This is a genomic window from Metabacillus niabensis, from assembly GCF_020524345.1.
Taxonomy (GTDB): domain Bacteria; phylum Bacillota; class Bacilli; order Bacillales; family Bacillaceae; genus Metabacillus; species Metabacillus niabensis_B.
On record NZ_JAIVLH010000034.1, the window covers coordinates 1 to 40,621 of the forward strand.

Annotated in this window: 47 protein-coding genes, 3 pseudogenes and 1 riboswitch; of the genes and pseudogenes, 39 read left to right on the top strand and 11 right to left on the bottom strand. The window is 33.3% G+C overall.

The features are described from left to right. Positions 1–8: 8 nt before the first annotated feature. From LC095_RS27330 to LC095_RS24915, 10 genes are all read left to right on the top strand, one after another. Positions 9–101 (top strand): IS3 family transposase, encoded by a 93-nt coding sequence (locus tag LC095_RS27330; RefSeq protein ID WP_226529800.1) that lies wholly within the window; start codon positions 9–11, stop codon positions 99–101. 41 nt (positions 102–142) lie between these two features. Continuing rightward, positions 143–643 carry a DMT family transporter gene (locus LC095_RS24875; RefSeq protein ID WP_226530646.1) on the top strand — a complete coding sequence of 167 codons (501 nt, stop codon included), beginning with the start codon at positions 143–145 and terminating at the stop codon, positions 641–643. A 380-nt stretch (positions 644–1,023) separates the two neighbouring features. Continuing rightward, positions 1,024–1,929, top strand: coding sequence for an aminoglycoside phosphotransferase family protein (locus tag LC095_RS24880; RefSeq protein ID WP_226530647.1), 906 nt, complete (start codon positions 1,024–1,026; stop codon positions 1,927–1,929). A gap of 872 nt (positions 1,930–2,801) precedes the next feature. Beyond that, positions 2,802–3,086, top strand: coding sequence for a hypothetical protein (locus LC095_RS24885; protein ID WP_226530648.1), 285 nt, complete (start codon positions 2,802–2,804; stop codon positions 3,084–3,086). Between the two features lie 206 nt (positions 3,087–3,292). Continuing rightward, positions 3,293–3,472 (top strand): EamA family transporter, encoded by a 180-nt coding sequence (locus tag LC095_RS24890; RefSeq protein ID WP_226530649.1) that lies wholly within the window; start codon positions 3,293–3,295, stop codon positions 3,470–3,472. A gap of 452 nt (positions 3,473–3,924) precedes the next feature. Then, positions 3,925–4,236: a DUF4870 domain-containing protein gene (locus LC095_RS24895; protein WP_226530687.1), complete on the top strand. Its 312-nt coding sequence runs from the start codon at positions 3,925–3,927 to the stop codon at positions 4,234–4,236. Beyond that, positions 4,226–4,960 carry a MerR family transcriptional regulator gene (locus LC095_RS24900; protein WP_226530650.1) on the top strand — a complete coding sequence of 245 codons (735 nt, stop codon included), beginning with the start codon at positions 4,226–4,228 and terminating at the stop codon, positions 4,958–4,960. Before LC095_RS24895 ends, LC095_RS24900 begins: the two co-directional genes overlap by 11 nt. An 83-nt stretch (positions 4,961–5,043) precedes the next feature. Then, on the top strand, positions 5,044–5,217 hold the full coding sequence (locus tag LC095_RS24905) for a hypothetical protein (RefSeq protein ID WP_226530651.1): 174 nt from the start codon (positions 5,044–5,046) through the stop codon (positions 5,215–5,217). Further along, on the top strand, positions 5,153–5,539 hold the full coding sequence (locus tag LC095_RS27335; RefSeq protein WP_226530652.1) for a small multi-drug export protein: 387 nt from the start codon (positions 5,153–5,155) through the stop codon (positions 5,537–5,539). The genes LC095_RS24905 and LC095_RS27335 overlap by 65 nt, the downstream gene beginning before the upstream one ends. 272 nt (positions 5,540–5,811) lie before the next feature. Beyond that, the gene (locus LC095_RS24915) at positions 5,812–6,258 is read left to right on the top strand and encodes a GNAT family N-acetyltransferase (RefSeq protein ID WP_226530653.1); all 447 of its coding nucleotides are present in this window, start codon (positions 5,812–5,814) and stop codon (positions 6,256–6,258) included. A gap of 751 nt (positions 6,259–7,009) precedes the next feature. On the opposite strand, the gene LC095_RS24920 is transcribed toward LC095_RS24915, so the two are convergent. Beyond that, on the bottom strand, positions 7,010–7,585 hold the full coding sequence (locus LC095_RS24920; protein WP_226530654.1) for a TIGR00730 family Rossman fold protein: 576 nt from the start codon (positions 7,583–7,585) through the stop codon (positions 7,010–7,012). Positions 7,586–7,678: 93 nt separating this feature from the next. On the opposite strand from LC095_RS24920, the gene LC095_RS24925 reads away from it, so the two are divergent. Next, positions 7,679–7,999: a MazG-like family protein gene (locus LC095_RS24925; protein ID WP_226530655.1), complete on the top strand. Its 321-nt coding sequence runs from the start codon at positions 7,679–7,681 to the stop codon at positions 7,997–7,999. A 52-nt stretch (positions 8,000–8,051) separates the two neighbouring features. Beyond that, positions 8,052–8,543 carry a GyrI-like domain-containing protein gene (locus tag LC095_RS24930; RefSeq protein ID WP_226530656.1) on the top strand — a complete coding sequence of 164 codons (492 nt, stop codon included), beginning with the start codon at positions 8,052–8,054 and terminating at the stop codon, positions 8,541–8,543. 596 nt (positions 8,544–9,139) lie between these two features. Here the strand turns inward: LC095_RS24930 and LC095_RS24935 are convergent. Further along, positions 9,140–10,225, bottom strand: coding sequence for a GerAB/ArcD/ProY family transporter (locus LC095_RS24935; protein WP_226530657.1), 1,086 nt, complete (start codon positions 10,223–10,225; stop codon positions 9,140–9,142). A 255-nt stretch (positions 10,226–10,480) separates the two neighbouring features. On the opposite strand from LC095_RS24935, the gene LC095_RS24940 reads away from it, so the two are divergent. The 6 genes from LC095_RS24940 to LC095_RS24965 all read left to right on the top strand — a co-directional run bounded on the left by LC095_RS24940 (position 10,481) and on the right by LC095_RS24965 (position 16,228). Beyond that, complete coding sequence (locus LC095_RS24940) at positions 10,481–12,061, top strand: spore germination protein (protein WP_226530658.1); 1,581 nt, start codon at positions 10,481–10,483, stop codon at positions 12,059–12,061. Between the two features lie 21 nt (positions 12,062–12,082). Continuing rightward, the gene (locus LC095_RS24945) at positions 12,083–13,291 is read left to right on the top strand and encodes a Ger(x)C family spore germination protein (protein WP_226530659.1); all 1,209 of its coding nucleotides are present in this window, start codon (positions 12,083–12,085) and stop codon (positions 13,289–13,291) included. 6 nt (positions 13,292–13,297) lie between these two features. After that, positions 13,298–13,531, top strand: a complete 234-nt coding sequence (locus tag LC095_RS24950; RefSeq protein WP_413467547.1) for a hypothetical protein — start codon at positions 13,298–13,300, stop codon at positions 13,529–13,531. 82 nt (positions 13,532–13,613) lie between these two features. Beyond that, on the top strand, positions 13,614–14,699 hold the full coding sequence (locus LC095_RS24955) for a GerAB/ArcD/ProY family transporter (RefSeq protein ID WP_226530660.1): 1,086 nt from the start codon (positions 13,614–13,616) through the stop codon (positions 14,697–14,699). Between the two features lie 123 nt (positions 14,700–14,822). Beyond that, positions 14,823–14,901, top strand: a riboswitch (ZMP/ZTP riboswitch). A gap of 75 nt (positions 14,902–14,976) precedes the next feature. Continuing rightward, complete coding sequence (locus LC095_RS24960; protein WP_226530661.1) at positions 14,977–15,879, top strand: NAD(P)-dependent oxidoreductase; 903 nt, start codon at positions 14,977–14,979, stop codon at positions 15,877–15,879. A gap of 52 nt (positions 15,880–15,931) precedes the next feature. Next, entirely contained in the window at positions 15,932–16,228 is a 297-nt protein-coding gene (locus LC095_RS24965) for an SMI1/KNR4 family protein (RefSeq protein ID WP_226530662.1), read from the top strand. Positions 16,229–16,281: 53 nt separating this feature from the next. Here LC095_RS24965 and LC095_RS24970 read toward each other — a convergent pair whose 3' ends face one another. From LC095_RS24970 to LC095_RS24980, 3 genes are all read right to left on the bottom strand, one after another. Further along, positions 16,282–17,043 carry an IS3 family transposase gene (locus tag LC095_RS24970; protein WP_226530689.1) on the bottom strand — a complete coding sequence of 254 codons (762 nt, stop codon included), beginning with the start codon at positions 17,041–17,043 and terminating at the stop codon, positions 16,282–16,284. An 11-nt stretch (positions 17,044–17,054) separates the two neighbouring features. Then, positions 17,055–17,357 carry a transposase gene (locus tag LC095_RS24975; protein WP_226530663.1) on the bottom strand — a complete coding sequence of 101 codons (303 nt, stop codon included), beginning with the start codon at positions 17,355–17,357 and terminating at the stop codon, positions 17,055–17,057. A gap of 76 nt (positions 17,358–17,433) precedes the next feature. Then, on the bottom strand, positions 17,434–17,925 hold the full coding sequence (locus LC095_RS24980) for a hypothetical protein (RefSeq protein WP_226530664.1): 492 nt from the start codon (positions 17,923–17,925) through the stop codon (positions 17,434–17,436). Positions 17,926–19,169: 1,244 nt separating this feature from the next. On the opposite strand from LC095_RS24980, the gene LC095_RS24985 reads away from it, so the two are divergent. The 5 genes and pseudogenes from LC095_RS24985 (at position 19,170) to LC095_RS25005 (ending at position 22,972) form a co-directional block, all read left to right on the top strand. Continuing rightward, complete coding sequence (locus tag LC095_RS24985; RefSeq protein ID WP_226530665.1) at positions 19,170–19,754, top strand: TetR family transcriptional regulator; 585 nt, start codon at positions 19,170–19,172, stop codon at positions 19,752–19,754. Positions 19,755–19,910: 156 nt separating this feature from the next. Next, positions 19,911–20,261, top strand: a complete 351-nt coding sequence (locus LC095_RS24990) for a DMT family transporter (protein WP_226530666.1) — start codon at positions 19,911–19,913, stop codon at positions 20,259–20,261. A 2-nt stretch (positions 20,262–20,263) separates the two neighbouring features. Beyond that, positions 20,264–20,578, top strand: a complete 315-nt coding sequence (locus LC095_RS24995; protein ID WP_226530667.1) for a DMT family transporter — start codon at positions 20,264–20,266, stop codon at positions 20,576–20,578. A gap of 556 nt (positions 20,579–21,134) precedes the next feature. Continuing rightward, a pseudogene (locus LC095_RS25000) lies at positions 21,135–21,366 on the top strand (DDE-type integrase/transposase/recombinase); the annotation flags it as partial. A gap of 220 nt (positions 21,367–21,586) precedes the next feature. After that, a complete protein-coding gene (locus tag LC095_RS25005; protein ID WP_226530668.1) occupies positions 21,587–22,972 on the top strand; it encodes an MmgE/PrpD family protein in 1,386 nt (461 codons plus the stop codon). Between the two features lie 44 nt (positions 22,973–23,016). On the opposite strand, the gene LC095_RS25010 is transcribed toward LC095_RS25005, so the two are convergent. Beyond that, complete coding sequence (locus LC095_RS25010) at positions 23,017–23,979, bottom strand: LysR family transcriptional regulator (protein WP_226530669.1); 963 nt, start codon at positions 23,977–23,979, stop codon at positions 23,017–23,019. A 274-nt stretch (positions 23,980–24,253) separates the two neighbouring features. Here LC095_RS25010 and LC095_RS25015 point away from each other — a divergent pair, with 274 nt between their 5' ends. The 4 genes from LC095_RS25015 to LC095_RS25030 are packed head-to-tail and all read left to right on the top strand — an operon-like array spanning position 24,254 to position 28,742. Continuing rightward, a complete protein-coding gene (locus tag LC095_RS25015; RefSeq protein ID WP_226530670.1) occupies positions 24,254–24,829 on the top strand; it encodes a DJ-1 family glyoxalase III in 576 nt (191 codons plus the stop codon). After that, positions 24,822–25,373, top strand: a complete 552-nt coding sequence (locus LC095_RS25020; RefSeq protein WP_226530671.1) for a DJ-1 family glyoxalase III — start codon at positions 24,822–24,824, stop codon at positions 25,371–25,373. Before LC095_RS25015 ends, LC095_RS25020 begins: the two co-directional genes overlap by 8 nt. A 33-nt stretch (positions 25,374–25,406) precedes the next feature. Next, positions 25,407–27,314: a beta-glucoside-specific PTS transporter subunit IIABC gene (locus LC095_RS25025; RefSeq protein ID WP_226530672.1), complete on the top strand. Its 1,908-nt coding sequence runs from the start codon at positions 25,407–25,409 to the stop codon at positions 27,312–27,314. Positions 27,315–27,326: 12 nt separating this feature from the next. Next, positions 27,327–28,742 carry a 6-phospho-beta-glucosidase gene (locus LC095_RS25030; RefSeq protein ID WP_226530673.1) on the top strand — a complete coding sequence of 472 codons (1,416 nt, stop codon included), beginning with the start codon at positions 27,327–27,329 and terminating at the stop codon, positions 28,740–28,742. 95 nt (positions 28,743–28,837) lie between these two features. Here the strand turns inward: LC095_RS25030 and LC095_RS25035 are convergent. Together LC095_RS25035 and LC095_RS25040 are read right to left on the bottom strand one after the other, a co-directional pair. Beyond that, positions 28,838–29,038, bottom strand: a pseudogene (locus LC095_RS25035) (DDE-type integrase/transposase/recombinase); the annotation flags it as partial. A 179-nt stretch (positions 29,039–29,217) separates the two neighbouring features. Beyond that, a pseudogene (locus LC095_RS25040) lies at positions 29,218–30,617 on the bottom strand (PLP-dependent aminotransferase family protein). Positions 30,618–30,692: 75 nt separating this feature from the next. Between LC095_RS25040 and LC095_RS25045 the strand changes: the two are divergent. The 6 genes from LC095_RS25045 (at position 30,693) to LC095_RS25070 (ending at position 35,579) form a co-directional block, all read left to right on the top strand. Then, the gene (locus tag LC095_RS25045) at positions 30,693–31,070 is read left to right on the top strand and encodes an HIT family protein (RefSeq protein ID WP_226530674.1); all 378 of its coding nucleotides are present in this window, start codon (positions 30,693–30,695) and stop codon (positions 31,068–31,070) included. Between the two features lie 588 nt (positions 31,071–31,658). Beyond that, a complete protein-coding gene (locus LC095_RS25050) occupies positions 31,659–32,672 on the top strand; it encodes a S66 peptidase family protein (RefSeq protein ID WP_226530675.1) in 1,014 nt (337 codons plus the stop codon). Positions 32,673–32,952: 280 nt separating this feature from the next. Continuing rightward, positions 32,953–33,972: a phosphotransferase gene (locus LC095_RS25055; RefSeq protein ID WP_226530676.1), complete on the top strand. Its 1,020-nt coding sequence runs from the start codon at positions 32,953–32,955 to the stop codon at positions 33,970–33,972. A 51-nt stretch (positions 33,973–34,023) separates the two neighbouring features. After that, a complete protein-coding gene (locus tag LC095_RS25060) occupies positions 34,024–34,263 on the top strand; it encodes a hypothetical protein (protein WP_226530677.1) in 240 nt (79 codons plus the stop codon). Between the two features lie 364 nt (positions 34,264–34,627). Further along, positions 34,628–35,053 carry a 3-hydroxyacyl-ACP dehydratase FabZ gene (gene fabZ / locus LC095_RS25065; RefSeq protein ID WP_226530678.1) on the top strand — a complete coding sequence of 142 codons (426 nt, stop codon included), beginning with the start codon at positions 34,628–34,630 and terminating at the stop codon, positions 35,051–35,053. Between the two features lie 160 nt (positions 35,054–35,213). Continuing rightward, a complete protein-coding gene (locus LC095_RS25070) occupies positions 35,214–35,579 on the top strand; it encodes a hypothetical protein (RefSeq protein ID WP_226530679.1) in 366 nt (121 codons plus the stop codon). A 165-nt stretch (positions 35,580–35,744) separates the two neighbouring features. Here the strand turns inward: LC095_RS25070 and LC095_RS25075 are convergent, their stop codons facing one another. Beyond that, positions 35,745–36,179: a DUF3291 domain-containing protein gene (locus tag LC095_RS25075; RefSeq protein ID WP_226530690.1), complete on the bottom strand. Its 435-nt coding sequence runs from the start codon at positions 36,177–36,179 to the stop codon at positions 35,745–35,747. 353 nt (positions 36,180–36,532) lie between these two features. Here LC095_RS25075 and LC095_RS25080 point away from each other — a divergent pair, with 353 nt between their 5' ends. The 3 genes from LC095_RS25080 to LC095_RS25090 all read left to right on the top strand — a co-directional run bounded on the left by LC095_RS25080 (position 36,533) and on the right by LC095_RS25090 (position 38,530). Continuing rightward, positions 36,533–36,982: a DUF1569 domain-containing protein gene (locus LC095_RS25080; protein ID WP_226530680.1), complete on the top strand. Its 450-nt coding sequence runs from the start codon at positions 36,533–36,535 to the stop codon at positions 36,980–36,982. A gap of 195 nt (positions 36,983–37,177) precedes the next feature. Continuing rightward, positions 37,178–37,963: an arylamine N-acetyltransferase family protein gene (locus tag LC095_RS25085; RefSeq protein ID WP_226530681.1), complete on the top strand. Its 786-nt coding sequence runs from the start codon at positions 37,178–37,180 to the stop codon at positions 37,961–37,963. A 336-nt stretch (positions 37,964–38,299) separates the two neighbouring features. Further along, entirely contained in the window at positions 38,300–38,530 is a 231-nt protein-coding gene (locus tag LC095_RS25090) for a hypothetical protein (protein WP_226530682.1), read from the top strand. A 251-nt stretch (positions 38,531–38,781) separates the two neighbouring features. Here the strand turns inward: LC095_RS25090 and LC095_RS25095 are convergent, their stop codons facing one another. Next, positions 38,782–38,934 carry a hypothetical protein gene (locus LC095_RS25095; protein ID WP_226530683.1) on the bottom strand — a complete coding sequence of 51 codons (153 nt, stop codon included), beginning with the start codon at positions 38,932–38,934 and terminating at the stop codon, positions 38,782–38,784. 93 nt (positions 38,935–39,027) lie between these two features. Between LC095_RS25095 and LC095_RS25100 the strand changes: the two genes are divergently transcribed. From LC095_RS25100 to LC095_RS25110, 3 genes are all read left to right on the top strand, one after another. After that, complete coding sequence (locus tag LC095_RS25100; protein ID WP_226530684.1) at positions 39,028–39,528, top strand: GNAT family N-acetyltransferase; 501 nt, start codon at positions 39,028–39,030, stop codon at positions 39,526–39,528. Between the two features lie 24 nt (positions 39,529–39,552). After that, positions 39,553–39,990 carry an NUDIX hydrolase gene (locus LC095_RS25105; RefSeq protein WP_226530685.1) on the top strand — a complete coding sequence of 146 codons (438 nt, stop codon included), beginning with the start codon at positions 39,553–39,555 and terminating at the stop codon, positions 39,988–39,990. Positions 39,991–40,170: 180 nt separating this feature from the next. Continuing rightward, complete coding sequence (locus LC095_RS25110; protein WP_226530686.1) at positions 40,171–40,521, top strand: DUF3231 family protein; 351 nt, start codon at positions 40,171–40,173, stop codon at positions 40,519–40,521. Position 40,522: 1 nt separating this feature from the next. Here LC095_RS25110 and LC095_RS27340 read toward each other — a convergent pair whose 3' ends face one another. Beyond that, a complete protein-coding gene (locus tag LC095_RS27340; protein ID WP_226529800.1) occupies positions 40,523–40,615 on the bottom strand; it encodes an IS3 family transposase in 93 nt (30 codons plus the stop codon). Positions 40,616–40,621: the final 6 nt, after the last annotated feature.

Here is a 40,621-nt window from a genome sequence, read left to right on the forward strand (position 1 = left end):
ATACCTATATCCATTGGTTTAATAACAAAAGAATTCATGGAACACTAGGCTATCTAAGCCCAATAGAATTCAAACTTGAACACCTTAAAAAAGTTGTCTAGTTTACTGTTGACTATCCAGAATTATATTTGCAGTATTAGGTGTGTTACTAATTAACCTTATCGGTGGTGAATTGGGCAACATAAATTCATTATTAGGAAACCTTTTAATATTGGGGGCAGTTTTGGGAGAAACACTGTTTATTACATTAGGAAAATTAGTATCCAATAGATTTTCCCCCCTTACAATATCAACTATGATGAGTATTTTTGGTCTTATAATGTTTTTACCATTTTCAATCTATGAAGCTAAAGAATTTGATTTCTCAAGCGTAGGTATAGCGGATTGGATTAATATTTTATATTTTGGAATTGTTGTAACGGTACTTGCTTTTCTTTTAATGTATCAAGGGTTATCAAAAGTTCCAGCAAGCTCAGCAGGAGTTCTAACAAGTGTACTTCCATTAAGCTCGGTAATCCTTTCATTTCTTATTTTAAAAGAAGAGCTTTTACTGTCACATTTGGTAGGGATGTTGTTTGTCTTACTTGCTATTTTCTTTATTTCAAAGGATTCATCAAGTGAGGAATTGGAATCAAAGACATAACAGAGACTTTAAAGCCCCTTATGGATTTCATGTTTACTCTTTAGTAATCGATCTTCAGTATTAGAAGCTCAAACCTTTAAGGTAGAGTGAAGTATCGGTATCATCTTATTTTAGTATTGCTAATCATCAACCATCAAACGCCATTCTTGAATTAGATTGTGCGCTATTTTTTATGTTAAGGCCAGATTGTTTAGCAACACGCGTATTTTGAATTAAAATATAAAATTTTTGTAATAATAACTATTTCAACAAATAGTGATATTATTCTTTTATTCATAAAAAAAGCAAGATTGATGAATATTTATAGAAGGAAAAATAATCCTTTTAAAGAAATATTCATGTTTGGAATATAAAATGTTTTTAATAAAGGGGGCGACATTATGCTTGAATCACTAACCAAACAGATACCCTTAATAAGTAACTGTAAGGAAATTGTACAGATTACAAAGGGGTTTTCTTTTGATGAAAAATTTTTAATACATACGCATGACGATAACAAAAAGTTGCTACTTCGATTGTTTGATCTAGAGGACTTTGAATCAAAAAAGAAAGAATATTCTATTCTAGCGATAATGAAGGACTATAACGTAATTTGTTCAGAACCTATTTCTATTGGTGTATTAAAAAATAGAGGATATTTGATCACATCGTATCTAGATGGGAAGGATGCTGAGGAAGAAATCCCCAAATACTCATATCAAGAACAATATAATATTGGTGTTGAGGCTGCAAAAGAACTAAAGAAAATGCATCAATATCCTGCTCCAGACAATGAATCTTCATGGTACATAAGAAAGGTAAAGAAACATAAGAATTACATGGAAGCATACTTAAAATGTGGAATAAAGGTAAAAAATGATCAAAAAATAATGAATTTTATTGAGGAGAACATTCACCTCATGAAAGATCGCCCAAACTTATTTCAACATGATGATTTCACACTCGGAAACATCATTGTGAATAATAAAGAATTCGCTGGTATTATAGATTTTGGCAGATATGATTGGGGTGATCCTATTCATGAATTTCTTAAGATTGGTATTTTCAGTAGAGAAGTAAGCATACCTTTTTCGATAGGACAAATTAGAGGTTATTTTAATAACAACGATCCCAATGAAAATTTTTGGAGGTTGTATTCACTTTACCTAGCGATGTGCGTTTTTTCTACTATAATATGGACGTTAAAGGCAATCCCAGATAGCTTAAATGATATGCTAGATAAAGTTTATATGTTTTTAGATGATCATGATTACTTTGATAAATTAAAACCTAATTGGTACATCTGAGAATTACTGAAGACCAATTGGCGTTTATTTCATATGAAAAACAGGTGAATAATTGAATATATGAAGAACTAATTGAGATGATATAAACGATTAAACTTCATTAATGAACCTACTTGGTTATCCAACTACTCTCGATCCAATGAGGCTAAGGTTAAAAAAAATTGAAGAAGCTTCAAATCATTATATCTTGGTGGCTAACTAAGACAGGAAAGTTGTTGGGATGATTTGATTCCTTACTGGTTTTCTATATAAAAAGGATGTTATTTACGCTCGAGTAATAACTTTTGTTGTAGTTTCAAATTACCGCAATAGAGGGATTAGGAGATTACTACTATTAGCAAAAGATAAAGGTGCAGAAGGAATTGTCTTAAATAGTGGAAACCATTCGGTGTGAGAAAACGCACACAGATTTTATATTAATAGCGGGTATGCAGCTAAAAGTACAGGATTTGTAAAAAGTCTTGATTAATTAGCTAGTAGTAAATCGAATTATTAGATCTTCCACTATATAGCGCTTATCTTGAGTAAAAGATAGCCTTTTTTATATTATGGTAAGTTATCTTTAAGAAGAGCATTAGCTTTTAGTGGTAAAATCTCTAAGAAAGGGGAAATTAAAATATTTTTATTTTTAAGTATTTTACTGATTTTGTTCGGTGCTTTTCTGATTGGATTAACAATCGATCAATTCGGAGATATAGGTAATACCATAATGAATATAATAGGTATTGGATGTCTAGTAGTTGGTGGTCTATTAGGAAGAAAGAAAAATTAATACTCTATCAAAAAATTAACTTTTAGCTCTTCAGCCATCAAATGCTATCCTGACAAGAACCAGCGTTTACTTTAAATAACATAATAGAGGTGTGGACATCTTGAAAAGAAAGGATCCAATTTTATTCACAGTTATACTAATAATTGGATTATTATCTGCGTGTACTTCTTTTGAGGGTGATTTAACAGGTGTAATTGAAACAGAAAATTCAAATATTATAGGAACAATCAAGGAAATTAACGGTCAAAGGGCAATTGTTTATGCAAAAATATTTGAGAGTAACCCAAAAGGTGATGTGTTTGTTGACCTTTCTGTAAATAATACGGAAACATTTATGGTTGGAGACAAGATAAAAGTAGAATTTGATGGAACGGTTTTAGAATGAAATCCTGCCCAAATTAATACACTGTCTGTACAATTGATTGAATAATATATTGAAAGATTCTTCTGCAAACTGAAGCGCCTTAATTCAATAATGTTCTTCAATTTGTTATGTTCGCGTCAGTTCGACTAACCAGAATCCTACAAAATATAATCATACTTGAATAAGGATGTCGCTCTTTTTCATATATTAGGCCAGTTTATGGTGCGATGAGTATTTTTGGTCTTATAATGTTTTTACCATTTTCAATCTATGAAGCTAAAGAATTTGATTTCTCAAGTGTAGGTACAGGGGATTGGATAAATATATTATATTTTGGAATTGTTGTAACGGTACTTGCTTTTCTTTTGTATCAAGGGTTATCAAAAGTTCCAGCAAGCATTTGGTAGGAATGTTGTTTGTCTTACTTGCTATTTTCTTTATTTCGAAGGGTACATCAAGTGAGGAATTGGAATCAAAGTCATAACAGAGCCTTTAAAGCCCCTTATGGATTTCATGTTTACTCTTTAGTAATCGATCTTCAGTAATAGAAGTGCAAACCTTGATGATAATTCCACGATTGTTGAATAAAACTAGTACTCAATGTCCAATATTCTTGGAAACTGAATAAATGGTAGGACGGTATTATAATACAATTTGTAAAAAGAGCACAATCATCTAGTGCTCTTTTTCATTAGGTCAGATTTTTGCAGAAGAATAAAAAAAACTATATGGAAAATCATAAGTGTTTTTTCCTTGATACTCTACTCACGTCACCTTTTATACTTATATTTAAGAATAGATAGGAAAGGTGACGAAAATGAATAAACAATCAAAAAAAGAAATCTTTTTAGTACAACTAATGCTTGGAATTTCACTTATTCTTGGTGTAATCCCTCCCCTTATTATGTTTTTAATGAGGAGAAAGAAAAATTTATATTACTGTGAATCAAGTCGCAGAGCACTTAACTTCCATTTGACGATTTTCCCCTTTTTTATTATCAGCAGTCTTCTTCCTTCAGGGGTAAAGTACGGGATATTAGCTATAGAAACATTCATAATCTTGTATGCTATTATTCGAATAGCTTTTAAAAGGCCATATTATTATCCAGCCATTCCCTATATTAAAATCAAAGAAAGTAGTATAGAAAAGAGGTATTCACATGTCAGGTAGTATGTTGACAATCGGACAATTGGCTAAACGAACGGGAGTTTCCATACGAACACTTAGATATTACGATAAGATTGGTTTACTAATACCAACAGACTACAAAGAAGGAGGACATAGACTTTACAGTCATGAGGATTTGATGATTTTACAAAAAATTCAATCACTTAAATTCATAGGATTTTCACTTAAAGACATTGCAAATTTATTAGAATCCCCTTATATAAATGAACAGCAACTTAAAAATTCAATTGCATTCAAAAAAAAGGAACTAATTGCAGAACAAGAGAGAATTCGAGAAACTATTGAACAGCTGAATCATATGAATACTATTATTTCAGGCTATGAAGAAATAGACGTAAAATTATTTTGCTTTATTATTCACTCAATTATTTTTGAAGAGGAAAATCTTAATGAATATAGTCAAGCAAAGGGTTCTATTCACAATTTTAGAAATGAAGAAAGAGTTAAGTTAGATAAAGAGTATTTTTCATTGTTTATGGATTTTAAAAAAATTATAGCAAACGGAACAAATCCAGAATCTAAAGAAGCATTGAAATATATTAAACAGTTGATGGCTCTTTACAACCAAACGTTATCAAAGATAGAGACAGTAGAAATAAAGTCGACACATCAATTTGACCAACCTAATATACTCAATCCCTTCACGGAAGAAGAAATAACCTTTCTTAAAAATGCCTTCTCTCATATGTCAAAGGTACAAGAATAATGTATTTAAACTGAAACAGTACCTTACTACAGAATAAAAGATTTAGTTATTGCATCTAAAGTTCGTTTAGGGAGGAATAAGATATGATTCAAGAAATTCTTCAAACGATTGAAGAGGTTAATATTGTTTATCAATACTTAGTTAGCATTATTTATTATCGGGTTTGTGCCTTTTTTAGAGGCTTTCGTTGCTGTGCCAATCGGAATATTATTAGACTTGCCTTTTATTTCTGTAGTTATCGTTGGGATTACTGCTAATTGGCTGTCTGTTATGGCTGTAATCGTATGTTCTTCTTTTGGAAGGTCTTTGTTTTCTGAAAATGAAAAGACACCTTCTGACCATTTTATTCATAAACGTTTTCATAAAGCAAAGATATATTTCAATAAATATGGAGTACCTGGGATTTCTCTTTTGGGCCCGATAATAGGGACAAATCACATTGGAGCATTTGTTTGTATAATAGCCAAAGCAAGTAAAAAAAATATAATAATTTGGCAAACTATTAGTATAATAATATGGGCTATAGGGACTGGTATTCTTTTGATACTCGGGGTAGACCTTTACAATAATATAAATTGAAAATGAAAGGGGAAAATGTTACCCAGTATACTTTATACAAATAATATTATAATTCTCGACATAGAGAAAGTAAGATGATTATTGTTTCATGTTAAAAATAATCTCTTCTTTTTCTTTACACTATCCAAAGTGTGTACTCTTACCAACTTTTAAAAGCATGGTTCCAAAAAAATTGGTGTTTATTTCAAACGCCGCCGGAACAGATGTAGGTCACTAACAGTTTACTTGAAGATGGAAAAAGAGAAACATTAATTAAGAGAGGAATTATTGAAATGAATACTCGTAACGTTACTGAAAATGACTATTTTAAAATAATAGATGTTATTAATGATTGGTGGGGAGGGCGGGAAATGACACATTTGTTGCCTCGGTTATTTTTCGAGCATTTTCAATCAACTAGTTTTATAGTTGAAGATGAAAACAATAGATTATTGGCATTTCTTATAGGGTTTGTATCCCAAACACACCCAAACGAAGCCTATATACATTTTGTTGGCGTTAATCCTGAAGTTAGAAAAGAAGGATTAGGAAGTGAGTTATATAATTTATTCTTCTCAAATGTTCGTATTTTAGGTTGCAATACAGTGAAATGTATAACTTCTCCAATTAACGAGGGTTCAGTTGCATTTCACAAATCAATGGGTTTTGCTGTTACTTTAGGAACTGATTATGAAGGGAAAGGACAGGACCGTATTTTATTTTCTAAATACATTGGTTAACAATTTTATTATTTTGCACATTGATTTTGTTCAACTAATTGGTGAGTCAATATCATAGCGATCTTCAGTAATCAAGCGCTTATCTTGAATAAAGGTAAGTGTTTTTTATTGTACTTAAAGTAACGGAGCAGGGTGGAATAATAACTAATTTAAGGAAATTATGAAATTATATAGTAAAAAGTTAATGAAAAGACAGAAGGGGAAATGGTTTACGAAGTTGTCTTAACATTTATTTTTACTTTCTTTGTAGTAGTTATAATCAGATTTATATTAAAATACATACTTATCACAAGCTAAAGGAGGTAAGAAAAAAGGATATACAATTTTACCCATTCAATGTTTTTATAATCTCAGTTATTTTACTTGGACCATGTAGATGTTATTAAGCTAACAGTTGCAAGAGTTTAATAGGAAGAGGGCAAAGAATGAATTAAAAGACTATCTTATAAAAGAAATAGTGGAAGTAAAACTTCAGGTAGTAATAAACAAACTATTGCAAACATCAAATCTCTTTCAATAGAAGATGTAATAGACACAACAAGAGTTATGTCTCAATCATACAAACCTGAAAAGGTTAGACGTGCCTTTGTACCGAAACCAACGGTAAAGTTAGACCTTTAGGGAATTTGGGATAGGATTTTTCAACAGTGTATTCTACAAGTCTTGGAGCCTATTAAAATTAAATAGTTTTTTATTCTAGGGAAAAAACAGACCAAGAGTAATAACTGGGTCTGTTTTTCATCTATCATATCTATTTTTGAGTAACATAAGTTTTTACGGATGGTGGTACATATGTATTAAATTTATCAAGTATCCCGTTTGGTTCACTATCAACTAATGCCATATTAAGGTACTTTTCGTGTAAAAACTGTTCCTCTGACATATGATTGAATAACGAGAGAAGAGGATCAAAATAGTGATTTACATTTAAAAGACCACATGGTTTTTGATGAAGTCCTAATTGAGCCCACGTAAAAATCTCAAAGAACTCTTCTAAAGTTCCTGGTCCACCAGGCAAAACTATAAATCCATCTGCCAGATCTGCCATTTTCGCTTTTCTCTCATGCATAGAATTTACAATGATCAACTCTGACAAGTTTTTGTGAGCTATCTCTCTTTTATCTAGAAAACTTGGCATAACACCAATTACATATCCTCCTTCTTCTAAAACTGAAACTGCAACAGCGCCCATAATTCCAACACTTGCTCCACCATAAACAAGTGCAATATTTCGTTTAGCTAGTTCTTTACCAAGTTTTATTGCAACTTCTATATAGACATCCGAAGCTCCATTACTTGATCCACAAAATACGGCTAACTTTTTCAATATATATCCCCTCCTAAATAATCACCATGAAATATTATATAAAACTTTCACTTTTTTGTTAAACTTAGAGTATTGAATTGGAGGTTAGATGAAATGAATGTCATTGAGTTTCAACAATGGGTAAAAGATTATTATGAAAATAGGGGCTGGTCAGAGTTAGACATTTTTATTCGTATTGGCTTTTTAGCAGAAGAAACTGGCGAAGTTGCACGAGCTATAAGAGGCCTTGAGATAGGCAGGGATAGGCCTGATGAAGTTAAGGGGTCTTATGAGGAAAATAAACAAGAGTTAACTGAAGAATTAGGAGATGTACTAGGTAATTTAATCGTAATTGCAAACAAATACAATATCCCTTTAGAAGAAGTGTTTCGGTCACATAAAAAGAAACTGTTAGAACGTTATTCTAATGATTAGACTAAAAAACTTATTTATAGGAAAAAAACTTAAATTACAAGGGGGATATATAGTGCAAAACTTCCTTTATGAAATTGTGAAGATACCCGCGTATCGAGGAATCGGATTAAAATGGGATGGCTCTTACACAGAAATTAGTACTTTGAACAAACTTATTAATAGCATGAGTAGTCGAGTGGGTGAGTTAGATCATGCTGTTAATCCAAAAGTTCTTTTAGGATTATCTTATCATCTTAGGCCTGATGGATTTGTACATTATTCTGTATATGAAGTTAGTGAAGAACAACAACTCCCCGATGGTATGGTAGAAATAAATGTACCGGAAATGACTTACATAATGACACATCACAAAAAAGATCAAGACATCGGTCAAACTTATGAAAAAATCTTTCAATGGCTTAAGAAAAGTGATTATGACCCTTATATTGAGCCCAATGTGGAATATTACGATGATTTACCGATAAAACACGAAAGATACCCGAATGATCGGGATGTTAATAATCCCCATTTTGATATCTTAATTCCTATTTTTAAAAGGGCATAAATTCGATTATTCTTTTTATATCGTATTAAATGGTTATTCAATTAAAAAAGCGCGAGTGTTGTAGACATAATTTTATATTTAGCTGAGTTAAATGCTTTTCCACTTCGAAATAATAATGAATAGTTTTTAAGTGAGTGAGGAAACTCCTATTATTCTTGAAGATTCTATCGTGTAAAATATTTTTCAACACAACTGAAAACGAGGATTAAAACGCCTTGACCTTTTGATAGAATTGGAGTTGAGGCGATTAATCAAGAATAGACTGTAGCATATCAAAAAGGAAAAGAATCCATTTATTAAATATAATGGATTCTTTTTATATTCGTTCTTACTAGGATTTGGATGGGATTTTGGTTTAATAAGTGGGACTATCCTTTTTTGCAAAGTTTTCCATTTTTATAAAATTAGCACGTCTTGAGGGATTCAAAATACGATGCAAATACATGGTTTTAAAAGGTTATTATGGACCTGTATTCCATTCTTCTAACGGCAAATATCATAAAATAATTTAAATCCTTAAAAAGAACTTTTTAAGGATAGAAGAATATGGTTAAACAACATTCAAGGCCTAACTTTTATTGTCCTTTTAAACTATTTTATTTTCTCCTAATAATAGTTAATAAAACCAATAACAATGGTAAAATTACACCAATCGTAAAGTCATAAAACGGCCAGATGGAACTCATAGAGTTTATGTATACAATGTTCGGTGAAATAATTGTCGATAGGACAACCATAATCATTCCGAGTGGATATACGAAAGGTCGATAATCTTTAAGGTTTAATACTTGAGCTAAGCCAAGACAAGTAACAAAAAAATAAATCGTAATTCTAAAGAATATTGTAATAAACCAAATTCCCGCAAGTATAACTTCAACTCTTGAAAAAAAATCACCAACATTAATTTTTTTAGCTACTATAAAACCAGGGTACATATGTCTTGATGTCTGCTCATAGCCCAAAACGAGAATAGTTAATGATGTGAAGAGAACTAATATAACTCCACCCATAAGAGCTCCTAGTAAAAGGCTCTTCTTTATTCTCTTTTTTTCATTGACGTAGGGAAAAATCATCATGAATAAGATAAGTTCAACAAATGGATAGGTAATGAATGTTAACGAAGCCCGAGCAATTGGTTTAAAACCCCCTTCTAAAACAGGCTGAACATTATCTAAATTTATGTAAGGAATTAACGAAATGACAAGGATGAAAAATAAAAGAAATACATAGGGATATAGTATTTCTACACATCTTGCAATATTCTCCAAACCAAGTCGGGTAGCCATAATTATAATTAATGCAAATAGGATGTGAATTGCCTCTATAGGGGTGTCAGGTAGCATTTCTGTTGTTAAAAAATCACCGACTTCTCTTAAAGCGACAGCCGCATATATAAAGGAATAGGATAAAAACAATAAGGAAACCAAACTTCCAAAGAACGTACCCATCACTTTTTTATTGCTTTCAATGAGGGTTAAATCGGGAAAAAGCCTACTAACACTATATATGAAAAAAACAATAATCATGCCAATAAACAGACTGGAAATGGCTGCTAGCCATGCGTCCTTTTTTGCATCTGCTGCAATGATAGAGGGCAAGATTAAAATGGCATCTCCAATGACATAAATAATAACTAATACAGTAAATTGATGAATACTAATTTGAGTACTTCTATAATCCATTACCTTCTCCTTAATGACATTTTCGAATATTATTTTTGAGATTCTATATAATGATTAAATTTATCATTACCATGAAAATAAACTTTAATTCTAAATAAGACCTGTATATGTATAACTTTCCTTCTTACAAATTTTATTCTTAGTGCTAATTTCGGTTTAAATATAGGTAACAAGAATAATCTTACCTTTTAAAGAGATAATAAAATTGCTTATAGAAAATATTGGTCTTTTATGAAAGAGTAAGGTGATAATAAAATGAAGCTTTTTCAACGTTTTTCCAAAAAGACAGAAAAAGAATTTAAATCTTTAGATACAAAGGAAGAACCGAAAACGAGGTCACTCTATTCTTCTTTGGAACAAAACATAAAGGTAATAAATGAAAAAATTGGGAAAAGTGATGATGTTGTCATTAGAAAGATTAAAGTAGGTCAAGTAAGAGACATTACATCAGGAATAATATATATAGACGGCCTCGTCGATACTCAAGAAATCAATGACTTTATACTAGAATCTTTAATGTTTGATTTACACAATAGTGAACAAGATTCTTCTGATAGTGACCTGTTACATTCTATAAAAGATTCGGCTGTTGCAGTCGGAAGTATTCAAGATTTAGATAATTATGAGTCACTTTTTTCATTCTTATTTTCAGGGCATGTAATTATTCTGTTCGACGGTTCTTCGAAAGGACTTATCGTTGGGATAAGTAGCGGCGGTAAAGATAGGAATGTGACGGAACCTAGTCAGGAAGCTGTCGTAAGAGGTCCAAAGGAAGCTTTTACGGAAACATTAAGAACGAATACGGCGTTGATACGTCGTAAAATCAATAGTCCTAACCTTTGGATAGAAACCAGAAAAATAGGAAGAGTTACCCAAACAGCAGTTTCAATTATGTACATTAAAGGGATTGTTAACGAAAAGGTATTAATGGAGGTAAGAGAACGTCTTAGTCAAATAGACGTTGATGCAATCTTAGAAAGTAATTACATTGAGGAATTGATTCAAGATAAAACATTTTCTCCATTTCCAACGATGTTTAATACCGAGAGACCTGATGTAGTGTCAGCTGGGCTTTTGGAAGGGCGTGTAGCAATTTTAGTAAATGGAACTCCCTTTGTGCTTTTGGTTCCATCATTATTTATTGAGTTCTTTCATGCGGCAGAGGATCATTACCAACGTTGGGATTTCAGTACACTCATACGGTTTCTTCGTATAATATGCTTCTTCATTGCTTTATTAGCTCCATCACTATTTGTCGCAATTACTACGTATCATCAAGAAATGATACCGACACCTCTTCTTATTAGTTTAGCCGCTCAAAGGGAAGGTGTTCCGTTTCCAGCATTTATTGAAGCGTTGTTAATGGAAGTTACATTTGAAATTTTACGAGAAGGTGGCATTAGAATGCCGAAGTCAGTTGGTCAAGCTATTTCAATAGTAGGTACGTTAGTTATTGGAACAGCAGCTGTAGAAGCTGGAATTATTTCTGCTGCAATGGTTATCGTCGTGGCGATAACGGCAATTGCTAGTTTTGTTGTCCCAGCTCACAATATGAGTATATCAATACGAATGCTTCGATTTATATTTATGGCATTAGCTGCATCCTTTGGATTGTTTGGGATAACAGCCGCATTTATTGGACTAATTTTGCATTTATGCAGCTTGCGATCATTTGGAATTCCATATATGAGCCCTTTTGGACCATTTATACTAAAAGACCAAAAGGATTCTCTATTTCGAATTCCACATTGGGCCTTGAATACCCGCCCTCGTTTAATAAGTCAACAAAATGTCAAGCGTAATCAAACTTCTTCCCCAAAACCGTCAACTGAATAATAAATAAATGGAGTTTATTATATGACTAAAAAATCAATCTCACTTGTAATAATAAGTATCTTAGTTTTGTTTGTCTCAGGTTGCTGGAATCGCCGTGAATTAAACGAGCTGGCAATAAGTGTTGGAGAGGGGATAGACAAAGATATTGATGGTAAATATAAAATTTCGTCCCAAATTGTAATACCTGGTGAAATTGCATCAAAAACAAGCGGTTCAGCTTCTGGTTTGCCGGTTAGATTATTTACAGGAATTGAAGATACTGTTTTTGAAGCAATGCGCGAACTAACAACAAAGAGCCCAAGGCCGATTTACCATTCTCACCTTCGTGTGCTCGTTATTGGAGAATCCCTAGCTAAAGAAGGGATAGGTGAGGTCTTAGATATGTTTTCTAGGGACCATGAATACCGGACAGACTTTTACATTGTGATTGCTAAAGAAACAAGTGCCGAAAACATCTTATCCATTCTAACATCTATCGAGAAAATACCAGCAAATAATATGGTGTCGTCTCTTGAAACATCAGAAAAAACCTGGGCGCCTTCAACCGCTATTACGTTAAATGATTTAATTCAGACTTTAGTAACAGAAGGGAGTAACCCTGTATTAACAGGAATAGAAATTATAGGTGATCCTGTTAACGGACAAAGTCAACAAAATCTTGAAACGATTAAGCCAACAGCTTACCTGAAATATTCAGGATTGGCTGTATTTAAGAATGATAAAATGCTTGGTTGGTTAAATCAAGATGAAAGTAAAGGATATAACTTCATTATGGATAACGTAAAAAATACTGTAACAGATGTTAAATGCCCAAAAGAAGGGAAATTTAATTACGAAATTGTGCGATCAAAAACTGAAGTGACAGGATTGGTAGAAAATAATAAACCAAAGATCGACATATTCATTCAATCTGAAGGCAATGTTGGCGAAGTGAAATGTGACATTGATTTAACAAAACAAAAAACAATAGAGGAATTAGAGAAATTAGTCGAAAAGGATCTTACTAACCTTGTGGAAATGACCATTAATCATGTTAAAGAAGATTTTAAAACAGATATATTTGGGTTCGGGGATGCTATACATCGATCAGATCCAAAAGCTTGGGAAAAACTAAAAAGTGACTGGAATGTAAAAAACTTTACTGACCTTGAAATCAGTATAAATGCGGATATAAAGATTCGTCGTTTAGGAAAGACTGGGAATTCTTTTATATCCGAAATGAAGGAGTAACTCTTTGTGTGGATGATGATCGGAATTATTTTGGTAGGAGTATTAATAATAATGGCTGAAGTACCAATTCTTATTAGAAATAAAGAAATTAAGCAACTAGGGGTCTTCTTTATCCTATTGATGCTAGGAGTTGGTTTAAGTATTGCGAAAACATTTAACGTAAATATACCTAACCCATTAGAAGCACTGATTTTCTTTTATAAACCAATAAGCGATGTTGTTACTTCGTGGTTAAGTTAGGTATTAAAAATTTGTGAAATGAAACTTTTAAATTAAGCGATGTAAAGAAGGGATGTACATAACTACGTATAAAATAAATTCAATGCAATTATTTATTCTCATCTTCCATTTTGAAGTAGGTAGCTCAATTGTTGTAGGAGTAGGGTTAAATGCAAAACAAGATGCTTGGTTAGCTATTTTATTAGCGTTAATAGGGGGAATTCTTCTTTTTCTTATATATTTTACATTATTTAAACAGCATCCAAACAAAACATTAACTGAATACTTAGAAGTCATATTAGGTAAATATATTGGTAAAATAGTTGCTTTTATTTATATCTTGTATTTCTTTTATATTGCAGGCAGGGTATTACGAGACTTTGGAGACTTAATCATTACTACTACACTTGATAACACTCCATTGTTAATGGTCAATTTGATCGTTGTGTTGCTAGTATTGTACAGCTATCACTTGGGGTTAGAGGTCATTGCAAGAGCAGGAAGTATATTTTTTATCATATTACTTACTTTGGCGTTATTCTTCTTCATTTCTGCTTTTATTGATCAATTGCCGAAATTTGAGAATCTTCTTCCTGTTCTTGAAAAGGGGTGGGAACCTGTTTTAAAAACAGTCTTTCCATTAACGTTAACATTTCCGTTTGGAGAAATTATCGTGTTTACGATGATTTTTCCTTTATTAAACCGTCAAGATCAGGTATTTAAAGCAGGGCTTACATCTCTAATATTCAGCGGCATCTTACTAATGTTTACAATGACAATCATTTTTAGTGTTTTAGGGCCTACAATAGGAAGCACAGCGCAATTTCCTTTAATGGAGGCTATAGAAAAAGTGAATATAGCCAACTTTATACAAAGGTTAGACCCTATAGCTCTAGGTATCCTCATAATAGGTATTTATTTTAAGATCACCATTTTTTATTTCGGTGCTTTGTATGGGTTTGAAAAAGTCTTCAAACTTAAGAAAAAAAAACGAAAATATCTATTATTCCTTACAGGAGGAGGCCTACTTGCGAGTTCTATTTATATGGCTGAAGGACTTACTGAACACCTTAGAATAGGTCTAGATGTTATCCCATTATATGTGCATATTCCACTTCAAGTGTGTATCCCGTTAGTTCTTTTTTTAATTAGTACGATCAAAGTTAAAATGAAACCGAAAAGTACATGAACATAAGATTTTATTTGATCGGTTTAACGAGTATAAATATGCCTTAAGAAAAGAAAATAATTCTATTATCAAGAAATATTTGACAATTAATTGACTCTATTTTACAATTAATCAAACTTAATATTTTCTGTACGTAACTGGCGAAACGTGGAGTACCACGAGGGAGCGTATAGTTTATATGTCGTACGCCTGGGCAAAAGTATTTGATTGTAACAATCAAATGCTTTTTTTGTTTTTCCAGAATGATTAAAAATCAAAATAGGAGATGATAGTAGTTATGTGTAAAGCAAAAAGTTCAATTGTAGGGTTTATTGGTACAGGCGTTATGGGAAAAAGCATGGCCGGTCATATTTTAAATGCTGGATATGAATTACTTGTTTTTAATCGCACTAAGTCACGTGCTGCTGATTTAGTTAATAAAGGAGCTACATCGGTAGATACAGTAGGCGAATTAGTTGAGAAATCAGATATCATTATTACCATGGTAGGTTACCCTCAAGATGTTAAAGAGGTTTACTTTGGGGAAGATGGTATTTTAAATAAAGCCAAAAAAGGAACTTATGCAATCGATATGACTACTTCAAGTCCTATCCTTGCTCGTGAAATTTATAACAAAGCAAAAGAAAAAGGTATATATACGTTAGATGCACCTGTTTCTGGAGGAGACATTGGAGCAAGGCAAGCAAAGTTAGCTATTATGGTAGGTGGAACAGAAGAAAACTATAAAGCTGTTTTACCTATTTTTGAATTAATGGGGACCAATATTGTACTTCAGGGAGAAGCTGGGGCTGGGCAACATACCAAAATGTGTAATCAAATTGCAATTGCTTCTAACATGCTTGGGGTATGCGAAGCTTTATTATACGCCAATAGATCTGGGCTAGTTCCAAATACAGTATTAAAAAGTATTGAAACAGGAGCTGCAGGTAGTTGGTCTTTAAGTAATCTTGGACCTAGAATGATTAAAGGTGATTTTGAACCGGGATTTTATATTAAACATTTTATCAAAGATATGAAAATAGCAATTGAATCAGCAGAAGAAATGAATTTATCTACTCCGGGTTTAAAGTTAGCAAAATCTTTGTATGAAGTGCTTGAAACTGAAGGAAAAGGCGATAAAGGAACACAAGCTTTATATCAATTACTGGACAGGCAGCTACAAAGTAATTCCGCTATCTGATAGCTGCAGCAGCCTTTCTTCTTTATCGTTTTTCAACTAAAGGAGCAGTTGTGTGGAGGAAGGATTGTCTGTGAGAGATGGTGAATTATTTCTCAAAGACGCTTTTAAGGATGGTGTTACATTGATGTGGAAAAATTATATAAGTTCAGTATCAAAAGAATATTCTTTCAAACCACCAGTGACTAATATTGATATAAATCAAATTATAAAGGAATTAAATGTGGAATTACCTAAAAAGTTATTTGAATTATTAAGTGAAACAAATGGAGTATTTGATCGTTTTGACTGTCCATTAATATGGTCAACTTCCCAAATCGTAAAGGACAATGATACTACGTCAAGAAAATAGACACAGATTTCTACCGCGCTTTCGCTTGGTGACTTTCATAAAAAAGTTTAAAGTTATATTGATTTAAACTTTTTTATGAAGGAGAAATCAAGCTGCGAATTTCCCGTACAAACAAGCTCCCGTTTAAGAATTCCATGAAAAGACTCAATACAAGCGTTGTCGTAACAGTTTCCTTTCCTGCTCTTACTGCCAATCATATTATACTTTTTTAATAGATTCTGATATTTGCAAGAGGCATACTGAACACCGCGATCTGAATGATGTACCACTCCTTTTTCAGGTTTCTGACGTCTGTAAGCCATCTTTAACGCAGAGATCACCAATTCTTTGGTCATGTTTTTTTCCATGGCCCATCCTACTATCTTACGAGAATACAGATCCATTGCGGTCGCCAAATACAACCAGCCCTCATTTGTCGGAATATAAGTAATATCCGTAACCCAGAATTGGTTTGGTTTTTTAGCTTTAAACTGTCGATTTAAGACGTTTTCACTTACTGGATGATGATGCCTCGAATTAGTCGTAGCCTTGTACTTTTTGACTGTACAAGACTTCCATTGGTTATTTGTCATGATCCGTGAAACTGTATGCTCACTTACTTTAACGCCACGCTTTTTTAGTGTTTTTGCGATTTTTATACTTCCATAACGCTGTTTGAATTCAAGGTGGGTCTTTAATATCTCTTGTGAGAGTTTTTCATGCTTCTTCTGTCTCTCACTTTTCGGACGGTTTAGCCATTTGAAGTATCCACTTTTAGAAACTCCCAAAACATTGCACATCTTCTCCACTTGGAATTGGGAGCGATTTTCATAGATGAATTCATACTTTACCGAGGGTCTTTCGCGAAGTAGTGCATCGCCTTCTTTAAGATTTCATTTTCCTCCTTGAGATCAGGCATTTCCTTTCGAAGAGCTCTTAATTCAGCTTCTGCAGAAGAGAACGATTGAACAGACTTCACTTCTGGTTCTTGGTCATATTTTTTCATCCAGTTATAAATAGTATTCTCATTAACATCCATTTCTCTAGCTACCTGAGCCACAGACTTGTTGTTCTCAGCAATATACTTTACTGTTTCCTTTTTAAATGATTCATCATCTTTTTCCCAGTACCTTTTGGCATTTCGACACACCTCGTTATAGTTAATATTTTTATTATAACAATCTATGTCTACTTTTTAGTCTAGCATCACCTTTGTTTAAAAATAATCAAGTGATTTTAAGTTTTTTCTTAATTAATTCATAATACAGAGCTGTAGTTGTTTGAACTAATAAGAATACAACCAATGAAAAGTGAATTTTATAACCATGTTGATAATGGGTAACTCCCATAATAGTACAGAGTTTTTCTGTAGCTAAACCGACTATAGTCCAACCTAAAATATACAAAATAAAGCGCTTTTTATTTATATTAAGTACCTCATAAAAATAAATGAAGAAATAACTGAAAGGAGGAAATAGAAAATAGGTCAAAAAATCAGTAAGCTCGTACGTGTTAGAATCATTAACTTTATAAAAATCGATTAATCCACCACCAATAGTAAAATCGATTAATGTTGAAGTAGCTAAGCCCCATGTTAAAAACAAGAGAGTGAAATTAAGAGGTAGCTTTTTAGGAATAACTAAAATTGCAGTATAGGTTAAAAGTAGCATAACTAAAATATATATTTCATTTTTATCAAAAGATTCCCATAACATCATCTATATCTCGACACCTCCTTAGATGTTCTATTAAATAAGGTGAAAGAAAAAAGTGCAATAAGGTTTAAGCAAAGGTAGTATATCCCTTCAAACCAAAAGGTCCACTTTTTGAATTCTGATATGTTTAAACGAATTGAAATAAAGCTAATAATAAGCAAAATTAATACCGAGGAAAGCAGGGTAATTGCTTTCTTGGTAAGAGAACGCTTTTTTAAAAAGAGATTCAAGTGTAATAAGACAATAATAGGGATAATTATATTCCGATTAAATAAGTATGCTGTGTACGGTAACCATTTTTCTTGAATAGTAATTAATTTCAATTCATCGTTAATAATCCATGAAAAATGTATATTTATGAATAGTATTATTAAAAAAATAAAAGTGCTTTTTACAATATCTAACTCTTTATTTAATACTGTAAATATTGATATTACAAGCCAGGATAAGAAAAAGAAAACTACAAGTTCCATAAAGACCTCCATAGATAGTTTATTTGTAGTATTACACCTAAACGATAATTGATTCATCTGTATTGCTCATTTCGAAAACAATTTCTGTCTTGATGCAAAAGTGCAGTTATAACTGTCTAAACGAATTAATTATTTTCCGGTAAACCAGATGGATTATATTTTGGCGGTACTCTAATCCAACCTTTAAATATCATTAAGTTCTTTATAGGTGCAACATATTTTCATTAAGTTAACTTGAATGGAAAAGAACATCAATCCAACATTAGCCCGAACCGTTTTAGGCAAAGCTTGTGCACAAAAGAGTATTGAAGTTGATATGTTTACAGAGATAAGATTTGCGATTTCATCATCATTTAATTTTACTCCTTCAGAACAACGTTTGGATTTGACTTTGGTTTTGTAGCATTAACTTGAGATAGTGGGATATCCTCTTCCAAAAGGAATTTTTCACTCTTTTTTGTTTCTGAAAGACTACTTTCTAAAGCTTTCTGTAGTGCGTCTTTTAAATAAGTATCGGTTGTTGAATTAAGTCCAACTTGATAAAGTGCATGCGCTCCATGGAATGCAGTAAATGCTTTACATGTAAAGTTGGTTTAGATGCATCATCTATATAGTTATGAATAAGGGCTGATATGGCTTCAAATGCACTTGTTATAAAAACACTCCTAATATTTGGTGATGATTAATATGTTCAATTATCTGTTTTTGACATAATATTAATACTGGTATAAAATGAATGAGAGTCATTCATTTTAAGAAGAGGAGGTTAACGATATGGTAAACACTTCTGATGGAAAATACAATAAAATTTTGGGAGCCGCCATTGAGGTTATTTCTGAAAAAGGACTTGATAAAACTTCCATTTCAGATATCGTAAAAAAAGCAGGAATTGCACAAGGCACATTTTACTTGTATTTCTCATCAAAAAAAGCTATAATACCAGCTATTGCAGACAATCTTCTCACAACTACGTTAAAAGGAATTAAGGAAAATGCACAAGGGAAAGAAAATTTTTGGGACATCTTAGAAGTTGTGATTGATAAAACCTTTAACATAACTAATTCGTACAAAGATATTATTGTCCTTTGTTATTCTGGGCTTGCTATTGATTATTCAATGGAAAAATGGGAGTCGATATATCAGCCTTATTATGTTTGGTTTGAGGAGATATTAAATAAAGGTATTATAAATAATGAAATAATCAAAGACATTAATGTAAAATGGACGGCTAAACTCATTATAAATCTTATTGAAAATGCTGCTGAACGATTTTATATAAGTCTTGAGCAAGATGATACTCTGGAAGTATTTAAGGTTGAGCTATTTAACTTCTTAAAAAGATCGTTATTAAGACCCTGAAAAAGTTATTGGATATTTCCAATACCTTTTTGTTTGCTCTTAAAATGACTGACATTCATTCAAATTTTTAGGGGTGTGTAAAAGCTAAATTGTTAAAAATATGAATTCCTTATTAGCAGATAATAAACGTTAGATTAGTATACGAGGAGAGGTCTTATGAAAAATAAAGCTTGGCTATATGTAATATTAACTTGTCTTTTTGAACTCATTTGGGTGTTCGGTTTTAATACTGCCCAAACCTGGTGGCATTGGGTGTTGATTTTAAGTGTTATTCTTATCGACTTTTACTTCCTTTCTAAAGCATGTAGTAGCCTCCCAACAGGTACGGTGTATGCTATTTTTGCAGGAGCAGGAACTGTGGGAACCTTCTTAATGGATGTCTTGCTTTTTGATGTAAGTTTTAGTCTTGCAAAATGCTCCTTGATATTAGTTATAGTGACAGGCGTTATCGGCCTAAAGTTAGCTGATAACAAAGAAGAGGAAAAAGTAACGAAAGGAGCTGCTTAAAGATGGGTTGGGTATTAGTCTTCTTGGCAGCAATTAGCGAAATCATTGGTGTGATGGGTCTTAAAAAGTATAGTCAGAACAAAACATTATTGAATGGAGTTATTTATTTAGGAGGATTTGGTGTCTCTTTCTTTTTCTTATATACATCTTTCCAATTTTTACAAGTAAGTATAGCTTACGCAGTTTGGATAGGAATAGGAACAGCCGGTGCTGTATTGTTAAATATGTTCTTATTTGGAGAATCAAAAAGAATGGCACGTTTTTTAAGTGTTGCTCTTATTGTTTTTGGAGTGACAGGATTACAGCTACTCTCTTAACATCATAATTGGCCTTATATCAGCGTAGCTGACACAGACCGCAAAGTAGAAGGTGAAAAAGTTCCTGAAACGGTAAACGGTGAGTAGCAGAATTTTATTAATCGAGTATTTAGTAAACATGACAATCAATATCGGAAATTCTTAAACACTCCAAACGCTGAATTTGGTCTTTGTTGGCCAAATTCAGCGTTTTTCAGGTTTGAGAAATCATCAAAAAACTGCCTAAGATCCGGCTGTCCATAATAGTACCCTAAAGGAGGGTGGCTACTCTAGTTTAGGGGGAAAGGAAATGATTCTAGGAATGAGGGTTACTATGGAAAACAAAACCAAAAATCAAGGATATGGTGTTTAAGGTCAATAAAGTTGTTCCAGAAAATGCCTTTATATATAGAATAAGGATTCACAGAAATGATCAACCTTTTTATAGAAGAATGATCCAATTGAATATATTAAAAGCGGGTTTTGATCAATCTTTTTTCAAAACAAGCTTTTAATATTTTTTCTTTAATCAAGGTTTATAGAGTTAATTTAATCAAAATTTATTTCAATACTACACCAAATAAGGCAGGTGAAATTTCTTAATAACCTTGTTTTGTAGAGCAAGATCATCGTTTTATTAAAAAGAGGGTTTGTTCGATGTTAGGATTGAAAACATTTTGTAACGCCAAATCTATTCTTTTGGGTATAGAAGCGATGTATATCCTTAAAAAGGACAACTTACTTTACAGGACAAGTCTGTCCAAAATCAAGCAAGGTTCATTTATCAACAATTTGGAATAACTACATAAGCAGATTCCATTAGCAATCTATATACCTCTTTCAAATAAGTGCAATCTTTGCACCAGAACCGTTTATTAAGCCAATATTTGCAATTAAAAGTTACATAATTGTAAATAACGTGTGCTTCAAATTGCAGGATAATTTTTTCATAATTAGTTTAGGTGGTGTTCCATATTAGAGATTAATAAGGATGTAGTAAATAAAACGAAATAAGAAAGGTAAAACGTTATGGATTATTTAATTTATGGATTAGCAGATTACGTAGCAAATCTTAGATATGAAGACTTATCAGAAAGAGCAATTGAGGTAGGAAAACAGGTAATATTAGATTCATATGGAAACATGGTGTTCGGTCGCTACTGTGCAGAAAGTAACCGCATTATGGAGTATGCAAAATTAGCAGATACTGTAGTGAAGAACGAGGATTTAGTCCCTTTGATAGGCAAAGAAGAAATCTTAACAGGTTCTGACACTGCTGTTTTTGTCCATACAATGATGGCACGCTGCGCTGACCTGGATGATGGTTATCGACATGCTATGGGGCATCCTGGCTCAGGTTTGGTACCACTATTACTCAGCATGGCTCATATATACAAAAAAGAAGGTAAAGAGATGATCACAGCTATTGTAGCAGCTTATGATGTATATGCTCGTTTAGGCGAGGTAATAAATCCTTTTATGTACCGTGAAAGAGGTTTTGATGCTACTGGCGTTTGTGGTGCAGTTGCGGCAGCGGCGTTAATTTCTAAGATTATTGGTGCCGATGCTGCAAAAACAAAGAATGCTATGGGAATTGCTTCTTTGTTTACAGGAGGATTAATTGAATATCAAAATGACGGAACTTCTGGAAAGATTATGTGTAGTGGTTGGGGTGCATTAACTGGTATGAGAGCAGTAAGACTTGCTTCGTGTGGATTTACCGGACCCAATGCAGCTCTTGAAGGAAAACATGGATTTTTTCAAGCGTTTAAAGGCACTAGTGGACATTGTGATTGGAGTCATGTATTGAGCAACCTTGGAAAAGATTTTAAAGTTACTAGCATATATTTTAAACGTCATGCTTGTCAGAGAGGTCTTCATTCAACGTTAGATGCGATGCTAGACATAAGGGAGAGTTATACTCTTACACCAGCATTGATTAAATCAGTTGAGGTAAAAACATCTTCGTTTGTACATCGACTATCAAATCCTAATCCTAAAACAGCAATTGGTGCGCAAGCAAGTACTCAGTTTACTTCAGCAGTGGCATTAAAATATGGTCGTATGGATTCAGAAGAGTTAATATTTAAGAGCTTTAATGATCCTGAAATTCAACAATTGGTTCAAAAGATTACAGTTACGAAAGATGAAAAAATTGAAGAATACTTAGCAAAAAACCCTACGCATTTTTGTGCAGCGAAAGTCATCGTAGTAACGTTTGAGGGACAAGTTTATGAAAGATGGGCTCCAGTTCCTTTAGGAGATGTAGAAACACCATTTGGATGGGGTGTATTAAAATTAAAATTTGATAATTTGATTGCAGGAACTCCTTTTGAAAAAACAAAAGATGAGAGATTTGATCTTCTCAAGAATCTTGAGAGCATTGATAATATCTCAATGTTATTTCAATCATAATAAACATCGTAGCGAATGATTTTTAATCATTTGCTACGATGTTTTTATTTTTCAATAAGAGTGGAATATGGACTGCAGAATCGTTTAATAAGTACTTTCAAATCTTTAGCATAAGATGGAAATTTTTTGTTTTTATGATAAATCAAGCCAAGAGGATTGATTGATTTAAAGTCCGCAATTGGGAATACATTCAAATGAGAGTTGGTGTAATGAAACTTATTAAGTTGGTTGATTCCAGTCAAGTACATGGTTAAACAAAAACTAGCAGCATAGTCTTCTGCACATAAAAGGTGATGTATATCAGGCTGAGTCAACTCATTAATGCAATTCAAAGATATTCCCTTTTCAGATAGATGTTTATCCATAAGAATACGAGAATTAAAGTTTTTCTTATTAAGAACGAAAGGGACTTGCTGAAATAAATGTAAGTCTGCACCTTTGGCAAAAGTCTCTTTACACTCTGGGTAGCTACTTGGAAAATATTGCTTTAGTAGGTTGTCAGAAATTACAATGTACATATGCTCATTGATGACTATCTCGTACTTTAATTCATGTGTCACTAAATTAGTTATACCGGATAGGCATAAATCAAGGGAATTATTTAGTACCATTTCCTGCATCTGCGGCGAGGTTGCACGGTGAATAACTAAATTAACTTTAGGATGAAGGCTATGAAATTCTTTTAATAGTTTAGGAACTAAGATTGGATAACGACCTTCGGTAATACCAAAACGAATGGTACCTGATTTGGCTTCTTTTATGTCTATGAGTTGATTTTCTAAATTTTGTTCAGAAAGCTCTATTTGACGAAGAGTGTCTAACATGATTTTACCTGCAGGAGTTAATACAAATTTTGGCTTCCTTTCAAAAAAAGTAACGCCATATTTTTCTTCTAACCCTTTAAGATATTTGCTCAAGTTTTGATGAGAGATGAAGAGCCGCTTGGCTGCTCTAGATATATTCAATTCTTCAGCAAGAACAAGAAAATACTTGTAATTGTTTAGCATAAGGTCCTCCGTTACTTTATTGTGTCAACTTAACATAGAGAGTAGATTATGTAAAGTAATATTTAAACTAAAAAGAACCATGAACTGCAACTTTTTTTTACATATATGAAATTATCATGTGCTTTTTTGTTGAATCTATACTTGTTAAACTATGAATATGTTAAGGCTTGTTTTACTCAAAATGACATTTTTCAATGTACCAAAGGATATGACAAAGTGCAGAATGGAAAAAGTAAAACAGCTAACACTTTAATCAAGTAGGAGGATGGTGAACATGAGTAAAGTCGCAGTTATTTTAGCAGAAGGATTTGAAGAAGGTGAGACACTAACTATAGTGGATATCTTAAGAAGAGCCAATATTGAGTGTCACATGATAAGTACAGGAGGTGATATGGTTCGGGGCGGTCATGACATCGTAGTAAAGGCAGATGCAATCATCAGTGATGATGTAAAAGAATACGATATGATTGTTCTTCCGGGCGGATTACCAGGAGCTACAAATCTACTAGATGATAATAGAGTAATAAAGTTGTTACAAGAGATGAATCGTGATGGCAAGTTTGTATCTGCCATGTGTGCCGCGCCAATTGTTTTAGGGAAAGCTGGTGTATTAGAAAACAAAAATTTTACAGCGTATGTAGGATATGATCAAAAGATAGAAACAACAGGGACTTTTAAAGAGGATATTGTTGTGGTAGATGGTAATTTAGTTACCAGTCGTGGACCTGCAACCGCTTATGCATTTGCATATAAATTGGTAGATGTACTTGGCAGAGATAGTTTAGCTGTAAAAAATCGTATGGTATATTTTAATGCGTTTGATGCTGAAAAGGAGGAGAATCATGGTTAAGATAGCGGTGTTGATGGCAGAAGGTTATGAAGAGAGTGAGACATTAACTATAGTAGATATCTTAAGGAGAGCGGAGATTACATGCGATACATTCTATTTTGGCGAGAAGCTCGTAAAAGGAATGCACGGTATGTATGTTGAGGGTGATAAAGCTTTTGGCGAAGAAGTAAAAGAGTATGACATGATCGTTTTGCCAGGTGGACGTCCTGGGGGCCAGAACTTAAAAGAAAATCCTGAAGTTATAAAAATGGTGCAATACTTTAATGATCAAAATAAATATATAGGTGCTATGTGTTCGGGTACTACAGTTCTATCTGATGCCGGGGTAATAGAAGGTAAAAGGGTAACAGGGTATACGGGTTATGCAGAAAAGCTAATTGGGGGCATTTTTGAAGAAGAAGTTGTTGTAGCTGATCAGAATCTTGTTACAAGCCAGGGACCAGCAACACCTTATCCATTTGCATATAAGATTGCAGAAATATTTGGTAAAGATACAGCAGTCCTTCGTGAAAGAATGTTATACAATTTTGCCGGAGGCAAATAAGAAAATAGATAAAAAAAGGGGGGGAGATAAGTTATGAACATGGAGGGGTTAGCAAAGCAAATATTAGAAATTGTAGGCGGAAAAAACATCACATATATAACACATTGTGCTACAAGATTGAGAATTAATGTACAGGATGAAACTTCAGTTAACTTGAAAACGCTTGATAGGTTAGAAGGAGTTTTAAAAGCACAGTTTAGCAATGGCCAGTTGCAAATTATTATTGGTGCAAAAGTAAAAGCTGTATTTGATGCTATCAGCGAAATGATTGATTTGGAGCAAAACAACATAGAAGTTAAAGAGGTAAAAAGGAAGAAAAATCTTATTTCAAAAGTTGTAGAAACAATTGCTGGTGTATTTGGACCGGTTATCCCCGTATTAATAGGCTGTGGTATGGTAAAGTCAATATTTTCAATTCTGCTAGCTATGGGCTTAATTAAGACAACCAGTGGGGCTTATCAAGTATTTAACTTAATTAGTGACTTGATTTTTTATTTCTTCCCTTTCTTTCTTGCTGTTAGTGCAGCAAAGAAATTTAAAACAAATGAGTATCTGGCTGTTGCCTTAGCAGGAGCTTATATGTATCCAACGATCATGGACGGAGCGATAAATGCGGCAAAAACAGGGATTAGTAGCCTAAGCTTTTTGGGGCTACCTGTCCTGCTTGTAAACTATAAATCTACAATCATTCCTATTATTCTCTCTGTTTGGGTAATGAGTTATGTTTATCGATTTGTAGATAAACGGATTCCAGATTTGTTTAAAATATTGTTTGTACCTATGTTTGTGTTGTTTATTATGGTTCCGCTGGGATTAATCGTTATTGGACCTTTTGGAACATATATTGGTAGTAGTGTAGCAAAAGTTGTAACTTATCTCTATACTGTCAATGGTGTTATTGGCTCTTTCTTATTTGGAACAATTAGACCAGTACTAATCTTATTCGGTATGCATTATGCCATTACACCAATTAATAGTCAGCTCATTGCGGAATATGGTTATTCTGTCATTTCACCTGCAAATTTAACTGGAAATCTAGCTCAAGCAGGAGCATGCCTTGGAGTATTCATGCTATTAAAAAATAAAATGAATAAGTCAGGTGCATTAAGCAGTGGTGGGACTGCATTATTTGGAATTACAGAACCAGCTATATTTGGATATAACTTAAAATACAAGAAACCTTTTATATGTGCTTGTTTAGCTGGAGGTGTTGGTGCTGCCTATATTAATTTTTGGGGTGGCGGAGCAACAGCTTTAGTTTTACCAGGATTGTTAGCGCTTCCGACATACATTGCCGACAGCTATATTCATATTCTAATCGGGGTAGGTATCAGTATTTCTTGGGCATTAATAGGGGTATTAATCTTTGGTATAGGTGAAGAAGATGTACCAGAAATTGTATCGGGAAGTAACACGGCAACAGGTAAAACAACAGTTGAGGAAATAAATACACTTGAAGAAATGTATAAAGAAACTGGTTCGGATAGAAAAACTATAATTAATTCTCCTATGAATGGAATTGTATTAGATTTATCTAAAGTAGAAGATGCTACATTTGCAGAAAAAATGTTAGGTGATGGGGCTGCAATTGAATCAGAAGATGGAAAAGTTTATTCACCATTTAATGGAATTGTACAGTCATTATTTCCAACCAATCACGCTATAGGTTTAGTATCAGCTGATGGAGTTGAAATGTTAATTCATATTGGGTTAGATACCGTACAGTTAAAAGGTAAATATTTTACTCCACATGTAATACAAGGCCAGGAAGTAAAAAAGGGATACCTGCTTATAGAATTCGATAAGGAAGCAATTAAAGCAGCAGGATATTCTACTGTAGTTCCGATTATTATTTCTAACACACAGAAATACCAAAGGGTAAATCGAGTACCAGCCAATCGAGTGATGAAAGACGAGGCATTGTTAACGATTCAAGCCTAGAAGGGAGAATTCATGAGTAGACTAGCAGATGATTTTCTATGGGGCGGAGCAGTGGCTGCTAACCAGGTAGAAGGAGGTTGGAATAAAGGAGGTAAGGGGATCAGTGTCATTGATGTAATGACTGCTGGAGCCCTTGGAGTAGAACGAGAAATTACTGATGGAATTGTACCAGATGTCTACTATCCAAGTCATGAGGCAAGTGATTTTTATTCTAGGTTTAAGGAAGATATCAAATTGTTCCATGAAATGGGATTTCGATGCTTTCGAACCAGTATCGCATGGACCAGGATATTTCCAAACGGGGATGAGGAAGAGCCGAATGAGGAAGGGCTAAAGTTTTACGATGAGATGTTTGACACTTGTCTTCAATATGGAATTCAACCAGTCGTTACAATATCTCATTTTGAGATGCCGTATCATTTAGTAACAGAATACGGTGGTTGGAGAAATAGAAAACTCATTGATTTCTATCTTAACTATTGCCAGACGGTATTTACTAGATATGAAAAGAAAGTTAAGTACTGGATGACTTTCAATGAAATCAATATGATTGTTCGAAAACCTTGGAAACCTGGAGGAATTAAATTCGCAGAACAAGAAAACAAACTACAAACAGAATACCAGGCTGCTCACTATATGCTAGTAGCTAGTGCAAATGCAGTGAAACTTGGTAAAGAAATTAATCCTGATTTTGTCATAGGATGCATGTTTCTTCATCCTACATCTTATTCTGCAACTTGTAATCCAGACGATGTATTGGTACACCTAAAAAAACTTCAAGAAGCATACATGTTTTTAGATGTCCATGTACGAGGAAAGTATCCTAATTCTTATTATAAATTTTTGCAAAAGAATCAACTAGTCATTAATACTTTCCCAGAAGATGAGATAATTCTGAAAGAGGGAACCGTTGATTACATTGGATTTAGTTATTACTCTAGTTCTGTCGCAATGGCTAATCCAACAAAACAGGATAAGAGTCAGGGCAATGAGATTAGCGGTTACAAGAATCCTCTTTTACCAGCAAGTGAGTGGGGGTGGCAGATTGATCCAGTCGGGCTTCGCATTACGCTTAACTGGTTATACGATAAGTATCAGATTCCACTATTTATTGTAGAAAATGGCTTAGGTGCAGTTGATACAATTGAGGAAGATGGTAGCATATATGATCCTTACCGGATTGATTATTTGAGAAGACATGTAGAAGAAATGAAAAAAGCTATTTTGGAAGATGGTGTGGAAATAATGGGGTACACTCCATGGGGATGTATTGATCTTGTTAGTGCTGGAACTGGAGAGATGAAAAAAAGATACGGTTTTATCTATGTAGATAAAGATGACAATGGAGATGGAACATTAGAAAGATATAAGAAGGATTCCTTTTATTGGTATAAGGAATGTATTGGAAGTAATGGAAAGAATATTTAACTTTAAAGAGCGTGTTGTAAAACTAACTATATGAGTTATGGTGCAAAAACTACTCCCTAGTAACATAAAGTGTCAGTTTTCTTTAATTTGCTGTTTTAGGAAGCTAACGCGAACAGTTTATGAAAGAATTCTTTTTGATTTTGGGCAGACTTCACCCCTTGGTGGATTTGCCCTTTTTTCATCATATGCATGGCTTCAACTCCATTTAATATACAAGTAGCTGTTTGAAATGACTTGAATCCCAGCATGGAGAGTACTCGTTTCCTAATGAAACGGTGATCCTGTTCATTTAAATTAGTTCTTTTCTTTTCAAACTCTCAAGTGCATAACATTAGGATTTGTGGTAAAAAAGTTTTTTGCGTTTTTCTACAAAAGCACCCGATTAGAGATGAACAACTAATTACATAGATGTCCTTTTAGTAAAGTTACACACTCTCCAATTAACTCAACTATTTAGGTGATGTTATACTCTAATTCATTTTAGATAAGAATTTTGGACTAGTTCTAATAAAATATTTAATCCTTTTTTTAATTCTTCCAATGATGCATAGGCATAGGAAAGGCGAATATGATGTGAATCACTTGACTCATAAATATAACCTGGGTTGATTAAAACATTTTGTTTTAATAAATTTAGAAATAAAGCCTTATTTACAATGGGCTCATGAAACCTGAGCCATATAAAGAAACCACCATCAGACTTTTTCCATGTAGTGATTTTTTGAAATTGCTGTTCTAATATTTCTTCTACAAATGTAGCTCTTCTTTTCAGTTGTTCACGAAGTTTAATCAGGTTCTTTTCATATAACCCCGATGATATCCAGTGTGAACGATTTCTTGAGAAAAGCACTGGAACCATAATCCGTTTGCATTTTAATGTCAGCTAATCGCTTAATGACAGGTGAAGGTGCAACAATCCAACCAATCCGTAATCCTGGACTTAGCGTTTTAGATACACTACCGATATAAAGCACTTGCCCTGATGTATCAAATGATTTTATGGCAGGGGAAGATGTTTCAAATAACAGTTCGTAATACACATCATCCTCAATAATAGGGATTTGTAGGTCATTGCACGCATTGTATAGTTTTTTCTTCTCTTCCAACGACCAATTATATCCTGTCGGATTGTGTAATGTTGGTACACAATAAAATATAGATTGTCTTTTTCTTTTAAGTGCGCGAAGATTATCTGTTAAATTTCCATTTCTTGAAACAGTAATCATACGCATTCCGGCTGATTGAAAAGGGTGCACAGAATTCAAATATGAAGATTGCTCTTGGAAAACAATGGATCCTTCTTATAATAATCCTAATGCAATTAATTGAAGTGCTTGAAGTGCCCCTGAAACAATTAAAATGTTCTCTGGCGTTGTTAGAATACCTCGTTTTTTTAAATAACTACATAAAATTCCTCGAAGCTTTTCACTTCCTTGTGGTGATGAGTAGCCAATTTCCTTTGATTCAAGTGAAATCAGTTTTAGCGACTGTTCAATTTGTTTTGTTGGGAGTAACTCGGGGGGATAATTCACCTGTTCCAAGACGAATAATATGATCACTTTGCTCGTATTCATTGATAAGTTGAATCGTATGATAGTTTGGTTTATGAATACTTGATTCAATGTGTTGCTGCCAATTCGGTTGAGCTATATTCAAAAGTACACTCCATGAATTATTGGCTACAAATACTCCTGATCCCATTTTTGATTCGAGCAAACCATCCGCCTTTAATTCATCAAGTGCAAGTTGCACGGTACTTCGATTTACATTAAATCGCGTTGCTAATTGACGCTGCGTGGGAATCTTTGTTCCAACAGTCCAATCTCCTCGTTCAATATGAGATTTTATCCAATTAAGGAGAATATAGGTTTTTATTAAGTGTTGAAAATTTTAGATCAACTATATAGTCATTAGATTCTTTAGTTTTGGTAAAGTGATAAGGGAGTAAATATGGATAAAAGTAAGATGTGTTTATGCTGCAGGTTAGCTAATAAAATTGAAAAAGTAAATGTCATATTTGAAAATCAATATGTATGTTGCATTTTAGATCACGATCCATTTAATGAAGGGCATGTAATGATATTGCCCAAGGTGCATTATGAGGATATTGATGAAGAAACGGCAAATGCAATCATACAAGTATCAAGATTAATTGCAAAAGCAATAAAAATTCTGTACAACCCTGAAGGGATAACTATATGCCAAAATGAGGGTGTATTTAGCGAGTTATCTCACTTTCATATGCATGTTGTCCCTAGGTACAAGCATCAATCTTTTGTTTTGAGGCTGATTGGCGTATTTCCAATGAAGCATCAGAAGAAGAAATGATAAGTTATTATGCAGGCGTATCATATAATACATTGGATTCGATAAAAGAAGGCTTAATTACAAATTTTTATACATTGAAAAATAATTATTGGAAATTATCTAATGACAAACTCATCTCTGAAACTACTTCCTATTGGGGGGTGACCTACACAAGATATGAGTGGTTATTAGAGATTTTAGCACACGTTTATCACCATAGGGGACAATTACACTCAATGCTTGTTCACTGTTGTGATAAGGACCTTAACATTTTAATGTTTGAATAATTCTTCCTCCACTAAACGACTTTCGTTTAATGAGACTGAAAATGTATAGGAGGTAAGCAGCGAAACCCTCCTTCTGAAGCATGTAGGCAGTTGAATAATCTACTTCCTAAAATCAAGCGCCATTCTTGAATAAGCATCTCGCTCTTTTTTATTTATAAGACCATATTGTGTAGTAATCAGTAAGAGCAAAAATCCTGATTAAAACCTATTTGTGAAATGTTACACTTAACGAAACGTAGCAGATTAGTATAAAAAAAAGAAGATGTGTTTTTAACAACTTGTAAAATGCTAAAATTTAGAAAAGAGTTAGGGGATGGCAAAAATGATAAAATATCCTATTTTAGAAAAGGGTGCTACGATAGGGGTAACTGCACCATCATCTGGAGTTCCAAGAGAATTACATCACTTATTGAATTCTGCATTTAGAAGCATGGAAAAGAAAGGTTTTAACATCATCTGTGGAGATACTGTATGGACTCAGGATAAGGCAAAGTCTTCATCTGCTAAAAAGCGTGCAAAAGAATTTAATAAAATGATGATTAGTGAAAATATTCAACTTATTATTCCTCCTTGGGGTGGGGAGTTGCTTATTGAGACACTTGAATATATTGACTTTGATACTATACAAAATAAGTGGATATTAGGCTATTCTGATATAAGTTTATTGCTGTTAGCAATCACATTGAAAACGGGTATTGCTACAGCACATGGAACCAATTTAGTGGATCTAAGAGGGGAGTATTCTGATGACACGACAGCAATGTGGCAATCAGTTTTGTCAACTAAGGTGAATGAATCAATCCTTCAACATTCATCAGAAAAGTATCAGACAGAATGGCAACATGACAACCCTACACCTCATATATTCAATCTAACAGAACAAACTTACTGGAAATCAACTGTAAACGAAAGAGTTAAGATACAGGGAAGATTACTGGGTGGATGTATTGACACGATTAGACATTTAGTGGGTACACCATATGGGGATGTGCATCATTTTAAAGAGAATCATATGAAAGGAGATTCTGTCATTTGGTATCTTGAAAATTGTGAATTATCAACAACTGACTTGCGCAGGTCCCTCGTTCAAATGAAATTAGCTGGATGGTTTGAGGATTGTACGGGCATTATGTTTGGTAGAAGTTCAGCTAATACACCTGTTACAAATTATACAGTTGAAGATGTTTATAACGAACTTACAAAAGAGCTTCAAATACCTATTTTATATGATATTGATTGCGGTCATGTTCCACCACAAATAACCTTTGTAAATGGAGCCTACGCAGAAATTGAATCAGATAATGGTCAAGGTACAGTGTTACAAACTTTTAAATAAAATTATGTTTGAAGATAGATAGCCATTTTAGATGCAAGTGTTGAAGCTGAAATCAAATGGCATTTATCTTTCTTATTGTATAATGGGCGCGTTCGTTCTATAAAAACTTCCACAATCGAGTAGTTGAGCTAAATATATGGGTGTCATTATTGGTAGTTTTTCTCGATTGCACTAACGAGTAGAAATGTTCAATTTATACCTTTTTGAAGTAGGAATTTCCTCTTATTTAGAGATAAGTAGTTTTTGAATTATACATTAATTTTTAAGAGGTGGAACTCACATGAAATTTGATGATAGTGGAATGAACCTCGAAGTTTTAACTCAGTTGATAGAGGATAATTACCAAATCGGAAGTATATGCTCTATTAACTTTTTTCCAAAAGGGGAAGGTGGGTACTGCTATTCAATTAAAACGAATCGTCATAATCATTATTTTATAAAGGCTCAAAGATCTAATGAGCACGTAGATTTCTCCAATTCGATAAGAGCTGTTTCAGATTTAAGATACAAATATAAAAAAGACTACGTTGTTGCCCCAATCCAGACATCACAACAAAAAAGCATTGTTACGTTCGATAATATGTTAATTTCTTTGTATCCATTTATTCATGGTACATCTTTGTATGAAACAAGTGAATTTACCAGCCATTTAGAGCAAATTGCAAAGACTTTGGCAGATTTTCACAACGTCAGTATTCACAATGATCAATTACCTAAAGAAACGTTTCAAAACCCATTTGAGAAGATAATTTTACATCTACTAAATGTAGCAGAAAAGCAAGATTTTAGTTCAAATAAATGCAAACGGGAAACAGCTTCATTGTTTATAAAAGAAAGAAAAGACCTAGAGTTTATACTTGAAAAAATGAGAACGGTTCAAAAACAATTCTCACAGAGACAATTTAAACAAACGATCACTCATGGAGATCCTAACTTTTCAAATATATTACGTGGTCCAGATGAGAAACTCTATTTTATCGATTGGGGAGAAATAGCGTTTGCTCCTGTTGAAAGAGATTTGATGTTTTTCCTAGAGGTTGATGGTAAACCTTTAGATTTCGAACAATTCATTTCTACTTACTTGAAAAATCGTCCTGACACGATCATTCATCCTGAAATAGTTGAGTTTTATTTATATCGCTGGTGCTTACAAGAAATTGCAGACTATGGTTATCGTTTACTAGTTGAAAATAACGGAGAAGAAGAGGATGAGCATAGCTTGAAAGAGCTACAACCTTATCTCCCAATCCCTCATCTTACAATACATGACCGAATAAACAATATTGTGAATTCCCTTTAATTTGCTACTATATATACATTTGAAAAAAATTAAGGAGCTGGTGTAAAATGTGTGGGATTAGAAACTAAATTTAAAGAAAGAGACTTAGATATTCCAAAACATCGTCAAGAATTAATCTCAGCAATGAAGTTAGATTTAACAAATGATCGTAATGTTCTGGCTATTTTTTATGGAGGGTCCATCGGAAATCAAAACACTGACTTATACTCGGACATAGACCTTCGTATTGTAATTAAAGATGAAGTGTTTGAGGAATACAGGATTAACAAGAAACAGAGAGCGAAGAACTAGGGAATGTTGGCATTGTAGTAGAAATTCAAATGATATACTAAAGGTAATGAAAAGTATAGTCCCTGAATTTATAAAAATACATAAAAGTTTATGTCTGAAATATGGGGTAGAAGAAAATCCAGAATGGGTAAAAGAAATTTTGAATTTGGTTATTTGATATTTAGAAGCATCCAATAGCTGGGTGTTTTTTTGTTTTGTGAATAAGCAACGGGTGCATGAGTTGATATAGACTAGCTTCTGTATATAAAGTACAAAGAAAAAGTCCTATTAAAAAAATTTCAAAATTTAGTATGAACTATTAATACCAAGTGATAAAATAAAATAAACGATTTATAAATAATAATATAGTTACGGGGGCTTAATGGTGTTAGATATTCAAGAAATTATGGAAGTAATTAGACATCGTTATCCATTTCTTTTAGTAGATAGAATTTTGGAAATAGAAGAAGGAAAAAGAGCAGTTGGTATAAAAAATGTGACGATGAATGAAGAATTTTTTAACGGACACTTCCCTAATTATCCAGTTATGCCAGGTGTATTAATTGTAGAGGCTCTAGCACAAGTAAGTGCAGTTGTGATGTTAACAAAAGAAGGAAATCAAGGAAGATTAGGGCTATTAGCAGGTATAGATAAATGTCGATTTAAACAACAAGTGAAACCAGGAGATCAACTCCGTCTTGAAGTTGAAATCACTCGACTAAAAGGTCCTATTGGAAAAGGCAAAGGTACAGCTACAGTTGACGGAGAAGTAGTTTGCGAAACAGACATAATATTTGCGTTTGGTGATTAAAGGCCATTAATTTCTAATTGGTTTTCAAACTGTTGGACAAAAGAACACCTTATAAATAATTAACCCGTTACTTTTTGTATAACAAGACAGATTCCTAGAAACTCTTAAAGGACTTCGTTGTTTGTGAAAGATCAAGCAAAATAAGGGAGGACGAACTAACATGGAAAACATATCAAATGAAGATAAATTGGAATCAATAAAATCCTTTCAATCGACAATCAGAAAACTAGAAAAAACCTTGGCTACGATGACGCAGAAAGGTGCCAATACTACCTTAGTAAAGCAACGACTTAAAGCAAGTAATATCGGTTTAGCTATACTGGAAAACGTTTGGAATCAAAAACCTCATCAATTCACCCTGGAAGATTTAGCAGAAGCACGCAATGTTCTTACAGGCTTATTTCCATCAATTGAGAACAGTTATGCTAAGTTAAAGGCAGGCAGTTCCCAAAGAACACTTTTAGAACGCAGAATTAAAGCGCTTGAGCTAGCTATTCGAGCGATTGACAATCTTTCCACAGACTAATTTATAGCTAAATAGAAATAGAGTAATAAGTAGCCTTCGTTCTAAAAGAATTAAGTTTTTTAACTGGATATTCATGTGAAAGTGTAAAACATGCACTTAAAGGACAGTCGGGTTTGATCAATAAGGGGATACTCTGCTACTTACACAGAGCAGAATTGACCCCACCTATTTAAGCAAGATCTTCTCCCCAAATTCATCAAATGCGGATTTAAAGTCAAATGCAAAAGGAGTTGGTCCCTGTAGAATATAAGAGTCATATCTCTTGAAAGCCTCCTTACATGAAACATCTGTTACTTTATCCGTCCACCACACCACATAATTAGGTTGTCTCTCTTGAATAGATCCAAACCACTTGTTCCTTTGGCGTAAAGCTTCCATATGTTGACCTGAATAAGTAAAACGAAGTAAGGTTTGAAGGTTTTTCCATACTGTTAGTGTGAGAATAGGGGAGCCCCCTCCATTGATCGTTTTCTCAGGGTAAAGGACTCTATTAGGTGAAAATTCTTTTATGAGATCCCCAGTTTTAGCAGCCTGTCGTATTACTTCATTTCCGACCTCAAAAAATTCACGAGAGGAAGGATGTTCATTTGGATGTTTAATCTACCCACTGTATAAATGGCAACAAAAGCCATAACAATCCCTCCAATTACACTTTTTACCTACATATATTCTAGAATGACTAAACTAATTCCTAATGTAACTTCGCAATACAAAAATATGATGTCATAAAGTCAGTACATGCTTTGCGCTTTAATAGTGCAAGGCTTCAATATTAAAAATAACGAGAAGCTTTGAGCTAAGGTTATTTAAATGATTAATATGTTCAAATGAAATTGGGATATTATGTTATTATTGTTTTGAAATATTGGTTTAAATTGAAATCTATTGAAACAGATCAGAATAAATGGCTTTTTTAGGCGTTATTGAAGTAGATTGGAAAAGGGAGAGGCAAAATGAAAAATATTTTTATTCACTTGCATTCTGAGGAAATTTTGAACCGTATTGACAAATTAAGCCCAAATTCAATACCACAATGGGGTAAAATGGATGTTGCCCAAATGCTAGCACATTGCTCAGCCTTTCAAGACATTGCAATGGGACATTCTTTTCCAGAGAGAGGTTGGTTAGGAATAGTAATAGGAAAATTTGTGAAACCAATCATTTATAACGACAAGCCATTAGCCAAAAATATGTCCACAATTCCTACCATCTTGATTGAAGATGCACAAGAATTTGAAACAGAGAAGGAAAGACTGAAACAAAAAATAATAACTTTCCAACATAATGGTCCAGAGAAGTGTACGAGACATCCACATCCTTTTTTTGGTAAACTCACGTCCGAGCAATGGGGAAAAGGAATATACAAGCACCTTGACCATCATTTAAAACAGTTTGGAGTTTAGTTAGTTTATAGAAATATAAAGCCAGTGAATAAATCTACCAACACGTTGAGAATGATTGATAGCCAAGCAAAGTTATTATTTCCAAATGTATCGGTAAGCTGCTTAAAGTTGACATGAATTCCTTTTCCATACAATACTGTAAATAGAACCTTTATAATATAAGGTTACTCTAGATATTAGGGGAATTAATGATAAATGAACAAGTTAAATATGCTGTTTCGTCATAGAATAGGTATACGAGAAACTGAGAATGTGACATTTGAAAATTTGAACAATATTCTTGAAAAGACTGCTAGAACAATCCCTTTTGAAAATTTGTGTGTCATAAATAAAAAGACAACTGATATGACAAAAGGGAATTTAGCAAATAAAATCCTTAATCGTAACGAAGGTGGGCTGTGTTATGAGCTAAATTCTATTTTTTATTTATTCTTAGTTGAAAATGGTTTCAACGCGAGCCTCCTTCGAGGTGTTACCTATGATCCTATCGTTCAACAGTGGAGTAAAACTGGAAGAACACATGTAATGATAATGTTAACCTACAATAATGAACAATATTTGATCGATACTGGATTCGGAGGAAACTTACCGTTAAAACCAGTACCACTAAGTGGGGACACAGTTAAATCGAGTAATGGTGAATTCAGAGTGGAAAAGGCCAACACTGAGTATGGTAATTACTTTTTCTATATGAAGTTAAAACATAAGCACGATGAGTGGAAGCTTGGTTATGCTTTTGATACCACAAAAGTAGTTATGGATCTCTCAGAACTTAATGAAGTACAAAACATAATAGTAGAGCATCCTGCTTCAAGTTTTAATAAGAAACCATTAGTGACTAAACTAACAGAGCGAGGAAACATCATTCTTACGGATACTTCGTTTACTGAATCGATCGATGGAAAAGTACAAAAAAAAGAAATTAACAACAACATGTTCAACAATCTTATTAATAGGAACTTCGGCATTGAAAGTCAGTAATGAAATTTGCTCAAAACTTTATTCACATAATTAAACGAAAGGTTGCATTGTGTATCATATAATTAATTTAGTTAACAGTTTATTTGTTCTATTTACTGTGAAAGAGGTAGAACATGTAAGAGGATATGCAGATAATTTGAGACTCAAATCAACTTACCTTTTTAAAAAAAGATAGTGTAAGTTGAAGGAATAATCTTCAACATTAGAAAAGTTATACATGAGCAATGCCATGCTCCTTTAATTAACGGACAAGATAGTGAATAAAAGTGAAACTTTTATAAAGTTATACCGTAAATAGTATGAAAGGAAACAGAAAATAAAAAAAGGATGTTTTTTATGCTATGGATCTACACACAAGATAAACAAAGATTAATAAAAGTAAATGAAGTTTCGGTAAAAGGAAAGAAAATAGTAGGTGTTGTCAGAAATTCGACATATGAAGAGAATATAGATTTAGGGAAGTACGAATCAAATGATAGAGCGTCAGAAATCCTTCATAAAATATTTCTGAGTATTAAAGAATGCAGTAGTGCTATTACTGTGGAATTCGCTATGCCCGAAACGTAAATCTCAACTTGTTCAACGAACGAAGAACGAACACTTAATTAGATCAAATGTATTTTCGTTTCTTCAGCCTACATTTTTGTTATAAAAAATATATTCTTCAACAGTTTAGCGCTTATCAGATACAAGGAAAAGCGCTTATTTTAGATATTGGACCTAATGAGTTGATGAAAAAAGCGACTTAATCACAGTTCTTGTAAGTAAACTGATTTGTATAGCTGCATCAGTAGTCTAAGGTTTTGTTTTTTTACTTTTTATTTTAAGAATCTATGACTCAGACTTAAAATTAAAAGACCTGCAAACGAACAAATAATATTGTAAAAGATATGTGAATCATCCTTAAAAGCTAAAACGGCAAAAGTAACGAGAAAGATTCCGATGGATGCAAATAAGCTTCTTGCTCTCATTAAAAACACCTCCCATAAAAAGGTATGTGGAGGGGCAACAATAAAACACAAAAACATTGGATTAAAATAATAGCAAAGGAGTTTATATGAAAGGTGATTACTTTAAGAAATGTTCAAACTATAGATTTAGCAAAGCTGTTATTTATTGAGAATGAAGGTTTTCCGATAGAAGAAGCTGCTACGAAAGAGGCCTTTGTGGAGAGGATTCAGCTGATACCTGATACCTTTATTGTGGCAGAAAAGGAAGGAGTAATCCTTGGTTATATTAATGGTCCTATTATGAATCAACTATACATTACTGACGATCTTTTTGAGAAAATCAAGGAGAATCCGAAAAAAGGCGGATATCAGAGTATTTTAGGATTAGCTGTGTCTAAACAGGCAAGAAAAAAAGGGGTTGCGCAGATATTAATGAAGAAAATAGAAGACCTTGTCATAGAAAATGAAAGAGAAGGAATTTCTTTAACATGTAAACAAGAATTAGTTTCTTTTTATGAAAAAATGGGGTTTGTTAACCATGGCCTGTCTGAATCTCAACATGGTGGAGAGCGATGGTATAATATGGTCAAATTAAGAGTTGCTTTGGACGGTTAATACTTTAATGGGGGAACTTTAATTATGAAACGAGTAGATGTCACATATGTTCTTCTCTTTGATGAGCAGGAGGAGAATGTATTAATGGTTAAAAATAAAGGAGACACCTTTTCTTATTATACCCTTCCTGGAGGAGCAGTTGAACCGGAAGAAACACTAGAGGAAGCAGCAATTCGTGAAGTAAAAGAAGAAACAGGCTTAGATGTGGAGATAAATGGTGTTTTTTCTGTCGGTGAAGCTTTTTTTGAAGAAAGAGGACATCACGCGATATTCTTTACTTTTAGAGGGAAAATAATTGGTGGCGAGATAAAGATTTCAATGCCAGATGAAATAGAAGAAATTACATGGATGGATTCACAGGAAGCAGAAGAGTACATACACATAACGGATTCAAAGGGATTGATAAATAGTAAATCCTCAGTACCATATTTACTTAGAGAAAGAGTTATTCGAAAGGATTGAATATTTCTTGGGTATCGAATTTAAGCAATATAGCGCTTATTTTAATTTGGGATAACGCTCTTTTTATAGAATTACAAAGGTTTTAGGTATTCAATTAACTTGTTTGAAACTACAGAAAAAATTCATTAATTACCTTTATATGGGGATAATACCAAGAGTTATTAAACTGGAGGTATTTTTATGGGAAATCATCATATTCGTTTAACTTCGTCTGAAGTGGGTGGTTTGTGGGCAAATTATGTAGCGGATACCATGTTTGTATGTGTTTATAAGTATTATATAGCTAAAGTCGAAGATGAGGAAATCAAAAAAGTATTGATGCATGCTTTAGACTTAGCTCAACAGCATGTAGAGATAATTACAAAAATTTTTAAAGAAGAAGGTCATGCTATCCCACATGGATTTACTGAAAAAGATGTCACTGAGAATGCTCCTAGGCTGTTTTCAGATGAGGTTTTTTTATTCTATACGAAACATATGACTAAAGGGGCTCTAGTAACCTACGGTGCCATTTTGGATAGTCAACAGTAAACTAGACAACTTTTTTAAGGTGTTCAAGTTTGAATTCTATTGGGCTTAGATAGCCTAGTGTTCCATGAATTCTTTTGTTATTAAACCAATGGATATAGGT

Excerpts from the sequence above, each read along its gene's own strand:
- LC095_RS24955 (WP_226530660.1), top strand. The coding sequence starts at position 13,614 with ATGCAATTATTTATTCTCATCTTCCATTTTGAAGTAGGTAGCTCAATT.
- LC095_RS25025 (WP_226530672.1), top strand. The coding sequence starts at position 25,407 with ATGAACATGGAGGGGTTAGCAAAGCAAATATTAGAAATTGTAGGCGGA.
- LC095_RS25070 (WP_226530679.1), top strand. The coding sequence starts at position 35,214 with ATGGAAAACATATCAAATGAAGATAAATTGGAATCAATAAAATCCTTT.
- LC095_RS24925 (WP_226530655.1), top strand. The coding sequence starts at position 7,679 with ATGAATGTCATTGAGTTTCAACAATGGGTAAAAGATTATTATGAAAAT.
- LC095_RS25090 (WP_226530682.1), top strand. The coding sequence starts at position 38,300 with ATGCTATGGATCTACACACAAGATAAACAAAGATTAATAAAAGTAAAT.
- LC095_RS25055 (WP_226530676.1), top strand. The coding sequence starts at position 32,953 with ATGAAATTTGATGATAGTGGAATGAACCTCGAAGTTTTAACTCAGTTG.
- LC095_RS24995 (WP_226530667.1), top strand. The coding sequence starts at position 20,264 with ATGGGTTGGGTATTAGTCTTCTTGGCAGCAATTAGCGAAATCATTGGT.
- LC095_RS24935 (WP_226530657.1), bottom strand. The coding sequence starts at position 10,225 with ATGGATTATAGAAGTACTCAAATTAGTATTCATCAATTTACTGTATTA.
- LC095_RS25030 (WP_226530673.1), top strand. The coding sequence starts at position 27,327 with ATGAGTAGACTAGCAGATGATTTTCTATGGGGCGGAGCAGTGGCTGCT.
- LC095_RS25105 (WP_226530685.1), top strand. The coding sequence starts at position 39,553 with ATGAAACGAGTAGATGTCACATATGTTCTTCTCTTTGATGAGCAGGAG.
- LC095_RS24980 (WP_226530664.1), bottom strand. The coding sequence starts at position 17,925 with ATGATGTTATGGGAATCTTTTGATAAAAATGAAATATATATTTTAGTT.
- LC095_RS24905 (WP_226530651.1), top strand. The coding sequence starts at position 5,044 with ATGATTCAAGAAATTCTTCAAACGATTGAAGAGGTTAATATTGTTTAT.
- LC095_RS24890 (WP_226530649.1), top strand. The coding sequence starts at position 3,293 with ATGAGTATTTTTGGTCTTATAATGTTTTTACCATTTTCAATCTATGAA.
- LC095_RS25085 (WP_226530681.1), top strand. The coding sequence starts at position 37,178 with ATGAACAAGTTAAATATGCTGTTTCGTCATAGAATAGGTATACGAGAA.
- LC095_RS25005 (WP_226530668.1), top strand. The coding sequence starts at position 21,587 with ATGGATTATTTAATTTATGGATTAGCAGATTACGTAGCAAATCTTAGA.
- LC095_RS24915 (WP_226530653.1), top strand. The coding sequence starts at position 5,812 with ATGAATACTCGTAACGTTACTGAAAATGACTATTTTAAAATAATAGAT.
- LC095_RS25050 (WP_226530675.1), top strand. The coding sequence starts at position 31,659 with ATGATAAAATATCCTATTTTAGAAAAGGGTGCTACGATAGGGGTAACT.
- LC095_RS25095 (WP_226530683.1), bottom strand. The coding sequence starts at position 38,934 with ATGAGAGCAAGAAGCTTATTTGCATCCATCGGAATCTTTCTCGTTACT.
- LC095_RS24990 (WP_226530666.1), top strand. The coding sequence starts at position 19,911 with ATGAAAAATAAAGCTTGGCTATATGTAATATTAACTTGTCTTTTTGAA.
- LC095_RS24945 (WP_226530659.1), top strand. The coding sequence starts at position 12,083 with ATGACTAAAAAATCAATCTCACTTGTAATAATAAGTATCTTAGTTTTG.
- LC095_RS24880 (WP_226530647.1), top strand. The coding sequence starts at position 1,024 with ATGCTTGAATCACTAACCAAACAGATACCCTTAATAAGTAACTGTAAG.
- LC095_RS25080 (WP_226530680.1), top strand. The coding sequence starts at position 36,533 with ATGAAAAATATTTTTATTCACTTGCATTCTGAGGAAATTTTGAACCGT.
- LC095_RS25015 (WP_226530670.1), top strand. The coding sequence starts at position 24,254 with ATGAGTAAAGTCGCAGTTATTTTAGCAGAAGGATTTGAAGAAGGTGAG.
- LC095_RS25020 (WP_226530671.1), top strand. The coding sequence starts at position 24,822 with ATGGTTAAGATAGCGGTGTTGATGGCAGAAGGTTATGAAGAGAGTGAG.
- LC095_RS24900 (WP_226530650.1), top strand. The coding sequence starts at position 4,226 with ATGTCAGGTAGTATGTTGACAATCGGACAATTGGCTAAACGAACGGGA.
- LC095_RS25110 (WP_226530686.1), top strand. The coding sequence starts at position 40,171 with ATGGGAAATCATCATATTCGTTTAACTTCGTCTGAAGTGGGTGGTTTG.
- LC095_RS25045 (WP_226530674.1), top strand. The coding sequence starts at position 30,693 with ATGGATAAAAGTAAGATGTGTTTATGCTGCAGGTTAGCTAATAAAATT.
- LC095_RS24940 (WP_226530658.1), top strand. The coding sequence starts at position 10,481 with ATGAAGCTTTTTCAACGTTTTTCCAAAAAGACAGAAAAAGAATTTAAA.
- LC095_RS25010 (WP_226530669.1), bottom strand. The coding sequence starts at position 23,979 with ATGCTAAACAATTACAAGTATTTTCTTGTTCTTGCTGAAGAATTGAAT.
- LC095_RS24985 (WP_226530665.1), top strand. The coding sequence starts at position 19,170 with ATGGTAAACACTTCTGATGGAAAATACAATAAAATTTTGGGAGCCGCC.
- LC095_RS24960 (WP_226530661.1), top strand. The coding sequence starts at position 14,977 with ATGTGTAAAGCAAAAAGTTCAATTGTAGGGTTTATTGGTACAGGCGTT.
- LC095_RS24895 (WP_226530687.1), top strand. The coding sequence starts at position 3,925 with ATGCTTGGAATTTCACTTATTCTTGGTGTAATCCCTCCCCTTATTATG.